Source organism: Microvirga arabica (assembly GCF_016811235.1).
Taxonomy (GTDB): Bacteria; Pseudomonadota; Alphaproteobacteria; order Rhizobiales; family Beijerinckiaceae; genus Microvirga; species Microvirga arabica.
The window spans coordinates 1-56600 of record NZ_JAFBID010000016.1 but is presented as its reverse complement, the minus strand read 5'-3'; the positions used below and the strand labels follow the sequence as shown (position 1 = coordinate 56600).

General features: G+C 64.5%; 54 protein-coding genes (1 of these 54 running past the window's edge). 28 read left to right on the top strand and 26 right to left on the bottom strand.

Going from position 1 to position 56600, the window contains the following annotated elements:
- Positions 1-687, top strand: partial view of a malate synthase G gene (locus JQC81_RS10830; protein ID WP_203271825.1) — the end only. Its footprint begins 1515 nt before the window's first position; the window shows 687 of its 2202 coding nt (coding positions 1516-2202); the start codon falls outside the window, past its left edge; the stop codon is at positions 685-687.
- Between the two features lie 28 nt (positions 688-715).
- Here the strand turns inward: JQC81_RS10830 and JQC81_RS10825 are convergent, their stop codons facing one another.
- Both JQC81_RS10825 and pxpB read right to left on the bottom strand, forming a co-directional pair.
- A complete protein-coding gene (locus tag JQC81_RS10825; protein WP_203271824.1) occupies positions 716-1741 on the bottom strand; it encodes a 5-oxoprolinase subunit C family protein in 1026 nt (341 codons plus the stop codon).
- On the bottom strand, positions 1738-2457 hold the full coding sequence (gene pxpB / locus JQC81_RS10820; RefSeq protein WP_312887501.1) for a 5-oxoprolinase subunit PxpB: 720 nt from the start codon (positions 2455-2457) through the stop codon (positions 1738-1740). Before pxpB ends, JQC81_RS10825 begins: the two co-directional genes overlap by 4 nt.
- A gap of 327 nt (positions 2458-2784) precedes the next feature.
- Here pxpB and JQC81_RS10815 point away from each other — a divergent pair, with 327 nt between their 5' ends.
- A complete protein-coding gene (locus JQC81_RS10815; protein WP_203271823.1) occupies positions 2785-3570 on the top strand; it encodes a 3-hydroxybutyrate dehydrogenase in 786 nt (261 codons plus the stop codon).
- 27 nt (positions 3571-3597) lie between these two features.
- On the opposite strand, the gene pip is transcribed toward JQC81_RS10815, so the two are convergent.
- On the bottom strand, positions 3598-4542 hold the full coding sequence (gene pip, locus JQC81_RS10810; protein ID WP_203271822.1) for a prolyl aminopeptidase: 945 nt from the start codon (positions 4540-4542) through the stop codon (positions 3598-3600).
- A gap of 172 nt (positions 4543-4714) precedes the next feature.
- On the opposite strand from pip, the gene JQC81_RS10805 reads away from it, so the two are divergent.
- From JQC81_RS10805 to JQC81_RS10790, 4 genes are all read left to right on the top strand, one after another.
- Positions 4715-5788 carry an extracellular solute-binding protein gene (locus tag JQC81_RS10805; RefSeq protein WP_203271821.1) on the top strand — a complete coding sequence of 358 codons (1074 nt, stop codon included), beginning with the start codon at positions 4715-4717 and terminating at the stop codon, positions 5786-5788.
- Between the two features lie 67 nt (positions 5789-5855).
- A complete protein-coding gene (locus tag JQC81_RS10800; RefSeq protein WP_203271820.1) occupies positions 5856-6938 on the top strand; it encodes an ABC transporter ATP-binding protein in 1083 nt (360 codons plus the stop codon).
- Positions 6935-7804 (top strand): ABC transporter permease, encoded by an 870-nt coding sequence (locus tag JQC81_RS10795; RefSeq protein WP_203271819.1) that lies wholly within the window; start codon positions 6935-6937, stop codon positions 7802-7804. The genes JQC81_RS10800 and JQC81_RS10795 overlap by 4 nt, the downstream gene beginning before the upstream one ends.
- Before the next feature lie 4 nt (positions 7805-7808).
- Entirely contained in the window at positions 7809-8648 is an 840-nt protein-coding gene (locus JQC81_RS10790; protein WP_203271818.1) for an ABC transporter permease, read from the top strand.
- A 128-nt stretch (positions 8649-8776) separates the two neighbouring features.
- Here JQC81_RS10790 and JQC81_RS10785 read toward each other — a convergent pair whose 3' ends face one another.
- Genes JQC81_RS10785 through JQC81_RS10760 form a run of 6 tightly spaced genes read right to left on the bottom strand, consistent with a single transcriptional unit; the run spans position 8777 to position 15095 of the window.
- Positions 8777-9844, bottom strand: a complete 1068-nt coding sequence (locus JQC81_RS10785; protein ID WP_203271817.1) for a dipeptidase — start codon at positions 9842-9844, stop codon at positions 8777-8779.
- 36 nt (positions 9845-9880) lie between these two features.
- Positions 9881-10675, bottom strand: coding sequence for an ABC transporter ATP-binding protein (locus tag JQC81_RS10780; protein ID WP_376772390.1), 795 nt, complete (start codon positions 10673-10675; stop codon positions 9881-9883).
- The gene (locus tag JQC81_RS10775; RefSeq protein ID WP_203271816.1) at positions 10663-11499 is read right to left on the bottom strand and encodes an ABC transporter ATP-binding protein; all 837 of its coding nucleotides are present in this window, start codon (positions 11497-11499) and stop codon (positions 10663-10665) included. Before JQC81_RS10775 ends, JQC81_RS10780 begins: the two co-directional genes overlap by 13 nt.
- The gene (locus JQC81_RS10770) at positions 11496-12434 is read right to left on the bottom strand and encodes an ABC transporter permease (protein ID WP_203271815.1); all 939 of its coding nucleotides are present in this window, start codon (positions 12432-12434) and stop codon (positions 11496-11498) included. Before JQC81_RS10770 ends, JQC81_RS10775 begins: the two co-directional genes overlap by 4 nt.
- Positions 12434-13492, bottom strand: coding sequence for an ABC transporter permease (locus JQC81_RS10765; RefSeq protein ID WP_376772389.1), 1059 nt, complete (start codon positions 13490-13492; stop codon positions 12434-12436). The genes JQC81_RS10770 and JQC81_RS10765 overlap by 1 nt, the downstream gene beginning before the upstream one ends.
- Before the next feature lie 7 nt (positions 13493-13499).
- Positions 13500-15095 (bottom strand): ABC transporter substrate-binding protein, encoded by a 1596-nt coding sequence (locus JQC81_RS10760; RefSeq protein ID WP_203271814.1) that lies wholly within the window; start codon positions 15093-15095, stop codon positions 13500-13502.
- Positions 15096-15335: 240 nt separating this feature from the next.
- Between JQC81_RS10760 and argH the strand changes: the two genes are divergently transcribed.
- The 3 genes from argH to JQC81_RS10745 all read left to right on the top strand — a co-directional run bounded on the left by argH (position 15336) and on the right by JQC81_RS10745 (position 17602).
- Positions 15336-16700 carry an argininosuccinate lyase gene (gene argH / locus JQC81_RS10755; protein ID WP_246520346.1) on the top strand — a complete coding sequence of 455 codons (1365 nt, stop codon included), beginning with the start codon at positions 15336-15338 and terminating at the stop codon, positions 16698-16700.
- 175 nt (positions 16701-16875) lie between these two features.
- Positions 16876-17310, top strand: a complete 435-nt coding sequence (locus JQC81_RS10750; protein ID WP_201862276.1) for an Hsp20 family protein — start codon at positions 16876-16878, stop codon at positions 17308-17310.
- Positions 17311-17335: 25 nt separating this feature from the next.
- Positions 17336-17602: a BQ00720 family protein gene (locus JQC81_RS10745; protein ID WP_203271812.1), complete on the top strand. Its 267-nt coding sequence runs from the start codon at positions 17336-17338 to the stop codon at positions 17600-17602.
- Between the two features lie 17 nt (positions 17603-17619).
- On the opposite strand, the gene JQC81_RS10740 is transcribed toward JQC81_RS10745, so the two are convergent.
- The gene (locus JQC81_RS10740) at positions 17620-18375 is read right to left on the bottom strand and encodes an alpha/beta hydrolase (RefSeq protein WP_203271811.1); all 756 of its coding nucleotides are present in this window, start codon (positions 18373-18375) and stop codon (positions 17620-17622) included.
- 123 nt (positions 18376-18498) lie between these two features.
- Here JQC81_RS10740 and JQC81_RS10735 point away from each other — a divergent pair, with 123 nt between their 5' ends.
- The 6 genes from JQC81_RS10735 (at position 18499) to pheT (ending at position 24891) form a co-directional block, all read left to right on the top strand.
- Positions 18499-19713 carry a glycosyltransferase family 4 protein gene (locus tag JQC81_RS10735; RefSeq protein WP_203271810.1) on the top strand — a complete coding sequence of 405 codons (1215 nt, stop codon included), beginning with the start codon at positions 18499-18501 and terminating at the stop codon, positions 19711-19713.
- A gap of 135 nt (positions 19714-19848) precedes the next feature.
- On the top strand, positions 19849-20370 hold the full coding sequence (gene infC, locus JQC81_RS10730; protein WP_246520345.1) for a translation initiation factor IF-3: 522 nt from the start codon (positions 19849-19851) through the stop codon (positions 20368-20370).
- A gap of 201 nt (positions 20371-20571) precedes the next feature.
- Positions 20572-20772 carry a 50S ribosomal protein L35 gene (gene rpmI / locus JQC81_RS10725; protein WP_091138934.1) on the top strand — a complete coding sequence of 67 codons (201 nt, stop codon included), beginning with the start codon at positions 20572-20574 and terminating at the stop codon, positions 20770-20772.
- A 41-nt stretch (positions 20773-20813) separates the two neighbouring features.
- Entirely contained in the window at positions 20814-21182 is a 369-nt protein-coding gene (gene rplT / locus JQC81_RS10720; RefSeq protein ID WP_183446938.1) for a 50S ribosomal protein L20, read from the top strand.
- Positions 21183-21372: 190 nt separating this feature from the next.
- Positions 21373-22455, top strand: a complete 1083-nt coding sequence (gene pheS / locus JQC81_RS10715; RefSeq protein WP_203271808.1) for a phenylalanine--tRNA ligase subunit alpha — start codon at positions 21373-21375, stop codon at positions 22453-22455.
- 12 nt (positions 22456-22467) lie between these two features.
- Complete coding sequence (gene pheT, locus JQC81_RS10710; RefSeq protein WP_203271807.1) at positions 22468-24891, top strand: phenylalanine--tRNA ligase subunit beta; 2424 nt, start codon at positions 22468-22470, stop codon at positions 24889-24891.
- A gap of 107 nt (positions 24892-24998) precedes the next feature.
- Here pheT and JQC81_RS10705 read toward each other — a convergent pair whose 3' ends face one another.
- Positions 24999-25775 carry a HesA/MoeB/ThiF family protein gene (locus JQC81_RS10705; RefSeq protein WP_203271806.1) on the bottom strand — a complete coding sequence of 259 codons (777 nt, stop codon included), beginning with the start codon at positions 25773-25775 and terminating at the stop codon, positions 24999-25001.
- 152 nt (positions 25776-25927) lie between these two features.
- Here JQC81_RS10705 and JQC81_RS10700 point away from each other — a divergent pair, with 152 nt between their 5' ends.
- The 10 genes from JQC81_RS10700 (at position 25928) to JQC81_RS10655 (ending at position 35316) form a co-directional block, all read left to right on the top strand.
- Positions 25928-26932: a BMP family lipoprotein gene (locus JQC81_RS10700; RefSeq protein WP_203271805.1), complete on the top strand. Its 1005-nt coding sequence runs from the start codon at positions 25928-25930 to the stop codon at positions 26930-26932.
- Between the two features lie 125 nt (positions 26933-27057).
- Complete coding sequence (locus JQC81_RS10695; protein ID WP_203271804.1) at positions 27058-28581, top strand: ABC transporter ATP-binding protein; 1524 nt, start codon at positions 27058-27060, stop codon at positions 28579-28581.
- Positions 28581-29009 carry a VOC family protein gene (locus JQC81_RS10690; RefSeq protein WP_203271803.1) on the top strand — a complete coding sequence of 143 codons (429 nt, stop codon included), beginning with the start codon at positions 28581-28583 and terminating at the stop codon, positions 29007-29009. Before JQC81_RS10695 ends, JQC81_RS10690 begins: the two co-directional genes overlap by 1 nt.
- 3 nt (positions 29010-29012) lie before the next feature.
- Positions 29013-30116 (top strand): ABC transporter permease, encoded by a 1104-nt coding sequence (locus JQC81_RS10685; RefSeq protein WP_203271802.1) that lies wholly within the window; start codon positions 29013-29015, stop codon positions 30114-30116.
- Between the two features lie 4 nt (positions 30117-30120).
- Entirely contained in the window at positions 30121-31026 is a 906-nt protein-coding gene (locus tag JQC81_RS10680; protein WP_203271801.1) for an ABC transporter permease, read from the top strand.
- A gap of 2 nt (positions 31027-31028) precedes the next feature.
- The gene (locus tag JQC81_RS10675) at positions 31029-31433 is read left to right on the top strand and encodes a cytidine deaminase (protein ID WP_203271800.1); all 405 of its coding nucleotides are present in this window, start codon (positions 31029-31031) and stop codon (positions 31431-31433) included.
- A gap of 45 nt (positions 31434-31478) precedes the next feature.
- Positions 31479-32300: a purine-nucleoside phosphorylase gene (locus JQC81_RS10670; protein ID WP_281400250.1), complete on the top strand. Its 822-nt coding sequence runs from the start codon at positions 31479-31481 to the stop codon at positions 32298-32300.
- Positions 32293-33054 (top strand): deoxyribose-phosphate aldolase, encoded by a 762-nt coding sequence (deoC, locus tag JQC81_RS10665; protein WP_203271799.1) that lies wholly within the window; start codon positions 32293-32295, stop codon positions 33052-33054. Before JQC81_RS10670 ends, deoC begins: the two co-directional genes overlap by 8 nt.
- 1 nt (position 33055) lies before the next feature.
- On the top strand, positions 33056-34378 hold the full coding sequence (gene deoA, locus JQC81_RS10660; RefSeq protein ID WP_203271798.1) for a thymidine phosphorylase: 1323 nt from the start codon (positions 33056-33058) through the stop codon (positions 34376-34378).
- The gene (locus JQC81_RS10655; protein ID WP_203271797.1) at positions 34375-35316 is read left to right on the top strand and encodes a 2-hydroxyacid dehydrogenase; all 942 of its coding nucleotides are present in this window, start codon (positions 34375-34377) and stop codon (positions 35314-35316) included. The genes deoA and JQC81_RS10655 overlap by 4 nt, the downstream gene beginning before the upstream one ends.
- A gap of 151 nt (positions 35317-35467) precedes the next feature.
- Here JQC81_RS10655 and JQC81_RS10650 read toward each other — a convergent pair whose 3' ends face one another.
- From JQC81_RS10650 to JQC81_RS10580, 15 genes are all read right to left on the bottom strand, one after another.
- Positions 35468-36319: a C40 family peptidase gene (locus JQC81_RS10650; protein ID WP_203271796.1), complete on the bottom strand. Its 852-nt coding sequence runs from the start codon at positions 36317-36319 to the stop codon at positions 35468-35470.
- Positions 36320-36382: 63 nt separating this feature from the next.
- Entirely contained in the window at positions 36383-37765 is a 1383-nt protein-coding gene (locus JQC81_RS10645; protein ID WP_203271795.1) for a leucyl aminopeptidase family protein, read from the bottom strand.
- Positions 37766-38089: 324 nt separating this feature from the next.
- Positions 38090-38992 carry a 2-dehydro-3-deoxygalactonokinase gene (locus JQC81_RS10640; protein WP_203271794.1) on the bottom strand — a complete coding sequence of 301 codons (903 nt, stop codon included), beginning with the start codon at positions 38990-38992 and terminating at the stop codon, positions 38090-38092.
- Positions 38993-39040: 48 nt separating this feature from the next.
- Complete coding sequence (gene upp / locus JQC81_RS10635; protein ID WP_203271857.1) at positions 39041-39670, bottom strand: uracil phosphoribosyltransferase; 630 nt, start codon at positions 39668-39670, stop codon at positions 39041-39043.
- A 36-nt stretch (positions 39671-39706) separates the two neighbouring features.
- Positions 39707-40960, bottom strand: coding sequence for a URC4/urg3 family protein (locus JQC81_RS10630; protein WP_203271793.1), 1254 nt, complete (start codon positions 40958-40960; stop codon positions 39707-39709).
- 143 nt (positions 40961-41103) lie between these two features.
- Positions 41104-42366 (bottom strand): GTP cyclohydrolase II, encoded by a 1263-nt coding sequence (locus JQC81_RS10625; RefSeq protein ID WP_203271792.1) that lies wholly within the window; start codon positions 42364-42366, stop codon positions 41104-41106.
- Between the two features lie 247 nt (positions 42367-42613).
- Positions 42614-43834 (bottom strand): phosphopentomutase, encoded by a 1221-nt coding sequence (locus JQC81_RS10620; RefSeq protein ID WP_203271791.1) that lies wholly within the window; start codon positions 43832-43834, stop codon positions 42614-42616.
- Between the two features lie 41 nt (positions 43835-43875).
- Complete coding sequence (locus JQC81_RS10615; protein WP_203271790.1) at positions 43876-44853, bottom strand: cation diffusion facilitator family transporter; 978 nt, start codon at positions 44851-44853, stop codon at positions 43876-43878.
- Positions 44854-44871: 18 nt separating this feature from the next.
- Positions 44872-46500, bottom strand: a complete 1629-nt coding sequence (locus JQC81_RS10610; protein WP_203271789.1) for an ABC transporter ATP-binding protein — start codon at positions 46498-46500, stop codon at positions 44872-44874.
- Entirely contained in the window at positions 46497-47660 is a 1164-nt protein-coding gene (locus JQC81_RS10605; protein WP_203271788.1) for an ABC transporter permease, read from the bottom strand. Before JQC81_RS10605 ends, JQC81_RS10610 begins: the two co-directional genes overlap by 4 nt.
- Before the next feature lies 1 nt (position 47661).
- Positions 47662-48777 (bottom strand): microcin C ABC transporter permease YejB, encoded by a 1116-nt coding sequence (locus JQC81_RS10600; protein ID WP_203271787.1) that lies wholly within the window; start codon positions 48775-48777, stop codon positions 47662-47664.
- On the bottom strand, positions 48777-49145 hold the full coding sequence (locus tag JQC81_RS10595; RefSeq protein WP_203271786.1) for a DUF4260 domain-containing protein: 369 nt from the start codon (positions 49143-49145) through the stop codon (positions 48777-48779). Before JQC81_RS10595 ends, JQC81_RS10600 begins: the two co-directional genes overlap by 1 nt.
- A gap of 39 nt (positions 49146-49184) precedes the next feature.
- Positions 49185-51050 (bottom strand): extracellular solute-binding protein, encoded by a 1866-nt coding sequence (locus JQC81_RS10590; protein WP_203271785.1) that lies wholly within the window; start codon positions 51048-51050, stop codon positions 49185-49187.
- Positions 51047-52891 (bottom strand): extracellular solute-binding protein, encoded by a 1845-nt coding sequence (locus JQC81_RS10585; protein WP_203271784.1) that lies wholly within the window; start codon positions 52889-52891, stop codon positions 51047-51049. The genes JQC81_RS10590 and JQC81_RS10585 overlap by 4 nt, the downstream gene beginning before the upstream one ends.
- 153 nt (positions 52892-53044) lie before the next feature.
- A complete protein-coding gene (locus tag JQC81_RS10580) occupies positions 53045-53704 on the bottom strand; it encodes a c-type cytochrome (RefSeq protein ID WP_203271783.1) in 660 nt (219 codons plus the stop codon).
- A gap of 272 nt (positions 53705-53976) precedes the next feature.
- On the opposite strand from JQC81_RS10580, the gene JQC81_RS10575 reads away from it, so the two are divergent.
- From JQC81_RS10575 to JQC81_RS10565, 3 genes are read left to right on the top strand one after another with little or no spacing between them, the layout of a single operon-like run.
- Positions 53977-54720: a 3-deoxy-manno-octulosonate cytidylyltransferase gene (locus tag JQC81_RS10575; RefSeq protein ID WP_203271856.1), complete on the top strand. Its 744-nt coding sequence runs from the start codon at positions 53977-53979 to the stop codon at positions 54718-54720.
- Positions 54717-55571, top strand: coding sequence for a prephenate dehydratase (locus JQC81_RS10570; RefSeq protein WP_203271782.1), 855 nt, complete (start codon positions 54717-54719; stop codon positions 55569-55571). Before JQC81_RS10575 ends, JQC81_RS10570 begins: the two co-directional genes overlap by 4 nt.
- Positions 55568-56101, top strand: coding sequence for a GNAT family N-acetyltransferase (locus JQC81_RS10565; RefSeq protein ID WP_203271781.1), 534 nt, complete (start codon positions 55568-55570; stop codon positions 56099-56101). The genes JQC81_RS10570 and JQC81_RS10565 overlap by 4 nt, the downstream gene beginning before the upstream one ends.
- Positions 56102-56600 lie beyond the last annotated feature (499 nt).

The window sequence follows — 56600 nt, the reverse complement described above, 5'->3', positions numbered from 1 at the left end:
GCGCAGATCGGCAAGGGCATGTGGGCCGCGCCCGACAAGATGGCCGACATGCTGTCCCAGAAGATCGGCCACCCGCAGGCCGGCGCCACCACCGCCTGGGTGCCATCGCCGACCGCCGCAACGCTCCACGCGCTGCACTATCATCAGGTGAGCGTGCCGGCACGGCAGGAAGAGTTGAAGACGCGTTCGCGCGCAAAACTCTCCGACATCCTGACCATTCCGGTGTCGCAGTCGAACTGGGCGCCCGATGCCGTGCAGCAGGAGCTCGACAACAACTGCCAGGGCATCCTCGGCTACGTGGTGCGCTGGATCGACCAGGGCGTCGGCTGCTCCAAGGTGCCGGACATTCATGATGTGGGTCTCATGGAAGATCGGGCGACCCTGCGCATCTCCAGCCAGCACCTCGCCAACTGGCTGCGCCACGGCATCGTCAGTGAGGATCAGGTGATGCAGACCCTGCGCCGCATGGCCGAAGTGGTGGACCGGCAGAATGCCGGCGATCCACTCTATCGGACGATGGCGCCGAACTTCGATGGCCCTGCCTTCCGGGCTGCCTGCGATCTGGTCTTCAAAGGCGCGGAACAGCCCAACGGCTACACCGAGTACGTGCTGCACGAGCGCCGCCGCGAGGCGAAGGCCGCAGGCGCTCCGGACCGCATCGACGAGAGCGGCGTCAGAACACAATAAGGAAAAGGGCGCCGCACCGGCGCCCTTTTCATTCGTGCGATGCAGAGGAGAGCGCGTCGACCGTGCCGCCGATGAGATTGCGGCTGAGAAGATGCTCCGTGGTGAGGTCGAAGCGGACGGGTGTGAGCTTTGACGGAAGCGACGCGATCCAATCCTTCAGCTGCCGCGCCGCCGCCACGGCCTCGTCCCGCTCCACGGTCCTGAAGCGCACCTTTGTGCCTGAGCGCATCTGCGCGAACCGGGCGAGATCGGCGCTGATCACCGTGGCGATCTTCGGATAGCCGCCCGCCGTCTGCCGGTCGCGCATCAGCACGATGGGCTGGCCGCTGCCCGGCACCTGGATATGGCCGTCGACGATCCCGTCCGACACGATGTTGAAGCCCTTGGCGTGCTCCAGCTTGGGCCCGGTGAGCTGAAAGCCCATCCGATCGGCCTGGGGACTGATGGTGAACTCACTTTCCAGAAACAACTGAATGCTTTCCGGCGTGAAGTAATCGTCCTGCGGCCCCAGCATGACGCGGAGAGGGCCGGTCTCCTCGACGACATCCACGGTCAGCTGCATGGGCTCGCCCGCTTGAGCCTCCAGCCGGCAGGGCAGGTGGTTGCCCGCCTTGAGCGGTGCCCCTTTCAGGCCCCCGAGGCGCGAGCGCAGATGAAACGACAGGCTTCCCAACTGCGGTTCGACCGCAAGGCCGCCAGCCACGGACAGATACGCGAAGGTGCCGGTGCGCGGGTGCCCCACGTCCAAGGTTTGGCCCTCCCTCAGCATAAACGAGGTCAGGAGCGGGACGGGCGTTCCGTCGATGCTGGCGGACACACCCGCACCGGCGACGGCGAGGCGAAGGTCGCCGCCCTCAGCTGTGAAGGAACCGCCGAGATTAACGAACTCGATGGCCGCCATGTCGGGAGGGTTGCCGACAAGGGTGTTGGCCATCGCCAATGCGCGGCGGTCCATGGCGCCGGAGGGCGAGACGCCGAAGCCCTGATAGCCGATCCGGCCGCGATCCTGCAGGGCCGTCATGGGGCCGCAGGATTTCACCACGAGGTCGATCATGGGCGAACCTCCTCGGCCACCGGCTCGCCGGCGCGGACGGCCTTCTCCATCGCCTCCCAGCGTGATTCATCGACGGGCTCGAAGACGATCTCGTCGCCGGCCGCGAACAGGAAGACCGGATCGCGCTCCGGTGCGTAGGGGCGCACGGGCGTCAGGCCGAGATTGTGCCAGCCGCTCGGCATGTCCATGGGGGCGATGCCGGCCTGCTCGCCGCCGATCATGATCGTCCCGGCCGGGATCTTGGCCCGGGGATGAACTCTCCGGGACGTAGCGATCCTCTTGTCGAGGCCGCCGAGATAGGTGAAGCCGGGCAGGAAGCCGATCATGTAGATGCGGTAGACGGCCGATGAATGGATCTCGATCACCTGGTTCGGCGTGAGGCCATGGATCTCCGCGACCTCCTCCAGGTCGCTCCCGTATGCGCCGCCATACACCACCGGCACGCGCCAGCGCCGTCCAACACTGTGCCGAGGCGCAAGATCCTTCGTCTCCTCGTCGAGGAGCCTCACAAGCGCGTCATAGTCGGTGACTGCAGGATCGAACTGGATGGTCAGGGAGCGGTAGGTCGGCACCGTCTCGATCAGTCCGGTGGGAGCGCGGGTGCGGACGATCTCGTCGAGGGCCAGGACCATGGCGTTGAGGGCAGGGTCGATCGTGCTCCCGAACTCGACCGTCAGGGCGCTGTCTCCGCAGGGAAGAATCTTTGGTGTCGGCACCACGCCCCCATTCGGTTTGACGAAACGGCATCCGATCCATCTCATATCGGCGCGGGTCAGACAACGGCAGGGAAGGAGAAAGGGACATGCGCCCGGCACATGGGCGAACTCGCGCACGCGCTGCTTCCCATGCTCCCTTTTGCTAGGCTCACCTCCGACTCATCCTTTGTGCTAAAGCATCGGACCCAAAAGTGGACGCCACTTTTGGGATCAATTCGATACTTCTTTATAATGGCGCATCGTTGAGAGCGGAAAACCGGGGCCACTTTTCCGCACGATGCGCTATGCCATGTGATGCCTGGAGCCCAGGCCCAAGCGGAGAAGACCATGACCTTGACATCGAAAGCAGCCGTCATCACCGGCTCGACCAGCGGCATCGGCCTGGCCATCGCCCGCGCGCTCGCCAAGGAAGGTGCGAACATCGTCCTCAACGGGCTGGGTGACGAGGCCGAGATCGAAAAGACCCGCGCCGGGATCGAGAGCGAGTTTGGCGTGAAAGCCGTCTATTCGCCGGCCAACATGCTCAAAGCCGACGAGATCGAAGAGATGGTCCGCCTCGGTGAGCGCACCTTCGGCAGTGTCGATATCCTCGTCAACAATGCGGGCATCCAGTTCGTCTCGCCCGTGGAGGATTTCCCGGTCGAGAAGTGGGACCAGATCATCGCCATCAATCTCACGTCGGCCTTCCACGCCATCCGCGCCGCCGTGCCCGGCATGAAGGCGCGCGGATGGGGCCGCATCATCAACACGGCCTCGGCTCATTCGCTGGTGGCCTCGCCGTTCAAGTCGGCCTATGTGGCGGCCAAGCACGGCATCGCGGGCCTCACGAAGACGGTGGCGCTGGAGGTGGCGACGCACGGCATCACCGTGAACTGCATCAGCCCGGGCTATGTTTGGACACCGTTGGTCGAGCGGCAGATTCCTGACACCATGAAGGCGCGCGGGCTCACCAAGGAACAGGTCATCAACGACGTGCTCTTGGAGGCTCAGCCCACCAAGCAGTTCGTCACCGTCGATCAGGTGGCGGGCCTCGCCGTGTTCCTGTGCTCGGATGCAGCCAGCCAGATGTCCGGTGCCAACCTGTCGATGGATGGCGGCTGGACGGCGAAGTAAGATCAGGAGGCGAGCCTTGCGAGGGGCTTACCCCCTTGCGAAGGCATCCGTTGCTTCGATGAGATGATGGGTGATGCCGGGCTCGCTCACTGCGTGGCCCGCATCCGGCACCATGATGAACTGCGCCTCGGGCCACGCCTTGTGCAGGTCCCAGGCGGTCTTGGGCGGCGTGGCCATATCATAGCGGCCCTGGATGATCACCCCCGGAATGCCCTTCAGCCGATGGGCGTTGCGGATGAGTTGACCATCCTCGAACCAGCCCTCGTGAACGAAGTAGTGGTTCTCGATCCGGGCGAAGGCGATGGCGTAATGCTCATCGCCGAAAATATCGCTGTATTCCTGGTTGTGCAGGAGCGTGATCGTCTCGCCCTCCCACAGGCTCCACGCCCGCGCGGCCCGCGCCTGGACGGCCGGATCGGGATCGATCAGGCGCTTGCGGTATGCCGCCATGAGATCGCCGCGTTCCTCTTCAGGGATCGGCGCGAGGAAGCCCTCCCACTTGTCGGGAAAGATCCAGGAGGCGCCCTCCTGGTAGTACCAGAGCAGCTCCGAGCGTCGGAGGGTGAAGATCCCGCGCAGCACGAGCTCGGTGACGCGCTCCGGGTGCGTCTCGGCGTAAGCGAGGGCCAGGGTCGAGCCCCAGGAGCCGCCGAACACCATCCACTTGTCCACACCGATCATTTCTCGCAGGCGCTCGATGTCGGCCACAAGGTGCCAAGTGGTGTTGGCCTCCAGGCTCGCATAGGGCGTGGAGCGGCCGCAGCTGCGCTGATCGAACAGGAGGATGCGGTACTTCTCAGGGTCGAAGAGCCGGCGCTGAGCCGGCGTGCAGCCGCCGCCCGGACCCCCATGCAGGAAAACCACGGGTTTTCCCTGCGGGTTGCCGCACAATTCCCAATAAACCCGGTGTCCGTCGCCGACATCCAGCATGCCGTGATCGTAGGGTTCTATTTCGGGGTAGAATGTGCGCATGGCTTAAGGGCTCCCGCAGAGTGAACTCAATCCATAGCCGGGGGAGCAGTCCCTGTCAGCATGGCCTTGAATTCCTAAGCCGGCTTTCAAACCCCTAGACGCGTCGTGCAACTGTCATGTAGTTTTGCAACTGGGGAACAAGGGCAAAGCCCAACCACACTGGAGGACGAGGATGTTGACGAAACGCGCCAGCCTGAAGCTGGCAACCGCTCTTGCCGCTCTCATGGTCGCCGGATCGGCGCAGGCTGCCGAGAAACTGCGGCTCCTGACCTGGTCGGGCTACGCGCCGGCCGATATCGTGGCGCAGTTCACGAAGGAGACCGGCATCGAGGTCGAGGTGACAACCTCGAACAATGAGGAGATGATCTCCAAGCTGCGCGCCACGCAAGGTGCTGGCTTCGACCTCGCTCAGCCGAGCCAGGACCGCATCGCCGGCCCGCAGACGGAATTCGGCATCTACAAGCCGCTCGACATGTCGAAGATCAAGTCGGACCAGTTCATCGGATCGATGCTGGAGGCGACGAAGAAGAACACCAGTGTGGACAGCAAGGTCTATGGCGTTCCCCACATCTGGGGCACGGACGGGCTTGTGGTGAACACCAAGGCCGCGCCGAAAGTGGCCGATTACAACGACCTCTGCGATCCCGCTCTCGCTGGCAAGACCAGCTTCCGCGCCAAGCGCCCGGCGCTGATTGCTTTCGCGTTCGCCAACGGCATGGATCCCTTCGCGGCCTACGGCGATGCAAAAGCCTATGCCGCCCTGATGGACAAGGTTGGTGCCAAGCTCGCCGAGTGCAAGAAGAACGTGAAGTTCTTTTGGGAGGGCAACGATCAGCTCCTCAATGCCGTGCGCTCCGGCGAGATCGTCGCCGCCATGGCCTGGGATACGGGCGGGTGGAAGCTCAACGCCGATAACCCGGACATGAAGTTCATCGCACCGAAGTCCGGTGCGCTCGGCTGGGTCGACACCTTCGCAATCCCCGCCAAGGGCCGCAATGACGATGCCGCCTACAAGTGGATCAACTTCAACATGCGTCCTGAGATCGCCGCGAAGGTCGCGGCCGCTGCCGGCAACTTCACAGCCTCCAATGGCGCCGACAAGCTCATGGAAGGCAAGCTGAAGGATCAGTTCGCCGAGAGCTTCCCGAAGGCCGCCATCGACAACATTCGCTGGTACCCGGCTGTGCCGGCAGGCCTCGAGGAGATCGAGGGCAAGGTTCTCGACCGCCTGAAGGCCGGTTCGTAAACACCCTCTCAGGCTCTTCGTCCCCCGGCTCACGCTGGGGGACGACACTTTTTGTATCGGCAGCGTCATGGCCTCTTCCACCGATCTCGATATCGTCAACGTCACCAAGCGTTTTGGCTCGCATGCCGCCGTCGATGACGTGAGCTTCAGCGTCGCCCCCGGCGAGTTCTTTTCGATCCTCGGACCCTCCGGCTGCGGCAAGACCACCCTGATGCGCATGATCGCCGGATTCGAGCATCCGACGAGCGGCGACATCCGCATCCGCGGCCAATCGATGATCGGCGTTCCGGCCAACAAGCGGCCAGTCAACATGGTGTTCCAGAGCCTCGCGCTCTTTCCCATGATGAGCGTCGGCGAGAACGTGGCCTATGGGCTCACCTGCCGCGGCGTGTCACGCGCGGAAGCCGATGAGCGCGCGAGCCGCATGCTGGAGCGCGTGGGCCTCAAAGGCTTCGGGAGCCGCCGCGTGACGGCTCTTTCGGGCGGCCAACGGCAGCGCGTGGCGATCGCCCGCTGCCTCGTGCTGGAGCCCACCCTCGTGCTCCTCGACGAGCCTTTGGGCGCCCTCGATCTCAAGCTGCGCGAGCACATGAAGATCGAGCTCAAGCAGTTGCAGGGCACCTTCAACACCACCTTCGCCTACATCACGCACGACCAGTCCGAAGCGCTCGTCATGTCCGACCGCATCGCCGTGATGAACCAGGGACGGTTCGAGCAGGTGGGCAGCCCGCGCGAGCTTTATCACAATCCCGCAACACCCTTCGTGGCGAGCTTTGTCGGCGAGACGAACCGCCTGCAGGGCGAGGCGGCAGCGGCATCCAACGGCACCATTGCCGTGCGACTTCCGTCCGGCGCCGTCGTGCAGGGGCAGGGGAAAGGCGCAGCGAAAGCTCTCGCCTTCGTGCGGCCCGAGGCCGTGGCTCTGGCGCAGGATCCTGCGTCCCTGAGCAATCTCCCCAATCGCTTCGAAGGGCGCGTGTCGGCGGTGCTCTTCGACGGTGCCGCGTCGAGCCTGCTCATCGACACGACAGGTTTCGAGCAGCCGGTCCGTGCCGTGCTGCCGCAGGCCGGCCCGCTTGCCGGTATCCAGGTCGGCGCGCCTGTCCACGTCGGCTGGACGGCGGATGCCATGAAGGTCTTCGCCGCATGATCGCGAAGCAGGCCTCACGCCTCACGCTCTTCCTGCTTCTCGCTCCCGCCATCCTGTGGCTGGGGCTTCTCATCGTGCTGCCGCATGTGGAAATCCTCGTCCTCTCCTTCAGCGAGCGCGTCGCGCCGCGGGTCTATGCCTTCGGGTTCGGCAATTACCTCGAGTTTTTCACCGAACCGCTCTACTGGCGCACCTTCGCGCGCACGGCGTTCATGTCGATCCTCGTGACGGCGCTGACCCTGGTGCTCGCCTTTCCCATCGCGCTCTACATCGCCCGCGTGGCGCAAGGCCGCCTCAAGGCCATGCTGCTGCTGCTCTGCCTGCTGCCGTTCTGGGTGTCGGAGCTGGTGCGCACCCTCGGCTGGATGATCCTTTTGCGCGAGACGGGCGTGATCTCCTACGCGCTGCGTTCCATGGGTGTCGCGAGCCAGCCGGTGGAGCTTCTCTACAACGACGGCGCGGTCATCCTCGGCCTCGTCTATGGCGGGCTTCTCTTCATGATCGTGCCGCTCGCAAACGCTCTGGAGAGCCTGGAGCCCGCTGTCGTTGAGGCTGGCTATGATCTCGGCGGCAGCCGCTGGACGGTTTTGCGCCGCATCGTTATTCCCCACGCCATGCCAGGCATCGTGGCAGGCTGCATCATCGTGTTCATGCTCACCGTCGGCAACTTCGCGACGCCGGTTCTGCTGGGCGGCAAGAACGGCTTATGGTTCACGGAGCAGATCTACGCGCAGTTCATCACGCGTTTCAATTGGCCTCAAGGAGCCGCCTTCGGCATGCTGCTCCTGCTGCTCTCCTCGGCCATCGTGTGGCTGGGCCTGCGCCTGACGGGCCAGAGCCTCGGCACCACCCTGAAGCAGGCGTGAGCCCATGAACCGCCCATCGATTACCTGGAAGCTCTACATCGCGGCGTTCTACCTCTTCCTGTTCGCGCCGCTCTTCGTCGTGGCGATCTTCGCCTTCAACGCGAGCCCGTTCCCATCGCCGCCCTGGCGCGGCTTTACGTTGGAATGGTTCACCGGCTCTGGCGCTGTTTTCGGAAAGCCCGGCGTGCTGGTGGATCCGATCTGGCTCGAGAGCATCGGCAACAGCTTCAAGGTGGCCATTCCCGTGGCGCTGCTCGCCGTGCTCCTCGGCACGGTAAATGCCTGGGTGCTGGAGCGGGCGGAGTTTCGCGGCAAGACGTTTGTCGCCATGATGATGCTCTGGCCGCTGGTCATCCCCGGCGTGGTGCTCGGCATCTCGATCCTGGCCTTCTTCTCGCGCGTGACGAACGGGCTCGAGGACTGGCTCCAGACCGATCTCGATTTTCTGCGGCCCGGCCTGCCGCTGGTGGTACTGGGCCAGCTCTCCTTCATCCTCACCATTGCGACGCTCATCATCGCGGCGCGCCTGCGCAAGTTCGATCGCGCACTGGAAGAGGCCGCCTTCGATCTCGGCGCCAGCCGCGCAAGAGTCTTGAGAACGGTGACGCTGCCTTTCCTGAGTCCCGCGCTCATCGGAGCCGGGCTCGTGGCGCTCTTGATGTCGTTCGAGAACTTCAACACGACCCTGATGCTGGTGGGCTCCGAGGCGCCCCTGCCGATCGCCATGTACGGCCAGATGCGCGAGGGCGCATCGCCCGCGATCAACGCGGTGAGCCTGCTGCTCATGCTCGGCGTCGGCGGCATCGCGAGCGTGTTTGCGCTCACCTCGAAGGCAGAGCGGTAAGTCACCGTTCTCGTCATCACCAGCCTTGTGCCGGTGATCTCGATTGGAAAGACGCGGCACTCTTCAAAACGAGATGGCCGGGACAAGCCCGGCCATGAGAGAAGAGGATCGTTGAGCATCCGAACCGGTTACAGCCCCCAGGTCCGCTCCAGAACGTTCACCCAGTTCTCGTAGCAGAGCTTGCGCAGGGTCGCTTCGTCGTAGCCATGGCGGCGCATGGCGTCCACGAGGCGGGGCAGTCCGCGCACATCGCCGATCTCGGCCGGGATCGTCGCGCCGTCGAAATCGGAGCCCAGGCCGACGCCGTCCACGCCCACATGCTCGATCAGGTGATCCATGTGGCGGATCATCTCCTCCAGGGGCGTGTCGTCGTTGCGCATGCCATCAGGGCGGATGAACGAGGTGGCAAAGTTCACGCCCACCATGCCGCGGCTCTCGCGGATTGCGCCGAGTTGCTTGTCGGTGAGGTTGCGCGAGTGCTTGCAGATCTCCCAGGCGTTGGAATGGGTGGCGACGAGCGGCGCATCGGAGAGCCGCGCCACATCCCAAAAACCCTTCTCGTTCAAATGCGAGAGATCGACCATGATTTTCAGGCGGTTGCAGGCGCGCACCAGCTCGATGCCGCGATCCGTAAGACCCGGCCCTGTGTCAGGCGTCGAGGGATAGCGGAACGGCACGCCGTGGCCGAAGATGTTCGGGCGGCTCCAGACGGGGCCGATAGAGCGCAGGCCGCTCTCGTAGAGCACGTCGAGCATGTAGAGATCGGGGTCGATGCCTTCGGCCCCCTCGATGTGAAGGATCGCCGCGAGCTTGCCGGTATCGATACATTGGCGGATGTCGGCGGCCGTGCGGCAGATCTTCACGTCGCCCTTCGAGGCGCGCTCGATGCGGATGAGCAGCGCTGCCATGTGCGCTGTTACCTGCTGGCTCGTCGGGAGCGGGAGCGGCGAGGAGAGGGGCACATCGTATTGCGCTTGGGCCATCAGCTCATCCACATCGACGCCCACGCTCTCGGACGGCACATAGACGGCAAAGAATCCGCCGACGAATCCGCCCTGCTTCATGCGCGGCCAGTCGAGATGGCCGATATTGTCGCCTTCCAGGAAAGCCTGCTCGGGCTGGATCTTGCCGCGCATCAAGCGCAGCAGCACGTCGTTATGGCCGTCGAAGACAGGCATCAGAGTAGAGCTGGGCATCGTTTCACATCAAAAATAGGTGGCGGAAAAACGTCGTTAAGCGGCAGGGGCTCGGGCGGTTTGCGGAGCAACCCGCGTGAAGCCCTGGCTGGCTTGGATCAGGGACTGCGTATAGGTGTTCGAGGCCGCACCCGAGCGGAGCGCATCGGCGGTGGTCTCCTCGACGGCTTCACCATGCTGCATGACGAGCAGACGCTCGCACAGATGGGCTACGACGGCGAGGTCATGGCTGACCAGGATATAGGTGAGCCCCAGGCGCCGGCGCAGGTCGTTGAGAAGGTTCAGGATCTCGGCCTGCACGGAAGCATCGAGCGCCGAGGTCGGCTCGTCGAGGAGCAGCACCTTCGGGCGCAGGATCAGCGCGCGGGCAATCGCGATGCGCTGGCGCTGGCCGCCGGAGAGCTGGTGCGGATAGCGGAAGCGGAAGGAGGGGCCGAGACCCACTTCCTTCAAAGCCTGGAGGATGCGCGCCTCCGCGTCCTTCTCGCCATGAATGGCGAGCGGCTCGGAGAGCGTGCGGTCCACCGTGTGGCGCGGGTGCAGCGAGGCATAGGGGTCCTGAAAGACCATCTGCACCGTGCGGTAAAAGGCCTTGCTGCGCGGCGTGGTGACGGCAGCGCCATCGACGCTCACACGGCCGCTGGTGATCGGTGCGAGCCCACAGATGGCGCGCAGCACCGTCGACTTGCCGGAGCCGGATTCGCCCACGAGCCCATAGGCGGCCCCTGGCTCCACATGGAAGCTCACGTTCTTGACCGCATCGACCCGCATGCGGCCGGTGCCGTAGACGACTTGAAGGTTCTGGATATCGAGCATCGTTAGAGCGCCCATGCGGGATCGCGGTTCAGGGTCGGCAATGGACGAACGTCGTCCGCAAGCGTCGGCAGGCAGCGCATGAGGCCCTGCGTATAGGGGTGCTTGGCCTCGCGAAGGTTCTTCGCCTCCAGCTCCTCGACAACGCGTCCCGCATACATCACCAGCACCCGGTCGCAGAAGGAGGAGACGAGCTTGAGGTCGTGCGAGATGAAGATCAGGCCCATGCCGCGCTCCGAGACGAGCTCGTCAAGAATGCGCAGCACCTCCATCGAGACCGTCACGTCGAGCGCCGAGGTCGGCTCGTCGGCAATCAGCAGGTCCGGATCGGTGACCAGCATCATGGCGATCATGGCGCGCTGTCCCATACCGCCGGAGACCTCGTGCGGGTAGAGGGAGAAGACGCGGCCGGGATCGCGCATCTTCACGGCTTCCAGCATGGCGAGCGCCTTGTCCCGCGCTTCCGCCTTGCTGGCCTTCCGGTGCGCCCGATAGGCCTCGATGATCTGCTCGCCGATGGTCATGACCGGATTGAGCGAATATTTCGGATCCTGCATCACCATGCTGATCCGCCCGCCGCGAAGGTCGCGCAAGGTCCGCTTCGAGACCGTCTGCAGGTCGATGCCGTCGAAGGCGAGGCGCTTGGCCGTCACTTCGCCGGGAGGAGGGGTGAGGCCCAAAATGGCGCGACCCGTCTGCGACTTGCCGGAGCCGGACTCGCCCACGATACCGAGGCGCTCGCGGCCGAGCTGGAACGACACGCCGCGCACCGCTTCCACGGTGCCGGTGCGCAGATGAAAACGGACGCGCAGGTCCTCGACGTCGAGAAGCGGCTTCGTCATTTGGCGGCTTTCGGATCGAGAACGTCGCGCAGGCCATCGCCCAGCAGGTTGAAGCCGAGGCTCACCACGAAGATCGCAATGCCCGGCATGGCGGCGACCCACCATTGATCGATAAGGTAGTTGCGACCCGTCGCGACCATGGCGCCCCATTCCGGCATCGGCGGCTGCGCGCCGAGACCGAGAAAGCCGAGGCCTGCGGCGGTGAGGATGATGCCCGCCATGTCGAGGGTCACGCGCACGATGAGCGAGGACAGGCAGAGCGGCACTACGTGCCCTAGGATGATGCGCGGCGTCGAGGCGCCCTGGAGTTTGACGGCCGCGATGAAGTCGCTGTTGCGGATCATCAGGGTCTCGGCGCGCGCGATGCGGGCGTAAGGCGGCCAGGAGGTGATGGCAATGGCGATGATGGCGTTCTCGATGCCCGGCCCCAAGGCCGCCACGAAGGCGAGCGCCAGGATGAGGCGCGGGAAGGCCAGGAAGATGTCGGTGATGCGCATCAGCACCGTGTCCACCCAGCCGCCGAGATAGCCGGAGACGGTGCCGACCAGAAGCCCGATGGGGGTTGCGATCAGGGCCACCAGCACGACGACGAAGAGCGTGATGCGGGAGCCATGGATCACACGGGAGAAGATGTCCCGCGCCTGATCGTCCGTGCCGAACCAGTAGGTTTCGCTCGGCGGCAGGAGACGTTGCGTACGCAGGTCTCCGCCGGCGACCGGCGAGTAGGGCGCAATGACGTCGGCGAAGATCGCCACGAGGATCAGCAGAAGAACGATGCCAAGTCCGATGACGGCGAGTGGATTCCGAGAGAAGGCACGCCAGCCGAGATAGAAGCGGCCGAGCCGTGCCTGCCAGCGGGAATGCGGCTCCGGGGAGAGCAGCCAGGCACGCATGCCGGAAGGCTGGGAGGCCAGTGGAAGAGGGGCGCCGGTCATCAGCGGGTCCTCGGATCAAGCAGGCGGTAGAGCAGATCGGACACGAGATTGAGCAACACGAAGGCGGTTCCGATCACGAGGGTTCCGCCGAGCACCGCATTCATGTCCGCGTTCTGCAGGGAATTGGTGATGTATTGGCCCAGTCCCGGCCACGCGAAGATCGTCTCGGTCAGCACGGAGCCTTCGAGCAGGTTGGCATAGGACAGGGCGATCACGGTGATCAGGGGAACGGCCGCGTTTCGCAGAGCGTGGCGCCAGATCACGCGCATCTCCGATAGACCCTTCACGCGCGCGGCGATCACGTATTCCTGCGCCAGCTCGTTGAGCATGAAGGAGCGGGTCATGCGGCTGATATAGGCCAGCGAGAAATAGCCGAGCAGGCAGGCGGGCAGGATGATGTGCGAGACCGCGTCCCAGAACGCATCCCACTGGCCCTGCATGGCCGTGTCGAGGAGCACGATGTTGGTGACTGGCGTATAGAGGTAGGAATAGGTCACGTCGATGCGACCCGGGCCTGCCACCCAACCGAGCTTGGCATAGAAGACCAGCAGTCCCATGAGGCCGAGCCAGAAGATCGGGATGGAATAGCCAGCAAGGCCGAGCACACGCACGAACTGATCGATGAAGCTGCCGCGCTTGACGGCGGCCAGGATGCCGAGCGGGATGCCGATGATCACGCCGATGAGGGTGCCGAGGGTGGCAAGCTCCAGGGTGGCCGGAAACGTATTGGCGATATCCGTCAGCACCGGATTTGTGGTGAGAACCGAGTTGCCGAAATCGCCCGTGACGGCCTTCTTCAGGTAGATCCAGAACTGCTGAATGAGAGGCAGATCGAGGCCGAGTTCCTGGCGGACGCGCTCGTAAACCTGCGCGGGAGCCCGGTCGCCCACGATGGCGATCACGGGATCGATGGGAACGACGCGGCCGATGAAGAAGGTGACGGCTGCAAGGCCTAGGAGAGTCGTCATCAGGACGATGACGAACTGCGCGATGTTCTTAAGGGAGGAGCGGAGGGCACTTGCGTGCCCTCCGCCCCGATTCATGACTGCTGAGGCCATCGATGCGTCAGTTCTTCTTCGCTTGGGACACGTCGTTGTCGCTGAAGGACGGGCCGAGGACGAAGTTGTCCACGTTCTTGCGCACGGCGGCGACTTCCGTCTGCTGCAGGAAGATTACAAACGGGCCATCGTCGAGAACCGACTTCTGCAGCTCCTTGTACATCTGAGCGCGCTTCTCGCCATCACGCTCCATCACGGCGGCGCGGGTCTTGGCGGTCAGCGGGCCCGGATCCCAGGCATTGCGCCAGGCCAGCGGCTTCGCCTTCGCATTGTCCGAGTTGTCGTCGTTCGCCGCGAAGGTGTCGGCGTTGGAGTTCGGATCCTGATAGTCCGAGCCCCAGTTGCCGATATAGATGTCGTGCTGGCGGGCGCGGTACTTGGTCAGAGCCTGCTTGGAGTCCATCGGCAGGATTTCAAGCTTGATGCCGGCCTGGGCGAAGGTCTGCTGCATGGCCTGGGCGACGCCGGTGATCTCGGCGGTGGAGCGGGTGTCCATCGTCACCGAGAAGCCGTCCTTCAGGCCGGCCTTGGCCAGAAGCTCCTTCGCCTTGGCGACGTCGAGCTTGTAGGGGTTGGAGGTCTCGGCGCCGAGATAGCCCTTGGGCAGGAAGTTCTGGTGAACGTCGCCCTTGTACTTCATGATCGTGTCGGCGATCGCCTGATAGTCGACTAGGTACTTCAGGGCCTGACGAACCTCGGGCTTGGCCAAGTTCGGGTTCTTCTGGTTCAGGCCGAGATAATAGACCGTGCCCTTGGGAGCGCTCTGAATCTTAATGTCCGGGTTCTTGGACACCGCAGTGACCTCTTCCGGGTTCAGGTTGCGGGCCACGTCGATGTCGCCCTTCTCGAGGAGCAGGCGCTGGCTCGCGGTTTCCTTGATATGGCGGAAGATCACGCGGGCGAGGGGAGTCGGCTTCTCGTAATTCGGGTTGCGCTCGAGGACGAGGACCTCGTTAGCCTTCCAGTCGCGCATGATATACGGGCCGGAGCCGGCATACTTGGTCTTCAGCCAGTTATAGCCCCAGTCGCCGTCCTTCTCATTCTGGACGAGCACTTTCTTCTCGACAATCGAGGCAACCGAGTTGCCGAGGCAGTAGAGGACCAGGGTCGGCGCGTAGGCCTTGTCGACCTCAACGGTGAGCTCCAGCGGCCCGGTCTGCTTGATCTTGTCCTTCACGTTGTCCTTCGTCAGGCCGAACTGGCCCAGGATGAACGCAGGCGACTTGTCGAGGGACACGGCGCGGTGGAGCGAGTACACCACGTCCTCGGCCGTGATGTTGCTGCCCGAGGCGAACTTCTTGTTCGGCTTCAGCTTGAACGTGAAGGTCTTGCCGTCCGGAGAGACGGTCCAGGACTCGGCAACCTGTCCGGTGATCTTGGACACATCCTTGATGTCGTAGGAGACCAGGCGCTCATAGGTGTTGCCCATGATCTCGGACGCGCTGAACTCAAACACCTCGGCGGGATCGAGCGAGATGATGTCATCGCTCTGCCAAGCCTGAACCAGGGTGTCCGGCGGTGTAGCTGCCTTTACGGCAGAGAAAGAAGTCGCCATCGCAGCGACCATGGCGGCGGATAGGATAAATTTCGGAAGATTTTTCATAGGCCAGTTCCCTCGCAGCGCTGGGTGCGCTTCTTGTGCGCCCGTATGAATGCAAATCACACAGGTTCTGTCGAGTCTACTAACTGGTTACCAACTGGTAAACATCGCGCAGCATGCCCAAAGGACGGGCAGGGGGCTTCGGGTTGGCGTGAAGGGGAAAACTGTGGCAAAGGCTCCCCGATATTTCTTGATCGGATGAAGCCCGTGTCTGAAGAAGCCAAAAAACCCGGTGCCAACACTATGTGGGGCGGACGGTTCTCGTCCTCGCCCAGCGCCCTCATGGAAGCCATCAACGCCTCCATTGACTTCGACAAGCGACTGGCTTCCCAGGACATCCAGGGCTCCATCGCCCACAGCACCATGCTGGCCAAGCAAGGGATCATCGCCGAGAGCGACCGGGACGCCATCCACCAGGGGCTCCAGCGGGTGCTGGGCGAAATCGAGTCCGGCTCCTTCACCTTCTCGACGGCGCTGGAAGACATCCACATGAACGTGGAGAGCCGCCTGCGCGAGATCGTGGGCGATCCGGCGGCCCGTCTCCACACGGCCCGCAGCCGCAACGACCAGGTGGCCACCGACATCCGCCTCTGGGTGCGCGAGGCCCATGACCGAACGGACGAGCAGCTCACCAGCCTGATCAAGGCGCTCCTCGACAAGGCCGAAGCCCATGCCGCCACCGTGATGCCGGGCTTCACCCATCTCCAGAGCGCCCAGCCGGTGACCTTCGGCCACCACCTCATGGCCTATGTGGAGATGTTCGGCCGCGACCGCAGCCGCATGCGCGATTCCCGCAAGCGCCTGAACGAGTGCCCTCTGGGCGCCGGCGCGCTCGCCGGCACATCCTTCCCCATCGATCGGCACATGACCGCCAAGGCGATGGGCTTCGACGGGCCGACCCGCAACTCGCTGGACACCGTCTCGGATCGGGACAGCCTGCTCGAGTTCATGGCCGCCGCCGCCATCTGCGCCGTGCATCTGTCACGTCTTGCGGAAGAAATCATCATCTGGATGTCGGCGCCCTTCGGGTTCGTGAAGCTCCCCGACCGCTGGACCACCGGCTCCAGCATGATGCCGCAGAAGCGCAACCCGGATGCCGCCGAGCTGGTGCGCGGCAAGACCGGCCGCGTCATCGGCTCTCTCGCCTCGCTGCTCACCGTCATGAAAGGTCTGCCGCTCGCCTATTCCAAGGACATGCAGGAGGACAAGGAGCAGGTCTTCGATGCGGCGGATACCATCGAGATCGTGCTCGCCGCCACGACCGGCATGATCCGGGATCTGGAGCCGGTGCCGGAGCGCATGGCGGCGGTGGCCGGCGCGGGCTTCTCCACGGCGACGGATCTGGCCGACTGGCTCGTGCGCAGCCTCAACATCCCCTTCCGCGACGCCCACCACATCACCGGGCGCATCGTTTCCGAGGCGGAGAGCCGCAGCTGCACCCTGGAGGAACTGCCGCTCGAGGCCATGCAGGCGGTCGAGCCCAAAATCCATCAGGGGGTCTACGACGTGCTGGGCGTCGAGAACTCCGTCCGCTCTCGAACGAGCTTCGGCGGCACGTCCCCGGTGCGGGTGGCCGAGCAGGTCGCTTGGTGGCGCGAGCGGGTCTAGCCTGAAACGCGGCGTTTACCGTAGCGCTGACCCTTGCCAGGACGGCTTGGCCGGGGTCTTGATCGGCTCGGGCGCCATATCCATATTCCTGACAGCGGCCCGGTTCCGGGCCACTTGAGTGCCGCATCGGCGGGCTCAAAACCAACCGAAGTGCCTCCAACCTTGGGCTTCGAACATGTCGCGTCAGTCGCCCTTCGGGCATCCGTTTCTGTTAGGCTTCGATGAGATCGAGCAGGCGCTCGATCGGGTCGCCAAGGCGGCAGGGGACGGTTATCCGCCCTACAACATCGAGCGTCTGGCTCGCACGGAAAGCGCCCCCGAGCGCCTCCGCATCACCCTGGCCGTTGCCGGTTTCACCCGGGATCAGCTGGAGGTGACCCTGGAAGAGAGCCAGCTCGTCATCCGGGGACGTCAGTCCGACGACAAGACAAGGCACTTCCTCCATCGCGGCATCGCCGCCCGTCAATTTCAGCGCACCTTCCTCCTTGTCGACGGCATGGAGGTGATGGGCGCGGACCTGTCCAACGGGCTGTTGTCGATTGATCTGGTCCGGCCCGAGCCGGAGCGGATCGTCCGCAAGATCGACATCAGCGCTCCGGACAAAGTGTGACGGCATCCGCATCAAGGAGATGTCCATGAACTTCGAGATCAAGAACCATTACGAGCCGGCCCTCGATGTGTCCGAGCTCGCCACCCTGGGCTTGGGCCAGATGGCTTATGTTAAGCCGATCGAGTCCGACGAGGTTGCCCGGCTGTTTCCCCAGGCTCCCAAGCTTCAGCCCGGCATGCGGCTGTTCGCGCTCCTGTCCGCCAGCGGCGAGCCTATCCTGCTGACCGACAACCACGACGCTGCCGTGGCCAATGCCTGGGCGCATGATCTGACGATGGTGAGCCTGCATTAGGCTCACCACCTCTCTTCTCAAGCAATTGCCGCAACCGCTGCGATCAGCCGCTCGATGTCCTCCGGTCGGGACAGCCGGTGATCACCATCCTTGATCAGCGTCAGCGATACGCTGTCCCCTGGCAGGTGCTCCACCAATTCCAGCGCATGGCTCCAGGGGACATCGGGATCTTCCATCCCCTGCAGGATATGGACCGGGCAGCCGGTCTGGATCGGCCGGTCGAGAAGCAGATGGCGGCGGCCGTCCTCGATCAGGTTCAGGGTGATGGGGTAGGGATCATCGGAGTAGGCGGATGGGCGGTGAAAGACGCCTGTCTCCTGGATGCTCCGCCTCAGATCCTCGGGGAATCGGCTCCACATCAGCCGCTCGGTCATGTCCACGGCCGGGGCGATCAGCACCATGCCGGCCGGGGCGAGATCCGGCCGCTTCTCCATCAGATGGCGGGCCGCCAGGAGGCTGATCCAGCCGCCCATCGACGAGCCGACGAGAATCGGCCGCTCCCGGACAAAGTGCTCGATGACGGCAAGTGCATCCTCAAGCCAGCGGGAGATAGTGCCCTCCTCGAAGGCGCCGCCCGATCCGCCATGGCCGCTGTAATCGAACCGCACGAAGGCGCGGCCGTTCCGCTCGGCCCATTCGTCGAGGGCGGTCGCCTTGGTGGCCCGCATGTCCGACTTGAAGCCTCCGAGCCAGACCACAGGCGGGCCTTTGCCCTCCCGGGCGAGAACGGCGATGGAGCGGGCATCCTGTCCGACCGTGACGCTTTGCGGCATGGTTAACTCATCCTCAACTGCTTTGAAGCAAGCGTCATATAGGATTCTTTCGGACGATTCTGTCGGACGATTTTTGAGAAGGCTCTGACTTCCGTGAGTTTTTCATCGCGACCCGGCGGAGGGATGGCGTTCCCGTCCTCTCACGTGCACCCGCTGGCGGGCCGGACTATTCTTCAGATCGTCCCCGAACTGGAAGCGGGAGGGGCGGAACGCACCACTGTGGATATCGCCGAGGGGCTGGTCCATGCCGGCGCGCGGGCACTGGTCGCAACCGAGGGCGGCCGGTTGGTGGGCGAGCTCCAGACCAAGGGTGGCATCTGGATTCCCTTTCCGGCGGCATCGAAGAACCCGTTCTCCATGCTCGTCAACGTGCGCAAGCTCGCCCGGATCTGCCACGACGAGCGGGTTGCCCTCGTTCATGCCCGCTCGCGGGCACCGGCCTGGGTGGGCCTGGGCGCCGCGCGATCGCTCAACATCCCGTTCGTGACCACCTACCACGGCAGCTATTCCGGCCGCTCCTCGGTAAAGGTCCTCTACAATTCGGTGATGGCCCGCGGCGATGCGGTCATCGCCAATTCCCACTACACGGGCGAGCTGATCCGCTCGGTCTACCCCCAGGCCGGCGAGCGCATCCGTGTGCTCCACCGGGGCACGGATTTCGCCGTGTTCTCTCCGAACGCCGTGGCGCCGGAACGGATCGAGGCTTTGCGCAAGGCCTGGGAGGTGGCGCCCCACGAGCGGGTGGTGCTGCTCGCCGCCCGGCTGACGGGCTGGAAAGGCCAGAAGGTGCTGATCGAAGCGGCCGCCAATCTGCGCGACGCAGGCCTGACCGATGTCGCCTATATTCTTGCCGGCGACCCGCAGGGGAGGGAATCCTATGTGAAGGATCTCGACAGCCTGATCGAGGCGAAGAGGCTGAAGGGCATCGTGCGCCGGGTCGGCCACTGCACCGACATGCCGGCCGCCTTCCTGGCGGCGTCCGTCGTGACCGTGCCGTCCACCGAGCCGGAGGCCTTCGGCCGGTCGGCCGTGGAGGCTCAGGCCATGGGGACGCCGGTGGTCGTCTCCGATCTCGGAGCCGTGCCGGAGACGGTGCTGTCGCCCCCGGCCGTGCCGCCGCACGAGCGGACGGGCTGGCGCATCCCCGCCGGCGATGCGAACGCGCTGGCCGAGGCGGTCGGTGCTGCCCTCGGTCTTGGGGCGAGCGCGAGAATCGCCCTGGGTGCCAGGGCCCGGGCCCATGTGGAGCGTCATTTCTCGCTCGAGCGCATGGTCTCCGGCACGCTGGATGTTTATTCCGCGCTTCTTGAGGGCCGTTTTACCCATAGAACAAGTTGACTTCCCGCGCGTTTGCGCGAAATGTCGAATCATTCGTGGCAAGGCTGAGCATGCACAGCAGGGGTCCCCTGGATCTCCGGTCCTCAACCTAGCCCTTAACAGGAGATACGAGCCATTCGCAGACCAATGAGAGCCATGCCGGTGCCGCAGAAGGACGGACCGCGCGCCAACCGAGACATTCGCGGTGTTCGCGAAGTACAGCTGATCGACGATACGGGGCAGAACCGGGGCGTGATGGCCTTCTTCGATGCCCTGAAGGTTGCCGAAGAGGCAGGCCTCGATCTCGTGGAGATCTCGCCGAACGCCACCCCTCCCGTCTGCAAGATCCTCGACTACGGCAAATTCCGCTTCCTGGAGCAGAAGAAGGCCGCCGAGGCTCGCAAGAAGCAGAAGACGGTCGAGGTCAAGGAAATCAAGCTGCGTCCCGGCATCGATGACCACGACTACGAGGTCAAGATGAAGGCCATGAAGGGCTTCTTCGAGGAAGGCAACAAGGTGAAGATCACCCTGCGCTTCCGCGGTCGCGAAATGGCCCACCAGTCCCTCGGACTGAAGGTTCTGGACCGGGTCAAGTCGGACGTGGGCGATATCGCCAAGGTCGAGATGGAGCCGAACTTCGAGGGCCGTCAGGTCGTCATGGTCCTGGCTCCGCGCTAAGGACCTCTCCAGACAAGAAATTTCATGGCCGTCGGGGCACCGGCGGCCATTGCTTTTAGGGCGGCCTTCTGTCATAAGGCCGCCTTCATCGAACCGCCCGGCTGTTAGGGCTGCCGTGGCGGTTTGTTTTGCTCAATGCAGCAATGAAAAGGCCGAAGGGCGGTTTAAGCCGCTTCCGAAGCCTGTCCAAAGGAGAGCCAAATGCCCAAGCTGAAGACGAAGTCGGGCGCGAAAAAGCGCTTCAAGATCACTGGCACCGGCAAGGTTGTTTACGCCCAGGCCGGCAAGCGCCACGGGATGATCAAGCGGACCAACAAGCAGATCCGCAACCTGCGCGGCACCACGACCATGTTCGAGGGTGATGCCTACAACGTGAAGAAGTACTTCCTGCCCAACGGCTGAGACGGTTCTTCCCACATCCCGGATTTTGAAGGAGTTTTTCCATGGCCCGCGTCAAACGGGGCGTTACCGCCCACGCCAAGCACAAGAAGGTTTTCAAGGCAGCCAAGGGCTTCTACGGCCGCCGCAAGAACACGATCCGCATTGCCAAGCAGGCGGTCGAGAAGAGCATGCAGTATGCGACGCGCGACCGTCGCAACAAGAAGCGCACGTTCCGCGCTCTCTGGATCCAGCGCCTCAACGCTGCGGTCCGCATGCATGACATGACCTATTCCCGATTTATCGACGGTCTCGGCAAGGCTGGGATCGAGGTCGATCGCAAGGTCCTGTCCGAGCTGGCCATCCACGAGCCGGCGGCTTTCGCCGCTTACGTGGAGCGCGCCAAGGCCGCCCTGCCGCAGCAGGCCGCCTAATCGGATAGACTAAGCTCTCGGTGCGGCTGGCTTTCAGCCGCACCGCCTTCCTCCCCCTTCTCCGAGACCACCCGCGCTGACGGCTCTCACGCTGTCGGTTGCCTTTTTGCGGCTCGGACGACTTGACGGTTCCCGCGCCGCGCCTCACTCAAGGCGCCTGAATTTGGCGCTTGCATCTGGCCAGGGACCGATGACCGATCTCAACCATCTCGAACGTGACCTGCTCACCCAGGTCGAAGCCGCCGGCGACGAGGCGGCTCTTGAATCCGTGCGCGTGTCCGCGCTCGGCAAGAAGGGCTCCGTTTCCGAACTGCTGAAGACCCTCGGCTCCATGACGCCCGAGGAGCGGAAAGAACGCGGCCCGCTCATCAACGGCCTGCGCGACAAGATTCAAGGCGCAATCGCTGCCAGGAAAGAGACGCTCGGAGAGGCGGCCCTCGAAGCCCGGCTCTCCGCCGAGCGCATCGACGTGACCCTGCCGGTGCCCGAAGCGCCTGAGTCCCGCGGCCGCATCCACCCGATCAGCCAGGTGATCGAGGAACTGACGGCGATCTTCGCCGATATGGGTTTCTCCGTGGCCGAGGGGCCGGATATCGAGACCGACTATCTCAACTTCACGGCGCTGAACTTCCCCGAGGGTCATCCGGCCCGCGAGATGCACGACACCTTCTTCCTCGCCCCCGACGAGAAGGGTGAGCGCAAGGTGCTGCGTACGCACACCTCACCGGTCCAGATCCGCACGATGACGTCCAAGGCGCCGCCGATCCGGGTAATCATTCCGGGGCGGACCTATCGGCACGACTCGGACCAGACCCACACGCCCATGTTCCACCAGGTGGAAGGCCTCGTCATCGACAAGCAGGCCAACATCGCGCATCTCAAGTGGATCCTGGAGGAGTTCTGCAAGGCGTTCTTTGAGGTCGACCAAGTGAAGATGCGGTTCCGGCCGTCGTTCTTCCCCTTCACCGAACCTTCGGCCGAAGTCGACATCCAGTGCTCGCGCAAGGGCGGCGAAATCCGCTTCGGCGAGGGCACGGACTGGCTCGAGATCCTCGGCTGCGGCATGGTTCATCCGAACGTGCTGCGCAATTGCGGGCTCGATCCGGATGAGTATCAGGGCTTTGCCTGGGGCATGGGCATCGATCGCATCGCCATGCTGAAATACGGCATGCCGGACCTGCGCCCCTTCTTCGAAGCCGATGTGCGCTGGCTGAACCACTATGGTTTCCGCCCGCTCGACATCCCGAGCCTCGTCAGCGGCCTGACTTCCTAAGGGAGAGCTATCATGAAATTCACCCTCTCCTGGCTGAAGGATCACCTCGACACCTCGGCCTCCCTCGACGAGATCGTCGAGACGCTCACGCGCATCGGCCTTGAGGTCGAGGGCGTGGAGGACAAGGCGAAGGCGCTGGCGCCCTACAAGGTCGCCTATGTGATCTCCGCCGTGCAGCACCCCAATGCCGATCGCCTGCGCGTGTGCATGGTCGATACGGGCGAAGGCGACCCGATCCAGGTGGTCTGCGGCGCGCCCAACGCCCGCACCGGCATGAAGAGCGTGTTCGCGCCGCCCGGCACCTACATTCCGGGCAAGAACATCACGCTGGGCGTCGGCACCATCCGGGGCGTCGAGAGCAAGGGCATGCTGTGCTCAGGCTCCGAGCTCGAGATCTCCGACGATCACGACGGCATCATCGACCTGCCAGAAGATGCGCCGGTGGGTCAGGCTTATGCATCTTACGCTAGGCTCGATGATCCGGTGATCGAGATCAACCTGACGCCAAACCGCCCGGATTGCACGTCGATCCACGGCATCGCCCGCGATCTCGCGGCCGCCGGCCTCGGCACCCTCAAGGGTGATGCTGTCGCGCCTGTTCAGGGCAAGGGGGCCTGCCCGGTCTCCGTGACGCTCGATTTCTCGGACGAGGACGCGAAGCTCTGCCCGGCCTTCGCGCTTCGCCTCGTGCGCGGCGTGAAGAACGGCCCGTCGCCTGAATGGATGCAGCGCCGCCTGCTCGCCATCGGGCTTCGCCCGATCAATGCGCTGGTGGACATCACCAACTATATCACCTTCGATCGCGGTCGCCCGCTCCACGTGTTCGACCTCAAGAAGGTGAAGGGCAACCTCACCGTTCGTCGGGCGAAGGAGGGCGAGGAGGTGCTGGCCCTCGACACGCGCACCTACAAGCTCGATCCGAGCATTGTGGTGATCGCCGACGACAATGGCGTTGAATCGATCGGCGGCATCATGGGCGGCGAGCATTCCGGCTCGGACGAGGGCACCACGGACGTGCTGATCGAGTCCGCCCTGTGGGATCCGCTCAACATCGCCCAGACCGGCCGCAAGCTCGGGATCATCACCGATGCCCGTTACCGCTTCGAGCGCGGCGTCGACCCGGCCTTCACGGTGCCCGGTCTCGATCTCGCCACGCAGATGGTCATCGACCTCTGCGGCGGCGAGGCGAGCGAGGCCGTGATCGCCGGCAAGGTACCGGAGGCGACGCGCGTGATCGACTTCCCCTATTCGGAGGTTCCGCGCCTGTCGGGTCTCGACGTGAAGCCCTCGGAATCCGAGGACATTCTGAAGAAGCTCGGGTTCCAGGTGCAGGGCGCTGGCGAGCGCGTCAGCGTCACGGCTCCGTCCTGGCGCCCGGACATCGAGGGCAAGGCTGATCTCGTCGAGGAGGTGATCCGCATCGCCGGCGTTGACCGCATCGAGCCCAAGCCCTTGCCCCGTCTGGAAGACGTGGTGGCCAAGCCCATTCTGACTCTGATTCAGAAGCGCACGCGGCTTGCCCGCCGAACGCTGGCCGTGCGCGGTCTGGTGGAGGCCGTCACGTGGTCCTTCATCGCCAAGGATGAGGCGGAGCTGTTCGGTGGTGGCGATGCACGGCTTGCGCTCGCCAATCCGATCGCGGCTGAGCTCTCCGACATGCGCCCGAGCCTGCTGCCCGGTCTGCTAAAGGCGGCGCAGCGCAATGCAGATCGCGGGTTCAGTGATGTAGCCCTCTTCGAGGTCGGCCAGACCTTCGCGTCGGACGAGCCGGAAGGCCAGTCGATCAAGGCAGCGGCTGTCCGCCGCGGCACGGCGCGTGCTGAGGGTGTGGGCCGTCACTGGGACGGCGGCGCGCAGAGCGTCGACGCTTTTGATGCCAAGGCCGACGTGCTGGCCCTGCTCGCGGCGCTCGGCATCCCGTCCGGCGGTCTCCAGATCGTGGCCGGGGGCCCGGCTTGGTTTCATCCTGGCCGTTCGGGCACCCTACAATTCGGCCCCAAGAACGTGGTCGGAGCCTTCGGCGAGGTGCACCCGAAGGCCTTGAAAGCCCTCGACCTGAAGGGGCCGCTGGTGGCCTTCGAACTCAATCTCGATGCGCTGCCGCCACCCAAGGCCAAGCCCACCAAAATGAAGTCGAAGCTGACCCTGCCCGACTTCCAGCCGCTCACCCGCGACTTCGCCTTCGTGGTCGGTCGCGACGTGGCGGCCGGCGACATCGTGAAGGCGGCGCAAGGGGCCGAGCGCCAACTGATCGTGGGTGTCGACGTGTTCGACATCTACGAGGGCACCGGCATCGACCCGGACAAGAAGTCCGTGGCGATTGCCGTCACCCTCCAGCCCACGGAGAAGACGCTCACCGACGTGGAGATCGAGGCGGTGTCCGCCAAGATCGTCGGCGAGGTGTCGAAGAAGACTGGCGCGGTGCTGAGGTCCTAAAACGCTTAACCCTCCCCCCTTTGCGGGGGAGGGTGCCCTGCAAAGCAGGGCGGGAAAGGGGCCGTCGGAGGTCGAGCACAGCCCCTCTCCCGCAAAGGGGAGAGGGTTTATCGAGACGTTCCACTCAACGGATTCGCCTCATCCCACCCGTAGCGCACCGTATCGAACCGCATCGCGCGCGCATCGACCATCAGCAGCCGCCCCACGAGGCTCTCGCCGAAACCGACGATCTCCCGGATCACCTCCATGGCCATCAGGCTCCCCATGACACCCGCGAGCGCTCCAAGGACGCCGGCCTCTGCACAGGTGGGGATTGCGCCCGGGGGAGGCGGAGAGGGGAAGAGGCAGCGGTAGGTGGGGTTCGGCCGGCCGTCCGGTTCGCTCTCATGCGCCCGGATCGTGGTGAGCGAGGCGTCGAACTGGCCCAGAGCCGCCGTCACCAGGGGCTTCTTCTCGAAAAAGCAGGCATCGGAGACTGCATAGCGCGTTTCGAAGTTGTCCGAGCCGTCGGCGACGATATCGTAACGGCCGACCAGCCCCCGCGCATTCTCCGGCATCAGGCGGGCGGCATGGGTCTCGACCGCCACATGCGGATTGAGCCGCCTGACCGCATCCGTGGCGCTCGCCACCTTGGGGCGGCCGAGATCGGGAGTTCCATGGATCACCTGCCGCTGCAGGTTTGAGAGGCTGACCGTATCGTCATCCACGATGCCGATGGTGCCGATCCCAGCGGCCGCAAGATACTGGATCAGGGGGGCACCCAGGCCTCCGGCGCCGATCACGAGAACGCGAGCACTTTTAAGCTTCTGCTGCCCCGGTCCGCCCACGTCCCGGAGAACGAGGTGGCGGGCATAGCGGTCGATTTCGTCAGGGCTCAAGGACATACTGTGACCTTACGGGAATGGCCATGGCTATCAACCATTCCGTGAAGGAAATAACATGCCGCCTTGACAGAGGCCTTGGCGTTGTGACCCTTGCCGTGCCATCGTCATGGGGCAACCGGCAAAAAGCCGGCGTCTAACAGGGAACTAAGCCGATGACAGTTACCAAGTTTGGCCTCGCACTCGCGGGCCTCGCCTTCTCCGCCTCCTTCGCCTTCGCCCAGGCTCCTGCCTTCAAGCCCGCGATCGTCTACGATCTCGGCGGCAAATTCGACAAGTCCTTCAACGAGGGCGTTCATACCGGCGCCGAGAAGTACAAGAGGGACACGGGCACCGACTACCGCGATTTCGAGCCGCAGAACGACGCCCAGCGCGAGCAGGCCCTGCGCCGCTTCGCCCGCGACGGCTTCTCGCCGATCCTGGCCGTGGGCTTCTCCCAGGAGACCGCGCTGAAGAAGGTCGCCGAGGAGTTCCCGAAGACCCAGTTCGCCATCATCGACGCCGTGGTCGAGAAGCCGAACGTGCAGTCCGTCGTGTTCAAGGAGCATGAGGGCTCGTTCCTTGTCGGCCTCTTGGCGGCCCAGGCCTCCAAGACCAACAAGGTCGGCTTCGTGGGCGGCATGGACATCCCGCTCATCCGCAAGTTCGCCTGCGGCTACGTCCAGGGCGTCAAGTACGCCAAGAAGGACGCCGAGGTGTTCCAGAACATGACCGGCACCACGGGCGCGGCTTGGAACGATCCGGTGAAGGGCGGCGAGCTCGCCAAGGGCCAGATCGATCGCGGCGCCGACGTGATCTACCATGCGGCCGGCGGCACGGGCGTGGGCGTAATGCGCGCTGCTGCGGATGCTGGCAAGCTCGGCATCGGCGTCGACTCGAACCAGAACGGCATGCATCCGGGCAAGATCCTGACCTCCATGGTCAAGCGCGTGGATGTGGCTACTTACAACGCCTTCGATCAGGCCAAGAAGGGCACCTTCAAGGCCGGCGTTTCGGTGCTCGGTCTCAAGGAAGACGGCGTGGCCTGGGCGCTCGACGACAACAACAAGTCGCTCGTCACCGCCGAGATGAAGGCTGCCGCCGACAAGGCCGCCGCCGACATCAAGTCCGGCGCCATCAAGGTCCACGACTACATGTCGGACTCCAAGTGCCCGATGTAATCTGACGCATCAGACCGGCCGCAGGCGCCTCGGAAGAGAGCCTGCGGCCGTTTCCGTTTTTAGATCGTTGCGTTTTCCGATAAGATCCGGCGCGTTTTCCCTGCTGGACAACCACCTTGAGGCCGATGTCCCCCGCCATTGAACTCATTGCCATCAACAAGAGCTTCGGCGCCGTTCACGCCAACAAGGACGTGAACCTCTCCGTCGCGCGCGGCACCATCCACGGCATCGTCGGCGAGAACGGCGCAGGCAAGTCGACGCTCATGTCGATCCTGTACGGCTTCTACGAGGCCGATTCCGGCGAGGTCCGGGTCAACGGCAATCCCATCGCCATCCGCTCGCCCATCGATGCGATCTGTGCCGGTATCGGCATGGTGCACCAGCACTTCATGCTGGTGGAGCCCCTGAGCGTGGTCGAGAACGTGATGCTCGGCGCCGAAGGCGGCGCCATGCTGCGGGCCGGCGAGGCCAAGGTGCGCGCGGAACTGGCAAGGCTGGCAAAGGATTATGGGCTCGAGATCGACGTGGATGCCACGGTGGGCGATCTGTCCGTCGGTCTGCAGCAGCGCGTCGAGATTTTGAAGGCCCTTTATCGCGGTGCGGACATCCTCATTCTCGACGAGCCCACGGCCGTGCTCACGCCGCCGGAGGCCGATGCGCTGTTCGGCCTGCTGCGCTCCCTGAAGGAGCAGGGGAAGACCGTCATCCTCATCACCCACAAGCTGCGCGAGATCATGGCGATCACGGATCGCGTCTCCGTCATGCGGCGTGGCGAGATGGTAGCCACTGTCGAGACGGCCAACACCTCGCCGCCTGAACTGGCCGAGCTGATGGTGGGACGGCGCGTGCTCCTGCGCGTCGAGAAAGCCGAGAAGACTCCCGGCGCTCCGCTGCTCGAGGTCGAGAACCTGTCCGTCGTCGATAGCCGCGGCGTTCTGCGCGTGGCCAATGCCTCTTTCACCGTACGCGCCGGCGAGATCGTCGGCATCGCGGGTGTGGCCGGCAACGGACAGAGCGAATTGCTGGAAGCCATTGCGGGCATGCGCCAGCCGGTGCTCGGCTCGATCCGCCTCGAAGGAAAGGCCATTCATTCGAGCGAGCATAACCCGCACAGCATGCGCCAGCTTGGCCTGCTGCACGTGCCGGAGGATCGTCTGCGCACAGGGCTTGTCCCTGCATTCCCGGCCTTCGAGAGCGCCATTCTCGGCTTCAGCCACGAGCCGCATCTCGGCCGTGGACCCATCCTCGATCACGACCGTCTGGTCGAAGATCTTGCGAAAAAGATGGAGCAGTACGATGTGCGCCCACCCGCGCCGCGGCTGAAATCGTCGAAGTTCTCCGGTGGCAACCAGCAGAAGATCGTGCTGGCGCGCGAGATCGAACGCAACCCGAAGGTGCTGCTTGTCGGACAGCCGACCCGCGGCGTCGATATCGGGGCCATCGAGTTCATCCATCGCCGCCTGATCGCCCTGCGCGATGCGGGCGTCGGCATCCTGCTCGTTTCCGTCGAATTGGACGAGATCATGAATCTCTCCGATCGCATCCTCACCATGTGCGGCGGCAAGATCACGGGCGAGCGCAAAGCGTCTCTGACCAACGAGCAGGAACTCGGTCTGCTCATGGCCGGCGTCGTGGACGAGGCCGCGTGATGCAGCCGCGCCTGACCCTCGTCACGCTGGGCGTGGCCGATCTCGCGAAATCCCGCGCCTTCTATGAGGCCTGGGGCTGGAAGGCGTCCTCCGCCAGCCAGCCCAGCGTCGCGTTTTATCAGGCAAACGGATTGGCACTCGCCCTCTTCGGGCGCGCCGACCTCGCCAAGGATGCTGGTGTCGAGGACAAGCCCACCGGCTTCGCAGCCATCACCCTCGCCTACAATGCCCGCTCCAGGGAGGAAGCCGACGAGGTTTATGCCCTGGCCGTGACGGCGGGCGCAAAACAGGTCAAGCCGCTGCAGGATGTTTTCTGGGGCGGCTACTCGGGCTATTTCGCCGATCCTGACGGACATCTCTGGGAAGTCGCCTGGAATCCATCCTTTCCTCTCGATGAGCAGGGCCACATGTTCCTGCCGGATGCTTAAGACGTGAGTGCTCCTCTCGACCTGCCCAGATGGGCCGATACGGTTCTCGTGCCCGCCATCTCCGTTGTGGCGGCTTTTCTCGTCGCCGGCCTCGTTGTGCTCGCCATCGGTGAGAATCCGCTGACGGCCACCCGCTGGCTGCTTCAGGGCAGTCTCGGCACCGGGGAGGGGCTCGGCTTCACCCTGTTCTACATGACAGACTTCATCTTCGTCGGCCTGGCGGTTGCGGTCGCCTATCATGCTGGCCTGTTCAACATCGGCGGCGAGGGACAGGCGACGCTGGCAGGTCTCGGCATTGCGCTGGTGCTCAACAACCTCACCTTCCTGCCGGGCTTCCTGCTCATCCCGCTCGGCATCCTGGGTGCTGCGGCCTTCGGCGCTCTCTGGGCTGCCATTCCGGGTTACCTGCAGGCCAAACGCGGCAGCCACATCGTCATCACCACGATCATGTTCAACTGGCTTGCCAGCGTGCTGATCGTCTACCTGCTCGTGAACGTGCTGCGCGAGCCGCAATCCATGAACCCGGAAACGCGCGCCTTCCCGGAGCAGTCCTACATCCCGTTCATGCACGACGTCTTTGGCGCCTTCGGCATCGAGATCCCGAATTCGCAGCTTAACCTCACGCTGGTGCTGGCGCTGGCTGCTGCTTATTTCGTCTGGCTCCTCATCTACCGTTCGCGCCTCGGCTATGCGATCCGCGTCGTCGGCTCGAACCCGAGCGCCGCGGTTTATGCCGGCATTTCACCGGCGCGGATCATCATCATCGCCATGGTGATCTCCGGCGCGTTGGCGGGCGGGCTCGCGGTCAACGAACTCATGGGCTATCAGCACCGCCTCCTGCTCGAGTTCACCTCAGGCTACGGCTTCGTCGGCATCGCGGTGGCGCTCATGGGCCGCGCGCATCCGGCCGGCATCATCCTGGCCTCGCTGCTGTTCGGCATTCTCTACCAGGGCGGTGCGGAACTTGCCTTCGAGCAGCCGGCCATCACCCGCGACATGGTGGTGGTGATCGGCGGCATCATCATCCTGTTCGCAGGCGCATTGGACGGATTGTTCCGGCGTCTGGTGGCGCATCTGTTCGCGCGTCAGAAACTGGCGAGGGTGTGACGCCATGGATCTCGGCATTCTCGTCACGATTTTTGACTCGGCTCTGCGGCTCTCGATTCCGCTTCTCGCCGCCTGCCTTGCCGGCCTCTGGTCCGAGCGCTCGGGCGTGGTGGATATCGGCCTTGAGGGCAAGATGCTGGTGGCGGCTTTTGCTGGTGCTGCCGGTGCCTATGCATTCGGCTCCGCCTGGGCCGGCCTCTTGCTCGGCATCATAGCCTCCGTGGCTATCGGGCTCGTTCACGGCTTCGCTTCCATCAGCCAGCGCGGCAACCAGATCGTCTCCGGCGTTGCCATCAACATGCTGGCCGCAGGCCTCACCGCCATTGTCGGCAATGCTTGGTACGCGCAGGGCGGGCGCACGCCGCCGCTGGAAGGCGATCAGCGCTTCGGCAGCGTGCTCTTCGGCCATTCGGCTCTCGTTTATATCGTCCTCCTCGCCGTGCCGGTCACATGGTTCGTTCTCGGCCGCACCCGCTTCGGGCTTCGCCTGCGGGCCGTCGGCGAGAATCCGGCTGCGGTCGACACCGCCGGCATCTCAGTGACGGGCTTGCGCTACACCGCCGTCATCATCGCCGGAATCCTGTGCGGGTTCGCGGGCGCCTATCTGTCGGTCGGACAGGCGGCAGGCTTCCTGCCCAACATGACGGCAGGTCGCGGCTTCATCGCGCTCGCGGCGCTCATCTTCGCCAAGTGGCGGGCGTGGCCGGCGCTTGGCGCCTGCTTCCTCTTCGGCCTGCTTGATGCCAGTGCCAACCAGCTGCAGGGGCTGTCGCTGCCCGGAATCGGCGAGGTGCCGGTGCAGGCCATTCAGGCCATGCCCTATCTCATGACCGTCATCCTGCTCGCCGGCGTGATCGGCAAGGCGATTCCGCCGCGCGCATCCGGCATGCCTTATGTGAAGGAGCGCTGAGCATGGCATCGCTCGATACCCTGTTCGAGGCGGCCAGGGCGATCCAGGCCAAGGCCTATACGCCGTATTCCCGCTTCAAGGTCGGCGCCGCTATTCTTACGGTGGATGGCCAGGTTTTCACAGGTTGCAACGTGGAGAACGCTGCCTACCCGGTAGGGTCCTGTGCGGAGGCCGGTGCCGTCTCGGCCATGATCGCCGGTGGCGGGAGCCGCATCGCGCAGATCGTCGTGATGGGGGAGGGTGAGAACCTCGTCACACCCTGCGGCGGCTGCCGCCAGCGCATTCGCGAGTTCGCCTCGCCTGACACGCCGATTCACATTGCCGGTCCTGAAGGCATCCGCAAGAGCTTCACGCTCGACGAGCTGTTGCCCTTCTCCTTCGGCCCCGACAATTTGACGGATCGGTAAAGCGTTTTGCTTTGATGAAAGGGAGGCCTGCACGTCAGGCCTGAGATGACGATGCAGCAGATGATTCAAGAGGCGGCGGCCTTCGTGCGCAGCCGCGGCTTCGATGGCCACTTCGATGCAGCGTTCGTGCTCGGCACGGGCCTCGGCACCCTGGTGGACGAGGTCAGCGACGCGGTGAGCTTGCCTTACGCGGAAATCCCGCATTTCCCGAAGAGCGGCGTCTCCGGCCATGCGGGCAAGCTGGTGGCCGGCACACTTGAAGGCAAGCGCGTTCTGCTGTTCCAAGGCCGCGCGCACTACTATGAGACGGGCGATGCGGGCGCCATGCGCATTCCCGTGGCCTTCGTGAAGGAGCTTGACGTCCCGGTGCTGGTTGCCACCAACGCCGCCGGTTCCGTGCGCGCCGATATCCGCCCCGGCAGCCTTGTGGCGATCAGCGATCACCTCAATCTGTCCGGCGCCAATCCGCTGCTGCGCGATCATACCGAAGGCCGCTTTGTCTCGTTGACGGGCGCCTATGACGAGGGCCTGCGCCAGACGCTGCAGCGCGCGGCGCAGAAGACCGGCATCGATGTGCCGGAGGGAGTCTATGCCTGGTTGTCGGGCCCAAGCTTCGAAACGCCGGCCGAGATCAAGATGGTGCAGATCCTCGGCGGCGATCTCGTGGGCATGTCGACCGTGCCGGAGGTGATCCTCGCGCGTTATTATGGTCTGAAGGTCGCTGCCATTTCGGTCGTTACCAATCTCGCGGCTGGCATAGAAGGCGCGTCGCCCTCGCACCAGGAAACCAAGGACACGGCGGCGGAAGCGTCCGAGAAGTTCAAGCGTCTCGTTCGGTCCTTCATTGCGGAGTTCTCTCATGTCTGATGCGGACATTGCCGTGCGCGCCCTGCGCAGCCTCGATCTCACCGACCTGACAGATACCTGCACCGACCAGGCCATCGATGCCCTGTGCAAGAAGGCCCTCGATCCGCGCGGGCCGGTGGCGGCCGTGTGCGTGTGGCCGCAATTCGTGAAGCGCGCGCAGGAGAATCTGAAGGGTTCCTCCGTGCGCATTGCCACGGTGGTCAATTTCCCGGCCGGTGGCGAGGACGTGAGCCGTGTCGCGGACGACACGCAGGAGGCGCTCTCCGACGGTGCCCACGAGATCGATCTCGTGCTGCCCTACAATGCCGTGCGACGCGCCGATCTCGGGGCTGCCAAGGAGATGGTGGATGCGGTGCGCGAGCTCGTCGATGGTGACCGCCTGCTGAAGGTGATCCTGGAGACCGGCGAGCTCAAGGATCCGAAGTTGATTGAGACAGCAAGCCTCATCGCCATCGAGTCCAATGCGGACTTCATCAAGACCTCCACCGGCAAGACACCCGTGTCTGCCACGCCGGAGGCGGCCGAGATCATGCTCAGGGCCATCAAGGCTTCGAGCCGCCCAGTCGGCATCAAACCTTCCGGCGGCATCCGCACGCTGGACGATGCGAAAATCTATCTCGATCTTGCCGACCGCATCATGGGGCCCGGCTGGGCCACGCCGCGCACCTTCCGCATCGGCGCAAGCAGCGTCTATGACGCGCTGATTGCAGCGACCGAAGGACGTGAAGGCATCGCGGCCACCGGAGCCTACTGACATGAGTCTTCTTCCGCAGGAAATCATCCGACGCAAACGCGACGGCGGCACCCTCGATGCGGAGCACATCGAGCAGTTTATCGAAGGAATGACCGCAGGCCGCGTGACCGAGGGCCAGGCTGCCTCCTTCGCCATGGCGATCTTCTTTCGCGGCCTCTCCGTGCCGGAGCGCGTGGCGCTCACCCGTGCCATGATGAATTCGGGAACGGTGCTCGCCTGGGACCTGCCGGGGCCGGTGCTCGACAAGCATTCCACGGGCGGTGTCGGCGACACGGTGAGCCTCGCGCTCGGCCCGGCGGTCGCTGCCTGCGGCGGCTATGTGCCGATGATCTCCGGGCGCGGCCTCGGCCACACCGGCGGCACGCTGGACAAGTTCGATTCCATTCCGGGCTATGTCACGCAACCCGATCTCAACACGTTCCGCCGTGTCACGCGCGAGGTGGGCTGCGCGATCATCGGCCAGACGGCGGATCTCGCGCCCGCCGACAAGCGCCTCTATGCGATCCGCGACGTGACGGCGACGGTGGAGTCGATCGATCTCATCACCGCCTCGATCTTGTCGAAGAAGCTCTCTGCCGGCCTCCAGGGCCTCGTGATGGACGTGAAGTTCGGCTCCGGCGCCTTCATGGACAATGCGGAGGATGCGCGAAAGCTCGCCGAAAGCCTGGTCCTCGTCGCCAACGGCGCAGGCCTGCCCACCAGCGCGCTGCTCACCGACATGGACGAACCGCTCGCATCTGCCGCCGGCAATGCGGTCGAGATGGCGTATGCCGTCGATTACCTCACGGGCCGCCGCCGCGAGAAGCGTTTCCATGAAGTGACCGTGGAGCTCTCCGCCGAGATGCTGGTGCTCGGCAAGCTTGCGGCCGGAATCGATGAAGCTCGCGTGATGATCGAGCATGCAATTGCATCGGGCAAAGCCGCCGAGGTCTTCCAGCACATGGTGTCTGCTCTCGGCGGCCCCGCCGACTTCCTCGATAATCACGAGAAGCATCTGCAGGCCGCGCCCATCGTTCGCCCTGTTCATGCGGATCGCCCAGGTATCGTGCAGAGCATCGCCACGCGCGATGTGGGCGTGGCCGTCGTGGCGCTCGGCGGTGGCCGCACGAGGCCGCAGGATCCCATCGATCATGCGGTCGGCCTCACGGATCTCGCCGCCATCGGTGAAACGGTGGATGCCTCGCGTCCGCTTGCCATAGTGCATGCGCGCAATGAAGACGCAGCCGAAGCAGCCGCCCACGCCGTGCGTGCTGCTTATGCGCTTGGTGATGCAAAGGCTGCTTCGGGTCCAAGCATTCTCGAGCGGATAGGAGCAACGGCATGAGCCTTCTCGTTGCCGTCACGTGGCAGACGCAGCCCTGGGTCGAGCGCTTCAGGCGGCTCCTGCCCGATCGCGACATTGTCGTGCTCGGCGAGGATTTCGACAGGAGCGCTGTTCGCTATGTGGCGACCTGGGGTCCGAAGCCGGGGAGTCTTTCCGGATTGCCCAATCTCGAAGCGCTCTTCTCCCTCGGTGCCGGTGTCGATCACCTGATGAGCTATCCCGACCTGCCGGATGTGCCCATCGTGCGCGTGGCGCAGGACGATCTCACCCATCGCATGAGCGAATACATGGTGCTGCACTGCCTCATGTACCTGCGCGACCAGCGCCGCTTCGACGAAGACCAGAAGGCGAAACGCTGGAAGCCGGATCGCGCTCCGCCGATTGCCGGCGACGTGCGCGTCGGCATCATGGGCTTTGGCGTTCTGGGGCAGGACTCCGCCCGTAAGCTCAAAATGATGGGCTTCGATGTAGCCGGCTGGAGCCGCACGCCAAAGGATGTGGAAGGCTTCCAGATCTATGCGGGCGAGGAGGAGCTGACGCCGTTCCTGAACCGCACGGATATCCTCATCGCGCTCATGCCGCTCACGCCCGACACACAGGGCATGCTCAACCGCTCCCTGTTCGAAAAGCTTGCTCGCGACGGCAGGCTCGGCGGACCGATCCTGATCAATGCGGGACGCGGCAAGCTGCAGGTGGAGGCGGATATCCTCGCCTGCCTCGACGACGGCACTTTGAGGGCCGCGACCCTCGACGTGTTCGAGACAGAGCCGTTGCCGGAGGACTCACCGCTCTGGACCCACCCGCATGTGACGGTGACGCCGCACAACTCGGCGACCAGCGAGCCGGATGCAACGGCACGCTACATCGCGCAGCAGATCCGCCGCCATGAGGCGGGAGAGCCGTTCGAGGCTGTGGTGGACAAGCAGCGGGGGTATTGAAGCGCTACTCTGTCATTCCGGGGCGGCCATAGGCCGAGCCCGGAATCCATAAACACGACGTCTGTCGAAAAGGCGCTTCACCCCATCCTGTATTGTCAGCGGTTATGGATTCCGGGCTCTCGCTCCGCTCGCCCCGGAATGACAGGGCAAGCTAGCCCAGCCGCTTGATCGCGCTGATCGGACCATAGCTCCTGAGGCGGATGCGTTCTTCGGCGACTGCAAGCGGCTCGATCATCACGGTCATGCTGTGGCCGGTGGCGTGGATGAAGTTCGTCTCGTCCATCATCAAGCCCACATGGCCCTTCCAGAACACGAGATCGCCGCGCTTGAGCCCGCTCAAATCCGACCTCACTTCAACCGGCGTGCCAAGCCCGTGCTCCTGCATATCGCTGTCGCGCGGTGCCTTGATGCCGACTGCTGTCAATGCAGTCTGTGCAAGCCCCGAGCAGTCGATGCCGAGGCTTGTCTTGCCGCCCCAGAGATAAGGCGTGTGCAGGAAGCGCTCGGCAACAGTGACGTAATCAGCCTCGAATGCATCGAGGCCGCTCAGATGCGCGGCGAAGACCCAGCCGCCGGTGGCAAGCTGTGCATAGTCGCCTTCCGTTTCCATCACCGAAACTTTGGAGTTCAGGGTGAGGTAGCTCTGGTAAGGAAGCTTCAGGTTCGGACCCGGATAGATGAAGGTGCGGATCGCCCGCACCTTGTGGGTCGGCTCCGTTCCGGCTTCGCCCAAAGCTTCGCTGGGCAGGTAGCCCACATAGCCGTCGTCGTGCAGCTGCACCCAGGCCCAGCCCTCGTGCTCGTCATAGACGGTCACGCTTTCCCCGAAGATCGCCTGCGTGTCCACGGGCGCCTCCAGTGAGGGGTGGCGGTGCAGAGCGGAGAAGGTGGTGACGAGGCGCTTCACCGTGCCGGTTGTGAACCGTTCTGCCTCGACCTGCCCGCGCAGACTCTCATCGGCGAGATCCGTGCGGACGGGCGTGATGCGACGGTCGAAACTCATCGGGGCAACTCCTTGGTCTGTAACCAAATCTCCTAGTCGCTTCGGCGCCGAAACGCCAGCGGCTCAGGCGCCATAGCGCTCTTTCAGGAGAGCATACATCAGGCGCGCCGCCTGGACCTCGCCGCCTTCAGGGCGTCCCGGCTTGGTGGCATTGTTCCAGGCGAAGATGTCGAAATGCACATGGGACTTCGCGGCCTCCACGAAGCGGCGCAGGAACAGGGCCGCAGTGATCGAGCCGCCCATGGGCCCGCCGGTGTTGTTCATGTCGGCGAACTTCGAGTCGAGTTGAGCTTGATAGGGATACCAGAGCGGCAGGCGCCAGACAGGATCGTTCTCCGCTGCACCGTGCCGAGCGATGTCGGCAGCCAACGCATCGTCGTCGGTGTAGAAGGGCGGCAACTCGGGGCCGAGCGCCACGCGGGCCGCACCGGTGAGCGTGGCGAAGTCAACGAGGAGATCGGGGCTCTCCTCGTCGGCGAGGGCGAGGGCATCGGCCAGGATCAGGCGTCCTTCCGCATCCGTATTGCCGATCTCCACCGAGATGCCCTTGCGGCTCGGCAGGATGTCGCCGGGGCGGAAGGCGTTGCTGGAGATTGCGTTCTCCACGGCAGGGATCAGCACGCGCAGGCGCACGGGGAGCTTGGCGCCCATGATCATGTCGGCCAGCGCCAGGGTGGCTGCCGCGCCGCCCATATCCTTGCGCATGAGCAGCATGGAGGAGGCGGGCTTAATGTCGAGGCCGCCCGTATCGAAGGCAACGCCCTTACCGACGAGGGTAACACGTGGAGCGCTCGCATCACCCCAGGTGAAGTCGATGAGGCGCGGCGGCGTGATGGAGGCGCGGCCCACCGCGTGGATCATCGGGAAATTCTGCTTCAGCAGATCATCGCCGACGATGCTGGTGAAGGAGGCGCCATGGCGGTCGGCCAGCTGGCGCGCCGCCGCTTCGATGCCGTCGGGCCCGAGATCGTTGGTGGGCGTATTGACGAGGTCGCGGCCTGTGACGACAGCATTTGCGATGCGCGCCACGTCGTCCCCATCGATGCCGTTCGGCACCACCAGGCGAACAGCCTTTTCGTTGCGCTTGCGGTACCGGCCAAAGCTGTAGGTGCCGAGCAGCCAAGCGAGCGTGGCGAGCGTCGGGTTCGCGGCTTCGGTCTCGAAACGATAAACGCCTTCCGGCAGCAGCGTGGAAAGCTTGCCGGGGAGGAACGGATCGCTGTGCTTGGCGTCCGCGCCGTTGACGCCGAAGGCAACACCGTGAAGCTCACCATTCTCATCCGGCAGCAGACAATGGCTTCCGGCCTTGCCTGCAAACCCTTGCGCCTTCGCAAAGCCCTGCGCCAGTGACGGCAGGCCCCCGGCGATCTCGGGCCATGTCTGCTCCGTGACGAGCCAGATGGGCTTCGAGGCTTCATTCGCGGAGGCGAGGAGAGGGTGGGGCATGAGGCTTGACCTTAACGTTCAAGGACGAGGGTTCGGGTGAGTCTTAAGGGCGAATGGAGTGCGTGTCATCCCGGACGCAGCGTCAGCGGAGATCCGGGATCGCTGACAGGATGAAACGCGGGTAGCTCGACGCTGTCATCCCCACGCAGGCGGGGATCCATAACCGCTGCCGGTGCAGGATAAAGCGTGACGCTGCTCGCCACTTCCTGAGATGCCGTGTTTATGGATTCCGGGCTCCGCTGCGCGGCCCCGGAATGACAGTGCCTTATCCTGAACCCAATCCCGGATCTGCGCTATGCTTCGTCCGGATGACGCCTGTATCTCTTAGCCCAATGCATGCTGCCGCACGATCCGCGCGAGACCTGCGATCAGCGCCTGCTGTGTATCCCTGATCTCCGCTCTGATGCCGTGGCGCTTGAGCGCATGGACGTAGAGTTCCGCGCGCTCGGGCGCGGCCAGAATGGTCACGGAGTCTGGCCGTCCGAACTGCGCCAGCGCGCCGTTGATCTCGTCGCCCGTGAGCAGGCCTGACAGGTAGGGCGCGAGAAGGCTGCTGTGCATGCGGTTGGACACGACCGAGGCACGGGCGCTGAAGAGAAGATGCAGCAGACCGACGCGGGCCTCGCCGGCGTTGCGCTCGGCGGCATCGAGCCCGAGATCGAACCCTTTTGGGTCCTCGGGCTGCGTCGCCGGACGGCCGATCATGGAATGCTCACGCAGCAGCGCATACATCTCGCCGGTCATGTAGGTGGCGAAGCGCTCGATGCGCCCGTTCTTCATCAGGATCCATTTGGGATGCGTGCCGGCCGAGCAGATCAGCCCATCCTCGACGCCAGCGCCCATCACCAGCGTTTCCTCGCCGCGCATCACGTCAGCAGCTCCGGGAGCCGGCTCGCAGAACAGGCCCGGGATGATGTGGCCCTTGCGGTCGTTCTCCAGGTCCACTGGCACGAGCGCCCGGGCGATTTCCGCCGGACCCGCCGGGCAGGTGGCGTAGGGCGCCTCGACCCATCCCTCGCGGCTGCCCACCATGCCGACGAGCAGCACCGGTGCGTCGGGCTCGGCCTGGAGCCAGCGCCCGCATTGGCGCAGGAAAACGTCGCGATGTTGCCCCTTTTGCAGGGCCGAGACGCCCTCGTCCGACGAGACCTGATCGAGGACAGTTTCGTTCTCGATCAGGTAGCCGCGAAAGCGGGTCGTTCCCCAGTCGGCGACGATGAAGCGCAAGGCTGGAAACCCCTGTTGTGAGCGTTGAGGGGATAAGTCGCGCAGGCTCTAGCGCGTTCCGTACATGCGGTCGCCGGCATCGCCCAGACCCGGAACGATATAGCCGTGGTCGTTCAGGCGCTCGTCGATGGCGGCGGTCCAGATATGCACGTCCGGATGCGCGCTGCGCAGCCGCTCGATGCCTTCAGGGGCGGCAAGAAGGCAGACGAAGCGCAGGTCCTTCGCGCCGCGCTCCTTCAGGCGCTCGATGGCGGCCACGGCCGAGTTGGCGGTGGCGAGCATCGGGTCGAGCACCAGCACCATGCGGTCGGCAAGATCCGACGGTGCCTTGAAGTAGTATTCCACCGCCTGGAGCGATTCCGGATCTCGGTAGAGTCCGATATGCGCCACGCGCGCTGCCGGCACGAGGGTGAGCATGCCGTCGAGAAAGCCGACGCCGGCGCGCAGGATGGGAGCCAGCACCAGCTTCTTGCCGGCGATCTGCGCGCCTTCCATCCTGGTCATCGGTGTTTCGATCTCGATGCGCTCGATGGGCAGGTCACGGGTGACCTCGTAGCAGAGGAGCATGCCGATCTCGTTGAGGAGTTGGCGGAAGCCCTTCGTGGAGCGCTGCTTGTCCCGCATCAGGGTCAGCTTGTGCTGAACCAGCGGATGATCGACCACGGTGACGCCCTGCATGTTTCTTCCCTCTTTGATCGTCGTCTGCTGATTCATTTAAAACACCGTCCCGTCACTGGTCACGCTGAGAGGCGGCGAGCCATCGCCGCGCTTCTCTTTCGCCAGTCGCCGTCCCGTGGCCCAGGTGCCGCCTTCGAGCGCCTTGGCCAGGGGAAAGTCCTCTGCGGCGAATCCTAGCTTCGCCCGGATGGGTTCGGCAATGCGGTCGAGAAGGGCGACCGTCAAGGCCCGCCATTCCACCACGATCTGCGAATCCACCGCATGGGCGCGGCTCGCATCCGCCTGATCCTTCAGGGCAATCACGCCGGTGTCGAGGAACAGCCCGCCGTTGCGGTATTCCGGCAGGCCCGTGAGGCCATCGATCTCGACCACGGAAAAGCCCGCCCATTCGAGCGGCTCGATGAGCGAATACGAGAGCCACTGCGACAGCTTGTGGAAGGGAATGAGTCCCTTCGTGGCATCCGGCGCCTCGACCAGCGGATGGCGCCACGTGTCGCCGAGATCGACGCCGCCAAGCGTGATGCGGCCGGGCCAGATGGGGCCAAGATGGGTCAGCAGCGCCTCGAGGATCGCCGTTGCCTTGATGCGCTCGCCCTCGGCGGCTGCGGCGATGACGTCGAAGAGGCCGCCGGGGCGCGGATCGTCCACCTGTCCGAAGATGTCCGGGTTCGTTGCGACGACGCGCCCGAGACGGTTGAGGAGCGCGGCGCGGCCTTCAAGACCCACCAGCGGGTTGTCGGCCGAGACCTGGAATCCTTCAGCCAAATCCTCGGGCGTGAGCGTCATCAGCACGTCCGCATCGACGCGGAACGGATCCTCCGGACGGCTGGAGAAAGCGCCGCTCACGAACATGTCGAAGCTTGCCACCGCAAGTCCTTCAGAGCGGATATAGGTTTCGCCCGTGCGCCCTTCCTCGTAGCGCCATTGCGCGCCGGCGCCTGCATCGAGCAGCACGGACACGATGGCGAGGTCGAAGGCGGATCGCGCCATTTCGGCGACTTTCTCCCAGGGGGCGCCGTGCATCACCGCGCCCCAGCGCTCATGCCCTCCGGCGGCGAAGTGGCGCCAGCGGGCGTGGAAGGGGATGTCGAGGGATGGATAGGCCGTGCGGATCGTCCGCACGACCTCGTCCGCGCAAGCGTCGAGACGACCGAGATCGACCGTGAAGTGCTGAAGGCGGCCTTCGAGACCCGCCTGCAGAAGCTGGTGCGACCGCTCCCGCACCGCCGCAGCGGAGAGAAGGTTTTTGGCGGCTTTGGTGTCGGGCGACAGGTCAGGCTGGTCGGTCACTCAGGACTCCGATGATCTCCGGCGGTGATGCGATAGCACAGACTTGAGGTAACACATCATCTGCGGACAGGGCGGCTTGGGATAAGGTTAAAAACGAAGCGGGCACCGGCGGCAAGCCGGCACCCGCTTCGGGATCCTGCGCATCAGAAGCGTTCGAGGTCGCGGCCCTTCACCTGATCCAGAGCCGACGGGTCTGGCGCTCCTTCGGGCGTGTAGTAGCCGGCTGCCTTCTTCGCTTCGATTTCGACCTGGGCGTCCGGCGGCACCAGCTCGGCCGGAATCGGCACGCGCTCCACCACCTCGATGCCGGAGCCGGTGATGGCATCGTACTTCATGTTCGACATGGACATGAGCCGGTCGATCCGCTGGATCCCGAGCCAGTGCAGCACGTCAGGCATGAGCTGCTGGAAGCGCGCATCCTGCACGCCGGCCACGCATTCGGTGCGCTCGAAATACGTGGAGGCCTGGTCGCCGCCTTCCTGCCGCTTGCGCGCATTGTAGACGAGGAACTTGGTGACCTCGCCGAGCGCCCGGCCTTCCTTGCGGTTATAGGCGATGACACCGACACCGCCGCTTTGAGCCTCGCGCACGCACTCCTCGATGCCGTGCACGAGATAAGGCCGGCAGGTGCAGATGTCGGAGCCGAACACGTCGGAGCCATTGCACTCATCATGCACCCTGCAAGCGATGCGCGTTTTCGGATCGCTCAGGCGAGACACATCACCCACTACATACACTGTGGTGTTGCCGATGGGCGGAAGGAACACGCTCATGTCGGGGCGCGTGACAAGCTCCGGGAACATGCCGCCGGTCTGCTCGAACAGGGTACGCCGCAACTCGCCCTCCGAGCAGCCGAAGCGCTCGGCGATGCCGGGCAGGTACCACACCGGATCGACCGCGATCTTGGTGACCGAGATGTCGCCGGATTCATGCAGGAAGCCGCCATCCGCCTTGAGGCGCTTCGCCCCCATGGCCGAGAGGATCTCCGGCATGTTCAGGCGGGCCTTGGTCACCGCGATGCTGGGGCGGATGTCGACGCCGCCGGCAATGTCGCCCTGGAAGACCTGGCCGACCATGTGACCCCAGGGGTCGAGGGACACGATCTTGCCCGGGTCGAACCATTGCGGGTGCGGGCCGATCTCCGCGGTGGGATGGGTGTTGTGCAGGTCTGGCCGCGACAGGGGGTTCATGGCCCGGGCCGAGATGGCGAGCGCCCGATAGAGGGAATAGGAGCCGCCATGGGCGCCGATCACGTTGCGGTCGGCCGGATTGGTCACGCTGCCGATGATCGGCCCGCGTTCCTTGGGATCCTTGGCTCCCCACTTGATCGGATGCTTGATGGTGCCGGCGTTCGGCTCGGGGTGCGAGGTGAGCCGGATATGCGTCGAGCGGTTGGGCGAGCTCATGAACAATCTTCCACGCGAGAACGGGAAGACTCCCTCGACCGATCGCCGGAGAGCCTCCATACGATCTTTGGAAGACTGATCTAAAGTTGCGGGGCCGTCAATGGTGCTGGGCGAAGGTGCGGCTAAGCCGCTTCAGAGCCGAATGCGTTCACTTCCACGTCATCCCCGGACTTGTTCCGGGGATCCACGTCTTAAAGCCGCTTAAAGACATGGATGGCCGGGACAAGCCCGGCCATGACGATGAGAGTCAGAGCCAAGATATACCCTTGCCCGGACTCCTGACGCCCAGATGCGCCAGCACGCTGGCCCCAATATCTGCAAGGCTCTCCCGCCTTCCGATAGCGCCAAGCTTCAACCCGGAGCCGAAGCTCAGGATCGGCACGTGCTCGCGGGTGTGGTCGGAACCGCGCCAGGAGGGGTCGTTGCCGTGGTCGGCCGTCATGATGACCAGATCGCCCGCCTGGAGTGCAGCCTCGATTTCCGGAATGCGCCGGTCGAAAGCCTCGAGCGCCGCCGCATAGCCGGGAATGTCCCGGCGGTGGCCGAACTCGCTGTCGAAGTCGACCAGGTTCGCGAACACGAAGCCGCCATCGGGCAGATCGCCCATGGCCTCGATGGCCGCCGACAGGCAGGCGTCGTTGCCGTTGGGCTTGATCTCCCGGCCCGTTGAGCGATGGGCGAAGATGTCGCCGATCTTGCCGACGGTGACGACGGAGTGTCCGGCTTTCATGAGCGTGTCGAGGATGGTGTCTGAAGGCGGCGGCGTGGCGTAATCCTTGCGGTTGCCGGTGCGCCTGAAGCCCGTTTCGGGCGTGCCCTGGAAGGGCCGGGCGATCACGCGGCCGATCCGGTATTCGTCGCAGAGTTCGCGCCCGATGCGGCAAAGCTCATAGAGCCGATCCAGCCCGAAGAACTCCTCGTGGGCTGCGATCTGCAGCACGCTGTCGATGGAGGTGTAGCAGATCGGCTTGCCGGTCCGCAGGTGCTCCACGGCAAATTCCTCGATGATTGCGGTGCCCGAGGCATGCTTGTTGCCGAGGATGCCGGGCAGGTTGCCGCGCTCGATGAGTTCCGCCGTCAGCTTGTCCGGAAAGGTCGGAATCGTGTTGGGAAAGTAGCCCCAGTCGAAGGTGACGGGCACGCCCGCGATCTCCCAGTGGCCCGAGGGCGTGTCCTTGCCCTTGGAGGTCTCGACGCCGTAGCCCCAGGCGCCTTTCAGCGGTCCTTGCGGCGCAAGGTTCGGCGGCAGGCGGCCGGTCGAGGCCTCGCAGGCGACGCCCAGGCCAAGCGCCGCCATATGTGGTAGATGAAGCGGCCCCTGACGGAGGCCGGCCTGGTCGCCGCGTCCCTCGGCGCAAGCCTCGGCGATGTGCCCCACCGTGTCGGCGCCAGTATCGCCATAGACGTCGGCATCCTCCGCCCCGCCGATACCGACGGAATCGAGCACGATGAGAAGAGCGCGGGGCATTGGTTCCAGTCCCTCAAACCACGAGAATCACGACTGATACGTCATTGCGGCGAAAGATGCGATGGCCCCTCGTGAGGGTGCTCGTGCGGCTCAAGGGGGCAGTCCGGGCCGTGCTCGTGGGAACCGGGACGGTCGATCTCGATCTGCAGGGTCGCGTGCCCGATGCCGAAATGCTCCTTCAGCTCCCGTTGCGCGGCCGCGAGAAAGCTGTCGCCCGGGTGGCCGTCCGGCATGACGAGATGCGCCGTCAGCGCCGTATCGGTTGTGCTCACGGCCCAGACATGCAGGTGGTGGACGCGGGCCACGCCCGGCATGCGTTCGAGAGCCTGCCTGACATCCGGAACCGCGATGCCGCGCGGCACCCCGTGGAGGGACAGAGTCAGAGATTGCTTCAGCAGGCTCCAGGTGCCCCAGACGATGACCGCCGCGATCACGAGACTTAAGGTTGGATCGATCCAGTCCGCGCCCGTCCAGAGGATGGTGAGCCCGCCGAGCACGACCCCGAGGGACACGGCGGCGTCCGCCACCATGTGCAGGAAGGCGCCGCGGATGTTGAGGTCGTTGTGACCGCCCATGAACAGGAAGGCCGTAAACCCGTTCACGATGATCCCGATGCCCGCCACGACCATCACGGTGACGGCAGCAACAGGCGCGGGCTTGATCAGGCGCTCGATGGATTCCCACACGATGCCGCCGACGGCGACGAGCAGAAGCAGCGCATTGAAAAGTGCTGCCAGAATGGAGCTGGAGCGCAAGCCATAGGTGAAGCGCTCCGTCGGGCCGCGTCGCGCCAGAAGCGCCGCGCCCCAGGCGATGGCGAGGCCGAGCACATCGCTCAGGTTATGCCCGGCATCAGAGAGCAGGGCCATGGAACCGGCCCAGAAACCGTATCCGGCCTCGATAGCGACGAAGCCGAGATTCAGGATGATGCCGATAGCGAAGGCGCGTCCATGGCCAGCCTGCGGAGCATGAGCATGCCCGTGATGGTGATGGTCGGGCGAGTGATGATGCGCATGCATAGCTGCAGCGTTCAGATCCTATTCGCGAACTGCGTTCGACGCCGCCGTTTCGAGGTTGAAGGCGGCTGCGAACAGCGCCTTGGTGTAGTCGGTGCGCGGTGCCGCAAAGATGCTCTCGGCCGAGCCTTCCTCGACGATCTGGCCGTTCTGCATCACCACCACATGGTTGGCGAGAGCCCGCACCACCTTCAGGTCGTGGCTGATGAACATGTAGGCGAGGTTGCGCCGCTTCTGCAGGTCGCGCAGCAGCTCCACGATTTGCGCCTGCACGGACATGTCGAGCGCCGAGGTCGGCTCGTCGAGCATGATGAACTGGGGCTCCAGGGCCATGGCACGGGCAATCGCGATGCGCTGGCGCTGGCCGCCGGAGAATTCATGCGGATAGCGGTCCATGGTGGACGGGTCGAGGCCCACGTCATCCAGAGCCTTGGCCACGATGTTGCGGCGCTCGCCATATGAGAGGCCTTTGTTCTGGACGAGAAGCCCTTCCTCGACGATCTCGGCAATCGACATGCGCGGCGACAGGGAGCCGTAAGGATCCTGGAACACCACCTGAAGGTTCTTGCGCATCGGGCGGATCTCCTTGGCGCGCATGCCGTCGATGCGGTTGCCCAGGAACACGATGGGTCCTTCCGACTGCACGAGGCGCAGGATGGCGAGGCCCAGCGTGGTCTTCCCGGAGCCGGACTCGCCCACTACGCCCACGGTCTCGCCCCGGCGCACGCGCACGGACACGCCGTCAACCGCCTTCACATGGCCGACAGTGCGCTGGAAGAAGCCACGCTTGATCGGAAACCAGACCTTGATGGGGCCTGCCTCAACGATGACAGGCGCATCGTGCGGAACAGGGTTGGCGCGGCCCTTGGGTTCCGCCGCCAGCAGCCGCTGTGTATAGGGGTGCTTCGGGTTGCCGAAGACTTCAGCCACCGTGCCCTGCTCGACGATCTTTCCCTTGAACATCACGCAGACGCGGTCGGCGATCTTGCGCACGATGCCGAGGTCGTGGGTGATGAAGAGCATGGACATGCCGAGCCTGCTCTTCAACTCGGCGAGCAGCTTGAGGATCTGCGCCTGAACCGTCACATCCAGCGCCGTCGTCGGCTCGTCGGCGATGAAAAGATCAGGCTCGTTGGCGAGCGCCATGGCGATCATCACGCGCTGGCGCTGGCCGCCCGAGAGCTGATGCGGATAAGCGCCCAGGCGGCTTTCCGCCTCGCGGATGCCGACAAGCTGCAGAAGCTCCAGCGTGCGGGCTCGCGCTTCGCGGTCATTGAGGCCGCGGTGCAGCTTCAGGATTTCGCCGATCTGCCGCTCGATGGTGTGGAGCGGGTTGAGGGACGTCATCGGCTCCTGGAACACCATGGTGATGTCGTTGCCGCGGACTTTCCGCATCTCGTTCTCGTCCGCGGGGATCAGGTCACGGCCCTTGAACAGGATGCGGCCGGAAGGGTGATGCGCGGACGGATAGGGGAGAAGCTTGAGAGCGGAGAGCGCCGTAACGGACTTGCCGGATCCGGATTCGCCCACTAGCGCCACCGTCTCGCCCGGCATGACATCGAACGCCACGCGGTCGACCGCCAGCATATCGCCCCCGCCTTGGCGGAACGCGACGGAGAGGTCCTGAACCGAGAGGAGGGGTTCTGTCATCGGAACGTCTTCCGTGGGTCGAAGGCGTCGCGCACGGCCTCGCCGACGAAGATGAGAAGGCTGAGCATGATGGCGATTACGAAGAAGCCCGCGAGACCAAGCCAGGGCGCCTGCAGATTGGCCTTGCCCTGCGCCAGCAGTTCGCCCAGCGACGGCGAGCCCGGCGGCAGGCCGAAGCCGAGGAAGTCGAGGGAGGTCAGCGTCGTGATCGAGCCGTTGATGATGAACGGCATGAAGGTGAGCGTCGCCACCATGGCATTGGGCAGCAGGTGCTTGAACATGATGGTGGCATTCGACAGGCCCAACGCGCGGGCGGCACGCACATATTCGAAGTTGCGCGCCCGCAGGAACTCGGCGCGCACCACGCCCACCAGCGACACCCAGGAGAACAGCAGCAGAATGCCGAGCAGCACGAAGAAGCTCGGCGTGATCACGGCCGAGATGATGATGAGCAGGTAGAGCGAGGGGATCGCGGTCCAGACCTCGATGAAGCGCTGGAACAGCAGGTCCGTCCAGCCGCCGTAATAGCCCTGCACGGCGCCAGCCAGCACGCCGACGATGGACGAGATGCCGGCCAGCGTCAGGCCGAACAGCACCGAGATGCGAAAGCCGTAGATGAGGCGTGCGACCACGTCGCGCCCCTGATCGTCGGTGCCGAGCCAGTTCCATTCGATGTCGTTGCAGCCGGTGCCGCCGTTGCGCTCCGCGATAGGGCGGCACTGATCGTCGGTGAGCATCCAGGTCGGCGGCGCCGGAGCCGGCACGGGAAGGTCGAGGTTGTGCGTGTTGTAGGAGAAGCGGACGGGCGCCCAGAGCAGCCACCCGTTGTCCTGGATCTCATTTCGGATGACAGGATCGCGATAATCCGTGACCGCCAGGAAGCCGCCGAACTTCTCCTCCGGATAATCAACGAAGGCGGGGTAGAGGATCTCGCCCTTGTAGGAGGCGAGGATCGGCCGGTCGTTGGCGATGAGCTCCGCGAAGAGGCTCAGCACGAACAGGACCATGAAGATCCAGAACGACCAGTAGCCGCGCCGGTTCGCCTTGAAGTTCTCAAGCCGGCGCCGGTTGAGCGGCGAGAGCTTGATGAAGCCCTGACGCGGCAGGGGTGGGGCGACGGGTGAGGAGGCGGGAGAGACGACGGGCACGTTCTCGTTCATCTCACGCCTCCCTTGTCTCGAAGTCGATCCGTGGATCGATCCAGGTATAGGTGAGGTCGGACACGAGGTTCACGGCCAAGCCCACGAGTGAGAAGATGTAGAGGCTGGCGAACACCACCGGGTAGTCGCGGTTGACGATGGACTCGAAGGAGAGGAGCCCCAGCCCGTCGAGCGAGAAGATCGTCTCGATGAGGAGCGCGCCGGCGAAGAAAGCCCCGATGAAGGCTCCGGGAAATCCTGCGATCACGATCAGCATCGCATTGCGGAACACGTGGCCGTAGAGCACCTGCCGCTCGGACAGGCCTTTCATGCGTGCGGTGAGCACGTATTGCTTACGGATCTCGTCGAGGAAGGAGTTTTTGGTGAGCAGGGTCGAGGTGGCGAAGGCCCCGAGCGCCATAGCGGTGATGGGCAGAACCAGGTGCCAGAAGTAGTCGGCGATCTGCATGTACCACGGCATGAAGGCCCAGTTTTCCGAGGTGAGGCCGCGCAAGGGGAAGACCTGCCAGAACGAGCCGCCGGCGAACAGCACGATCAGCAGGATCGCGAACAGGAAGCCTGGGATCGCATAGCCGATGATGACGATGGCCGAGGTCCAGATGTCGAAGGTGGAGCCGTCGCGCACCGCCTTCTTGATGCCGAGCGGAATCGAGATGGCATAGGAGATCAGCGTCATCCACAGTCCGAGGCTGATCGAGACTGGCAGCTTCTCCTTGATGAGTTCCAGCACCGAGATGTCGCGGAAATAGCTCTTGCCGAAATCGAACCGCGCATAGTCCCAGATCATCTTGAGGAAGCGTTCATGCGCCGGCTTGTCGAAGCCGAACTGCGCCTCGAGCTGCTTGATGAACTGCGGATCGAGCCCCTGGGCGCCGCGATAGCGGGACGAGGAGGCATCGCCTGCGCCGCCGCCTCCGGGGGCCTGGCCTCCGCCCGCCATGTCGCCGCCCCCGCCTGAAATGCGGGACGTCGCACCTGAATCCTGGCCTTGAAGCTGGGCGATGATGCGCTCGACAGGACCGCCGGGGGCGAACTGCACGAGCACGAAGGAGATGAGCATGATCCCCAGGATGGTAGGGATCATGAGGAGGACGCGGCGCGCGATATAAGCCAGCATCAAGCGCCTGCCGCTTGCCGGCCGATGCGGCCGAGATGGGTGTCGTTGAAGCCAGACGCGTATTTCAAGCCGTATCCCAACATGCGGTCGAACCCGATATGCGCGGCCCAGATGGCCGCGATACCCAGCAGCATAGAGTGATCGAGGAAAAGACCAAGCCCTGCGAGGAGCGCAGGCCCGAGCGTGGAGTGCAGGGCATTGTACGCCAGCGCTCCGATCCGGGGACCGGCCAGGTAGCCCGCAAAGCTCAGGTCGGGGCTGAAGAACAGCGCCGCGTAGAGCCACCAGGATGTGTCGGTATAGGCAAAAGCCCATGTGGCCAGGATAAAGAGAGCCAAGCCCTCGAGGCGCAGAAGCAGGTGGGGCATATCCACCTCGCTTCGTCTCGTTGCAGCTGTGTCCAAGCTTTATCCTCGCCCGATCCGCTTCGCCTTCTCGGCATCGTACCACCAGGTTCCCGGCGCGCCCGAGGCGAAGCGCGGCTTCGTTTCGGGGCGAGAGAACTGGTCCCAATAGGCATACCAGTCGCTGGCCTTGAACCACATGGGGATCCAATAATGGCCCGAACGGAGAACCCGGTCCAGGGCGCGGCAGGCGATGTTGAGTTCCTGGCGCGACTTGGCCCTGCCGATGGTCTCGATCAGTGCATCGACCGCCGGGTGCTCGATCCCTGCCAAGTTCTGCGCGCCTGGCGTGCGGGCGGCCTGTGAACCGTAGACGGTCCGCAGGCTGTCGCCCGGTGTCGAGGAGCCGACGAGGGCCCGGCTGGTGATGTCGAAATCGTAATCGTTCAGCCGCTGCTGATACTGCGCCGCATCGACGATGCGCGAACGGCCATCGATGCCGAGACGTTTCAGGTTGTTCTGGAAGGGCTGTGTATGCGGCTGAAGGAAGGGTGAGGAATCGAGGAACTCGATGACGAAAGCCTGCCCGTTTGGCAGCTTGAGAACGCCGCCCTCGCGCTTGCACCCGGCCTGCCGCAGAAGCTCGTCCGCCCGGCGCAGCAGCTGCCGGTCCTGCCCCGAGCCGTCGGAGACGGGCGGCAGGGGAGGCTCGCCGAACACGGAGGCTGGGAGCTTGTCCCTGAAGGGTTCCAGCAGCGCCAGCTCCTCGCTCGACGGGCGGCCTGCGGCCTTCATCTCCGAGTTCTCGAAGAACGACGTCGTGCGGCGATAGGAGCCGAACATGATGTTCGTGTTGGTCCATTCGAAATCGAAGGCCAGCCCGATCGCCTCGCGGATGCGCGGGTCCTTGAACATCTCCCGGCGGGTGTTGAAGTACCAGCCCTGGATCGGCGCCGGCAGGGTATTGGGGATTTCCTCCTTCTTGACGCGGCCTTCGCGAACGGCGGGAAAATCGTAGCCTGTGGCCCAAGTCCGAGACGTTGCCTCCTCATGGAAGTTGAGCGTGCCGTTCTTGAACGCCTCGAACGCCACCGTGCGGTCGCGGAAATACTCATAGCGAATGCGGTCGAAATTGTTCTGCCCCACATTCACGGGCAGGTCCTTGGCCCAATAGTCGGGCACGCGATCGAATTCGATAAAGCGTCCGACCTCGAAGCGGCCCACCTTATACGGACCTGAGCCGAGCGGTGCTTCCAACGTGGCGGCTTCGAAATCCTTGCCCTGCCAGTAGCGCTCGGAGAGGATCGGCAATCCGGCGACGACGAGATGCAGGTCCCGGCTGCGCTGCGGCGTGAACTGGACGCGCAGAACCTCGTCGGACTCCGCTTCCGCCGATGCCAGTTGCAGCAGGATTTGGCTGAAGACTGGGTGACCCTTGGTCTTCAGGATGTTCAGCGAAAAGGCCGCATCCTTCGCGGTCAGCTTCGAGCCGTCATGAAAGCGCACTTCGGGCCGCAAGGTGAAGCGATAGGTGAGCTTGTCGTCGGAGATGCGCACGCTCTTCGCCACAAGACCGTAAAGCGCATCAGGCTCGTCGCCGGAGCCCGCCATCAGCGTATCGAAGGTGCCGGCCATCCCGGCTGCGCCGTCGCCTTTCAGCACGAAGACGTTGAGCGTGTTGAAGGTGTCGAAGTTCTGGTTGCCCAATGTCTGCTTGATCTGAATTGCCAGCGTACCGCCCTTCGGAGCCGCCGGGTTCACGTAGTCGAAATGCTTGAAGTCGGGCGGGTATTTGAGTTCCCCGAAGCTGGAGAGACCGTGGGACTCAGAGCCGTTGCCCTCCTGCGTCCAGCCCGCACGCGGCAGAAGCGAGAGAGCGGCAGTTGCCGCTCCCGCCTGAAGAACTCTGCGGCGGCTGAACTCTCTCATCGCGGCGCTCCGGTCTTGGCGGCCTTGGATTCATCGTACCACCAGATCGTCGGGAAGGCGGCTCCGCCGTATCGTGGCATGTTGTCGGGGTGGCTGTAGCGGTCCCAGCGCGCGGTGCGCTGCTTGAGCGACGTCCATTGCGGCACCACATAATCGTGTGCCAGCAGCACCCGGTCGAGCGCCTTTGTGGCAGCCACGAGCTCCTCGCGGTCCTTGGCGAAGATCACACGATCAATCAGCGCGTCGACCGCAGGGTCCGCAATGCCGGCGAGGTTCTGAGAGCCTTCGCGCTGTGCTGCCTGCGAGCCCCAGAACTCACGCTGCTCATTGCCGGGCGAGGACGATTGAGGCCAGAGGCCGGTGGTGATGTCGAAATCGAAAGCACGGGTGCGGTTGGTCTCCTGAACGTCGTCCACGGTGCGCACCGTTGCGGCGATTCCGAGACGTTTGAGAACATCCGCATAGGGCAGGAAGATGCGCTCGTCGTTGGGACTGCTGCCGAGCAGCTCGACGCTGAAGACCTCGCCCTTGGCGTTGACGCGGCGGCCACCCTTCACCTCCCAGCCCGCTTCCTTCAGCAGGCGGTCGGCCTCGCGCAGGTTGTTGCGGATGGCTTCGGGGGAATCGTTGACCGGATTTTTGTAGGGTGTGGTGAAGACGGCAGGGGGAACCTTGTCGCGCACGCTCTCCAGAATCTCCAGCTCCTTGCCCTCAGGCAGACCCGATGATGCAAGGTCCAATCCGTAGAAATAGCTCGAGGGCCGCTCGTAGAGCCCGTAGAAGATCGTCTTGTTCAGCTCCTCGAACGGGAAAGCGAGATTGAAGGCGCGGCGGACGCGTTGGTCCTTGAACTGGTCGCGCCTGAGATTGAGCACGAATGCCTGCATCCTGCCGCTCGCGCGGATTGGGAATTCCTCACGGATCACGCGCCCTTCCTGGCGGGCCGGAAAATCGTAGCCGACGGCCCAGTTGCGGGCGCTGTTCTCGGTGCGGAAGTCGATTCGGTCGCCCTTGAAGGCTTCCAGCAGCACCGTTGCGTCGCGGTAATATTCGAAGCGGATCTCGTCGAAATTGTTCTGGCCCACATTCACGTTGAGGTTTGCGCCCCAGTGATCCTTCACGCGCTCATAAGATGCGGTGCGGCCCGGCTCGAAGCTCTTGAGGCGGTAGGGGCCGGAGCCTAGCGGCGGCTCGAGGGTCGTCTGCGTGATGTCGCGCTTGCGCCCGTCGGGAGCGGTGCCTTCCCACCAGTGCTTGGGCAGGACGATGAGCTGTCCCATGATCTGCGGCAGCTCGCGGTTGCCCTTCTCGTCGAAGGTGAACTTCACCTCCCGGTCGCTCAGCCTCTCGGCCTTCGTCACGTTGGCATAATAAAAAGCGTAAGTGGGGCTGTTGGTCTTGAGCGCCTCGAAGGAGAAGATCACGTCGTCCGCCGTCACCGACTTCCCGTCGTGCCAGCGCGCTTCCGGACGCAGGCGGAAGGTGACGGAGGAATAGTCCTCGGGATAGGAAAAGGCCTCGGCCAGGAGACCATAGGACGAGTTGGGCTGGTCGAGGGCGGATGTGGTCAAGGCCTCATAGACGAGCCCGATCCCCTGCTCGGGCGAGCCCTTCACGCCCGCCACCACGATGTTGAAGCTGTCGAAGGTGCCCTGGGCGCCCAGGCGCACCAGCCCGCCCTTGGGGGCATTCGGGTTCACGTAGTCGAAATGCTTGAAGCCTGCGGGATATTTCGGCTCGTCCAGCAGGACCGATCCGTGCCGCCATTGGGCTTCCTGGGCTGCGAGGGGGCTGAGGGCGAGGCAGGCGGCCAGAAAGCTCGGCAGAAGGGTACGGATCACACGGCGTCTCCTAGGACGTGAGGCGTCTGTCGTTCGCTACATTTTTGGGCGCGTTGAGGCGAGCGCAAGGGACAACGTCTGAAAGGAGAGGCGGCTCAAAAGAAAAAGCCGGGCTTTGGGGCCCGGCTCTCCTGAATGTGAAGGTGATGCGCTCTACTGTGCCGCAGGAGCGGCGGGAGCCGCAGGGGCTCCGCCAGCGGCCGGGGTAGCGGGCGCTGCAGCATTGGCTGGAGCCGCCGCGTTGGCCGGAGCGGCTGCTGGAGCTGCGGCAGCAGATGCCTCCGGGAACGGAGGAGCGCTGGGGGAGACCGACTTCAAATAGGCGATGAGGTCCGCCCGCTCCTTAGCCTGGGCGATGCCGGCGAAGGCCATGATCGTGCCGGGAACAGCCTGCTTCGGGTTCTGGATGAAGGCGTTCAGAGCCTCATAGTTCCAGTCGCCGCCCTTGCCCTTGAGAGCTCCCGAATAGTTGAAGCCGGGATGCGCGGCGAGAGCACGTCCGACGACACCGTGGAGATTCGGCCCGACCTTATTGGCTCCGCCTTCCTCGAAGGTGTGGCAGGAGGCGCACTTCCTGGCCGCAGCCTGACCCTTCGCGACGTCCGCGCTGGCGAGAAGAACCGGCAGCGGCTCGGCCGGAGCGGCAGCGCCCCCGGCATCGGCGGCGGCGCCTTCCTCGGGGGCCGGGAGGTCATAGCCCGGGACTGCGGGCCTCTCGGGAGAAAACAGGCCGCCGGCGATGACGTTGACGCCGACCACGAAGAGAAGCGAGCCGAAAACGGCGCCCGCGATCTTATTGGTCTCGATATTCATAAGTGAGGCTCTCCTCGCCTTCGTAAAAGCGGCGAAACCAGCGCAGCAGAAAGGATCCGCAGGCGGGTGCCCGCGTCGGGGCGTTGCTTAGCCGTTGTCATGGGGGTTTGACAATGGGGTTTCCGGGAGTTTTCGCCGTTCTCGTGGTCGCAGTTCGGGTTTGCAACGCTCGAAAATCGGCATCGGGTCCGCCGGGACGTGAGCCGCGGCCCATGACAAAAGGTCCCTCCCTTGCTAAGCACGCGCAGCTTTTTCTCAAAAAACCCGTGCCCATGTCCGATCCGCTCGTCCTCATTCCGGCCCGCCTCGCGGCAACCCGCCTGCCCAACAAGCCGCTCGCGGACATCGCCGGCGAGCCCATGATCGTCCACGTGTGGCGCCGGGCGGTCGAGGCCGGAATCGGCCCGGTGGCGGTGGCCACCGACGCGCCCGAAATCGCCGAGGCCGTCACGCGCGCCGGCGGGCGGGCGGTGATGACCCGCGCCGATCACCCCTCCGGCTCCGACCGCATCTTCGAGGCTGTGGAAAAGCTCGACCCGGAGGGCCGGCACGACGTAGTGGTGAACGTTCAGGGCGACCTGCCGACGGTCGATCCGGCCGCCATCGCAACATCCATCTCGCCGCTCTCGGATTCGCAGGTCGATCTGGCGACCCTCGTTGCCGTCATCGCCCGGGAGGAGGAGAAGACCAATCCCAACGTGGTCAAGATGGTGGGAACCCCGGTCTCGCCGGGCCGGTTCCGGGCGCTGTACTTCACCCGGGCGACCGCGCCTTACGGGGACGGGCCGCTCTATCATCACATCGGCCTCTACGCCTATCGGCGCACGGCGCTGCGGCGCTTCGTCGGCCTTCAGCCATCGCCCCTCGAACAACGCGAAAAGCTGGAGCAGCTGCGCGCCCTGGAGGCGGACATGCGCATCGATGCGGTCGTCGTCGACGACGTGCCGCTGGGCGTCGACACCCCCCACGATCTGGAAAGGGCGCGCGAGATTATTGCAGCCCGGAGGACAGCATGAGCAAGTTGATTTCATTCCAGGGCGAGCTGGGCGCCAATTCGCACACCGCCTGCTCGGAGGCGCGTCCCGACTGGGAGGCTCTGCCGTGCCCGACCTTCGAGGACGCATTTGCCGCCGTGAACGAGGGGCCGGCAGGCCTCGCCATGATCCCGATCGAGAACTCGATCGCCGGCCGCGTGGCCGACATCCATCATCTGCTGCCGGCCTCGGGGCTCCACATCGTCGGCGAGCATTTCCTGCCGATCCATTTTCATCTGATGGCGATCCCCGAGGCCAATCTCGGCACCGTCAAGGACGTCTACAGCCACGTCCATGCGCTCGGCCAGTGCCGCAAGATCATCCGCAAGCTGGGGCTGAAGGCGCACGTGGCCGGCGACACCGCCGGCTCCGCCCGTGAGGTGGCCGAGTGGAAGGACCCAACCCGCGCGTCTCTCTCGCCCCGCATGGCGGCGGACATTTACGGCCTGAAGATCCTGGCCGAGAACGTGGAGGACGAGGCGCACAACACCACCCGCTTCGTCCTCCTGTCGAAGACGCCGCAATGGGCGCCTGCCGGCAACGGCCCCACCGTCACGTCCTTCGTGTTCCGCGTCCGCAACCTCCCGGCCGCGCTCTACAAGGCGCTCGGCGGCTTTGCCACCAACGGCATCAACATGACGAAGCTCGAGAGCTACATGCTCGAGGGCGAGTTCCTGGCGACGCAGTTCTATGCCGAGGTGGACGGTCACCCGGAAGACGCCAACCTCAAGCGCGCCCTCGAGGAGCTTGAGTTCTTCTCCCGCGAGCTGCGCATCCTGGGCGTCTACCCGGCCGATCCGTTCCGGGCGAAGATCGGGGCGGCGGCCGAGTGACGATCCGCATCCGCGACGCCGTTGAGGCCGATGTGGAAGGGGTCGCCAAGGCCCACGTGCAGGGCTGGCGCGAGTCCTACAAGGATTTCCTCTCGCCGGAGGCACTCGCCGGCCTCTCCGTCGAAGAGCGGGTGCAGCTATGGCGAAGGGCTCTGGCTGAGCCGGAACCTCGGGCCATGCTTCTCGTGGCTGAAGCCGATGACGGCGAGATTGTCGGCTTCATTCGAGGCGGGCCGATCCGGGGCAAGGAATCCGAGCTCCTCGGAACCGAAGCTGAGATTTATGCGATCTACCTGCTCGATAGGGTCAAGCGGCAGGGCATCGGCCGCAGGCTGATGCAGGGCGTGTTCGACCATCTCGCCGTCCATGGCTTTCGCTCGGTCGGCCTGTGGGTTTTGAAGGACAACCTGCCTGCACGCTGTTTCTATGAAACGCTGGGCGGCAGGGCCGGGGCCGAGCAATCCTTCGATCTGCGCGGCCAGATGGTGACCGAAATCGCTTACCGGTTCGAGCTTGCCTTGCAGGATTGAACCCGCGCTTCCAGCGCATCATCCCCGGCGGCCGTGAGGCCGGGAAAGGGATCCATGGTGGGGAGCGTGTGAGTGGGTTCCCTTCCCCTCCGCTGCGCGTCCTTCCGGGAATGACACCCTCACAGTCTTGATGCTCCTCCAATCCTGCCACCCTCTGCGTCATCCCCGGACTTGGTCCGGGGATCCACGTCTTCCGTCGTTTTCCGCTTCTCCAGCCTCATCCTGAGGAGGTCGCTTCAGCGACCGTCTCGAAGGAGGCTCCAGCGGGCACTGGACGATCCTTCGAGACGCAGACTGCGTCTGCTCCTCAGGATGAGGGCAGAGGAGGACGAAAGGGTGCAAAGACGTGGTTGGCCGGCACAAGGCCGGCCATGACGAAGAGGCAATGTTCTCACTTTGTTCTTGACAGCTGTTCTAACCTTGGCTATATCGTTGTGTAGACCTGCCTCTGTTGAGGGGCGCGCTCGCGAGGCGTCGCAGTGTGGAGGCAGGCACGGTC

Excerpts from the sequence above, each read along its gene's own strand:
- JQC81_RS10785 (WP_203271817.1), bottom strand. The coding sequence starts at position 9,844 with ATGCCCAGCTCTACTCTGATGCCTGTCTTCGACGGCCATAACGACGTG.
- JQC81_RS10765 (WP_376772389.1), bottom strand. The coding sequence starts at position 13,492 with ATGGCCTCAGCAGTCATGAATCGGGGCGGAGGGCACGCAAGTGCCCTC.
- JQC81_RS10805 (WP_203271821.1), top strand. The coding sequence starts at position 4,715 with ATGTTGACGAAACGCGCCAGCCTGAAGCTGGCAACCGCTCTTGCCGCT.
- JQC81_RS10610 (WP_203271789.1), bottom strand. The coding sequence starts at position 46,500 with ATGACAGAACCCCTCCTCTCGGTTCAGGACCTCTCCGTCGCGTTCCGC.
- JQC81_RS10760 (WP_203271814.1), bottom strand. The coding sequence starts at position 15,095 with ATGAAAAATCTTCCGAAATTTATCCTATCCGCCGCCATGGTCGCTGCG.
- JQC81_RS10770 (WP_203271815.1), bottom strand. The coding sequence starts at position 12,434 with ATGACCGGCGCCCCTCTTCCACTGGCCTCCCAGCCTTCCGGCATGCGT.
- JQC81_RS10815 (WP_203271823.1), top strand. The coding sequence starts at position 2,785 with ATGACCTTGACATCGAAAGCAGCCGTCATCACCGGCTCGACCAGCGGC.
- JQC81_RS10695 (WP_203271804.1), top strand. The coding sequence starts at position 27,058 with ATGTCCCCCGCCATTGAACTCATTGCCATCAACAAGAGCTTCGGCGCC.
- JQC81_RS10575 (WP_203271856.1), top strand. The coding sequence starts at position 53,977 with ATGTCCGATCCGCTCGTCCTCATTCCGGCCCGCCTCGCGGCAACCCGC.
- rplT (WP_183446938.1), top strand. The coding sequence starts at position 20,814 with ATGGCCCGCGTCAAACGGGGCGTTACCGCCCACGCCAAGCACAAGAAG.
- JQC81_RS10595 (WP_203271786.1), bottom strand. The coding sequence starts at position 49,145 with ATGCCCCACCTGCTTCTGCGCCTCGAGGGCTTGGCTCTCTTTATCCTG.
- JQC81_RS10615 (WP_203271790.1), bottom strand. The coding sequence starts at position 44,853 with ATGCATGCGCATCATCACTCGCCCGACCATCACCATCACGGGCATGCT.
- JQC81_RS10670 (WP_281400250.1), top strand. The coding sequence starts at position 31,479 with ATGACGATGCAGCAGATGATTCAAGAGGCGGCGGCCTTCGTGCGCAGC.
- JQC81_RS10645 (WP_203271795.1), bottom strand. The coding sequence starts at position 37,765 with ATGCCCCACCCTCTCCTCGCCTCCGCGAATGAAGCCTCGAAGCCCATC.
- JQC81_RS10700 (WP_203271805.1), top strand. The coding sequence starts at position 25,928 with ATGACAGTTACCAAGTTTGGCCTCGCACTCGCGGGCCTCGCCTTCTCC.
- JQC81_RS10675 (WP_203271800.1), top strand. The coding sequence starts at position 31,029 with ATGGCATCGCTCGATACCCTGTTCGAGGCGGCCAGGGCGATCCAGGCC.
- JQC81_RS10570 (WP_203271782.1), top strand. The coding sequence starts at position 54,717 with ATGAGCAAGTTGATTTCATTCCAGGGCGAGCTGGGCGCCAATTCGCAC.
- pip (WP_203271822.1), bottom strand. The coding sequence starts at position 4,542 with ATGCGCACATTCTACCCCGAAATAGAACCCTACGATCACGGCATGCTG.
- deoC (WP_203271799.1), top strand. The coding sequence starts at position 32,293 with ATGTCTGATGCGGACATTGCCGTGCGCGCCCTGCGCAGCCTCGATCTC.
- deoA (WP_203271798.1), top strand. The coding sequence starts at position 33,056 with ATGAGTCTTCTTCCGCAGGAAATCATCCGACGCAAACGCGACGGCGGC.
- JQC81_RS10590 (WP_203271785.1), bottom strand. The coding sequence starts at position 51,050 with ATGAGAGAGTTCAGCCGCCGCAGAGTTCTTCAGGCGGGAGCGGCAACT.
- JQC81_RS10620 (WP_203271791.1), bottom strand. The coding sequence starts at position 43,834 with ATGCCCCGCGCTCTTCTCATCGTGCTCGATTCCGTCGGTATCGGCGGG.
- JQC81_RS10655 (WP_203271797.1), top strand. The coding sequence starts at position 34,375 with ATGAGCCTTCTCGTTGCCGTCACGTGGCAGACGCAGCCCTGGGTCGAG.
- JQC81_RS10625 (WP_203271792.1), bottom strand. The coding sequence starts at position 42,366 with ATGAGCTCGCCCAACCGCTCGACGCATATCCGGCTCACCTCGCACCCC.
- JQC81_RS10745 (WP_203271812.1), top strand. The coding sequence starts at position 17,336 with ATGAACTTCGAGATCAAGAACCATTACGAGCCGGCCCTCGATGTGTCC.
- JQC81_RS10735 (WP_203271810.1), top strand. The coding sequence starts at position 18,499 with ATGGCGTTCCCGTCCTCTCACGTGCACCCGCTGGCGGGCCGGACTATT.
- argH (WP_246520346.1), top strand. The coding sequence starts at position 15,336 with ATGTGGGGCGGACGGTTCTCGTCCTCGCCCAGCGCCCTCATGGAAGCC.
- JQC81_RS10795 (WP_203271819.1), top strand. The coding sequence starts at position 6,935 with ATGATCGCGAAGCAGGCCTCACGCCTCACGCTCTTCCTGCTTCTCGCT.
- JQC81_RS10705 (WP_203271806.1), bottom strand. The coding sequence starts at position 25,775 with ATGTCCTTGAGCCCTGACGAAATCGACCGCTATGCCCGCCACCTCGTT.
- JQC81_RS10780 (WP_376772390.1), bottom strand. The coding sequence starts at position 10,675 with ATGGGCGCTCTAACGATGCTCGATATCCAGAACCTTCAAGTCGTCTAC.
- JQC81_RS10825 (WP_203271824.1), bottom strand. The coding sequence starts at position 1,741 with ATGATCGACCTCGTGGTGAAATCCTGCGGCCCCATGACGGCCCTGCAG.
- JQC81_RS10650 (WP_203271796.1), bottom strand. The coding sequence starts at position 36,319 with ATGAGTTTCGACCGTCGCATCACGCCCGTCCGCACGGATCTCGCCGAT.
- JQC81_RS10580 (WP_203271783.1), bottom strand. The coding sequence starts at position 53,704 with ATGAATATCGAGACCAATAAGATCGCGGGCGCCGTTTTCGGCTCGCTT.
- upp (WP_203271857.1), bottom strand. The coding sequence starts at position 39,670 with ATGCAGGGCGTCACCGTGGTCGATCATCCGCTGGTTCAGCACAAGCTG.
- JQC81_RS10775 (WP_203271816.1), bottom strand. The coding sequence starts at position 11,499 with ATGACGAAGCCGCTTCTCGACGTCGAGGACCTGCGCGTCCGTTTTCAT.
- infC (WP_246520345.1), top strand. The coding sequence starts at position 19,849 with ATGCCGGTGCCGCAGAAGGACGGACCGCGCGCCAACCGAGACATTCGC.
- pheT (WP_203271807.1), top strand. The coding sequence starts at position 22,468 with ATGAAATTCACCCTCTCCTGGCTGAAGGATCACCTCGACACCTCGGCC.
- JQC81_RS10800 (WP_203271820.1), top strand. The coding sequence starts at position 5,856 with ATGGCCTCTTCCACCGATCTCGATATCGTCAACGTCACCAAGCGTTTT.
- rpmI (WP_091138934.1), top strand. The coding sequence starts at position 20,572 with ATGCCCAAGCTGAAGACGAAGTCGGGCGCGAAAAAGCGCTTCAAGATC.
- JQC81_RS10790 (WP_203271818.1), top strand. The coding sequence starts at position 7,809 with ATGAACCGCCCATCGATTACCTGGAAGCTCTACATCGCGGCGTTCTAC.
- JQC81_RS10605 (WP_203271788.1), bottom strand. The coding sequence starts at position 47,660 with ATGAACGAGAACGTGCCCGTCGTCTCTCCCGCCTCCTCACCCGTCGCC.
- JQC81_RS10740 (WP_203271811.1), bottom strand. The coding sequence starts at position 18,375 with ATGCCGCAAAGCGTCACGGTCGGACAGGATGCCCGCTCCATCGCCGTT.
- JQC81_RS10750 (WP_201862276.1), top strand. The coding sequence starts at position 16,876 with ATGTCGCGTCAGTCGCCCTTCGGGCATCCGTTTCTGTTAGGCTTCGAT.
- JQC81_RS10680 (WP_203271801.1), top strand. The coding sequence starts at position 30,121 with ATGGATCTCGGCATTCTCGTCACGATTTTTGACTCGGCTCTGCGGCTC.
- pheS (WP_203271808.1), top strand. The coding sequence starts at position 21,373 with ATGACCGATCTCAACCATCTCGAACGTGACCTGCTCACCCAGGTCGAA.
- JQC81_RS10690 (WP_203271803.1), top strand. The coding sequence starts at position 28,581 with ATGCAGCCGCGCCTGACCCTCGTCACGCTGGGCGTGGCCGATCTCGCG.
- JQC81_RS10600 (WP_203271787.1), bottom strand. The coding sequence starts at position 48,777 with ATGCTGGCTTATATCGCGCGCCGCGTCCTCCTCATGATCCCTACCATC.